The organism is Variovorax sp. PEI5, from assembly GCF_056679935.1.
In genome coordinates, this window is the sequence record NZ_CM155257.1 from 1588432 (window position 1) to 1645331 (window position 56900).

Here is a 56900-nt window from a genome sequence, read left to right on the forward strand (position 1 = left end):
GCGGCCGACACCAGCCGCCGCATCAGGGACGCCGCCAGTCCGACGCCGAACGCCACGCCGACGAACACCAGCACGAAGGCCAGCGGATAGCGCCAGGCGGCCTCGGCATCGCCGATCGGCAGCCAGGCCGCGACCCCGGTCGCGAACGCCTGGGCGCACCAGAACGCCGCTCCCCAGCCCAGCAGCGAGATCACCTCGAACACCAGCCCGCGCGTGACGCCATACAGCGCCGACAGCCCGATCAGCGCGATGGCCAGCCAGTCGAACGCGGTCACGGCACCCTGCGCCCGGCTACAGGCCGAGCACCGCGGCCGGCAGGGCCAGGCCCTTGACCTTGCCCGCGGCCTGATCGGCCTCCGTGCGCGAGGCGAAGGGACCGACGCGCACGCGCGTGCGTTCGCCATCGGCCGTCTTCGCGACATTGGTGTAGGTCTTCAGACCCGCGCGTTCGAGTTTCTGGCGCACCTCGCGCGCCTTGGCCGCATCGGCGAAGGCGCCGACCTGGATCACGAACCGGCCGTTGGCCTCGCTGGCGGCGGCCGGTGCCGGTGCCGGTGCCGGTGCCGGCGCGGCGGCCTGGCGCGCCGCGGCGGCACCCTGGCCGTCGAGCAGCGCGCGGGCGCGGGCACCATCGTCGGGCGTGGCCGGCTTGGGCGCCGGCGCGGGCTTGGCGACGGTCTCCGGACGCGTCTCGGTCTTCGGCTTGGGCTTGGATTCGGGCTTGACCTCGGGTTTCGCCTCGGCCTTGTGCGTGGTGTCGGGCCTGGCGGCCGGGGCCGGCGGCGGCACCGGCACGGAGGTCGCCGCCGGCGCCCGGGTCACGGGCCGGTCGGCCGGCAGCTCGGTGCCATCGGCGGACTCGGTGATCATGGCGCTGGACGACGGTGCCTGGGCGACGCGGCCCTCGCCATTCGCCGCCGGAGCCTGGGCCTTGGCGGTCGAAGGCGGCTGCGGCAGGGGCGCGACCTTGTTGCGGTCCGGGATCTCGATCGGGATGTCGACCGCGATCGGCCGTGGCTGGGTGTCGAACAGCAATGGGAAGCCGATCACGCCGACCAGCAGCAGGATGGCGGCACCGAGCAGCCGGTGACGCGCGCGGCGGCGCATGGATTCGACGCTCTCCGCCGGCGCGGCGGCAGCGCTTGTGTTGCGCCCCTCGTTGGCCTGCGGGCCACGGGAGCGAAACTTGAAAAACGCCATGAAATTCGATTCCTGATGAGCAGCGTGGGAAGAAACAGAGCGCCGTGCCATCAGGCCGATCAGGAGCCGGGCAGCAGGTGCTTGGCCTGCAGGCGGGGTGTGCCGTTCTCCAGCACGCCCCCTACCGTGAAGAACGATCCGAAGACCACGATTCTATCAGCCGGGCTCGACGCTTCCAGGGCCGCGGCGAGCGCCGGCAGGGGTGCGGCGTGCACGCTGGCGGTCGCGTCGGCGCGGGTGTTCTGGGCCTGCCACGTCGCCATGAGATCGGCCGCGCGGGCCGCGCGCGGCGTCGGCAGATCGGTGAAGTACCAGCGGTCGATCAGGGGACCGATGCGCGCCAGGATCGGCGCGAGGTCCTTGTCCGCCATCACGCCGAAGACGGCATGGGTGGTCGGATAGAAGCCCATGGCGTCGAGGTTCTCCGCCAGCGCCGCGACCGCGTGCGCGTTGTGCGCCACGTCCAGCACCAGCATCGGCTCGCCCGGCACGATCTGGAAGCGCCCGGGCAGCTCGACCAGCGCCAGCCCGGTACGCACGGCCTGGGCCGTGATCGGCAGGACCGGCCGCAGGGCCTCCAATGCCGCCAGCACGCCGGCCGCGTTGATCAGCTGGTTGGCGCCCCGCAGCGCCGGATAGGCCAGGCCGCTGTAGCGCCGGCCGCGGCCGCTCCAGCCCCATTGCTGCTTGTCGCCGGAGACGTTGAAGTCGTGGCCGAAGCGCCACAGGTCGGCGCCGATGGCCCGGGCGTGGTCGACCACGCTCTGCGGCGGCACCGGATCGCTCACGATGGCCGGGCGGCCGGCGCGCAGGATGCCGGCCTTCTCGAAGCCGATGCGCTCCCGGTCGGGACCCAGGAGCTCCATGTGGTCGAGGTCGATGCTGGTGATGATGGCGCAGTCGGCGTCGATGATGTTGACGGCATCGAGGCGACCGCCGAGACCGACCTCCAGGATCGCGACGTCGGGCCGGGCCTCGGCCATGGCGTGCAGGATGGCCAGCGTGGTGAATTCGAAGTAGGTCAGCGTGGTAGCGCCGCGCGCCCGCTCGACGGCCTCGAAGTGCGTCAGCAGGCGGTCGCCATCGATCGCCTCGCCCGCCAGTCGCAGCCGCTCCTCGAAGCGCACCAGATGCGGCGACGTGAAGACCGCCGTCCGGTAGCCCGCGTTGGAGAGGATGGATTCGAGCATGGCGCAGGTCGAGCCCTTGCCGTTGGTGCCGGCGACGGTGACCACCGGGCAGTCGAAGGCCAGGCCGAGGGTCTGCGCCACCGCGCGTACGCGCTCGAGGCCCATGTCGATCGGCTTGGCATGCAGTTGCTCGACATAAGCGAGCCAGTCGGCGAGGGTTTTCATGGAGCCGGGCATTGTCGCCCACCTGACACCCCGGCATGATGGCGCGATGACGACGACCCTCTACGGCCTGCCGAATTGCGACACCGTGCGCCGTGCCCGGGCCTGGCTCGACGAACGCGGCGTGGCCTACCGCTTCCACGATCTGGGCCGGCAAGGCGTGCCCGAAGCCGAACTCGACCGCTGGCTCCAGGCGCCGGGCTGGGAAGCGCTGGTCAACCGCCGCGGCACGACCTGGCGGCGCCTCGACGCGGCCGTGCGCGATGGCCTGATCGACGCGGACGCGGCGCGTCCGGTGCTGCTGGCCCATCCGAGCCTCGTCAGGCGGCCGGTGGTCGACTGGGGGACCGGCCGCACGACCACCACCGGCTTCGATGCCGCGCGCTGGGAGGCGATGCTCGCCTGACCGGATGCGCGCCGCATTGAACCCGGACGAGGCAATCCCCTCCAACCGATCCACGGGAGCCATCGCTCCGACATCCGTTTCCAAGGAGATCGACATGCAAGTGCGCAAGACGAAGACAACCCGGGCCGCCCTCGGCCTCCTGCTGGGCTCGACGCTGGCCGCCGGCATGGCGTCGGCCCAGACCCAGGTGCAGACCCAGCCGCCCTATCCCTCCTCCTATTCGTCGTCCTCGTCCGGCCCGTCGTCGCCCTCCTCCCGGCAGGTCCAGGCCCGGGTGACCTCGGTCAACCAGATCACCGGGTCCGACGGCCGCCCGGCCTACAACGTCACCTACGAATACGACGGGCGCTCCTATTCCATGCGCAGCGCCACCTATCCCGGTCCGACCGTGGCGGTGGAAGTCAATGCCTATGGCGTCGCCACGCTACCGGTGGGCGAATCGCCATCGACCACGGCCTCGACCGAGACCGTCGACAGCCGCTCGCCCTGGGACCGGGTGGTGCCGGAGCCGGGCATGGTGGTCTCGACCAGTCCCGCCCCCGCGCCGGCCGCCTACTACGCCCCGCCGGTGTATGCCGTCCCGCCGGTCTACGCCGCCCCGCCGGTCTACGTCCCGCGTCCGGTCTACGTGCAGCCGGGCTACGGCTATGGCGGTTATGGCGGCTACGGCTATGGCTACGGTTCGCCCTTCTACTCGCCGGTGGGCATCTCGCTGAACCTGGGCTACTCGCGCGGCTGGGGCGGCGGCCATCGCCACGGCGGCTGGCGGCGCTGAGCGCGCGGGCCGGTCGACGCGGCGCGGGCGGGACGCGCGCGCCGGCCTAGAATTCCGCTCCTTCCACATCCTCCCGCCATCGAACGGATGCGCTGGTGCGAAACATGCTTTCCTTCCGCCGGAAACGACTCCTCGCACCACGGCCGGGCACCCTGCTATGACGATCAACGAATCCCTGGCCTGCACGGCCGTCGCCACGAAGGCCAACGTGTATTTCGACGGCAAGTGCGTCAGCCACAGCCTGACGCTCGCCGACGGCAGCAAGAAATCGGTCGGCGTGATCCTGCCGTCCACCCTCACCTTCAACACCGGCGCGCCCGAGATCATGGAAGGCACGTCGGGCCGCTGCGAGTACCTGCTCGCGGGCAGCACCGAATGGATTGGCGCCGGCGCCGGCGACAAGTTCAGCGTGCCCGGTGATTCCTCGTTCCAGATCCGCGTCGCGGGCGAGCCCTACAGCTACATCTGCCATTTCGGCTGAATCCGGAGTTCCATTCGCATGTCGACGATCCTGCAAAACGTACCCGCCGGCCAGAAGGTCGGCATCGCCTTCTCCGGGGGCCTGGACACCAGCGCCGCGCTGCACTGGATGAAGCAGAAGGGCGCGATCCCCTATGCCTACACCGCCAACCTCGGCCAGCCCGACGAGCCCGACTACGAAGAGATCCCGCGCAAGGCCATGCAGTACGGCGCCGAGCGCGCCCGGCTGATCGACTGCCGCAGCCAGCTCGCCGCCGAAGGCCTCGCCGCGCTGCAGGCCGGCGCCTTCCACGTCACCACCGCGGGCGTGACCTACTTCAACACCACCCCGCTCGGCCGCGCCGTGACCGGCACCATGCTGGTCTCGGCCATGAAGGAGGACGACGTCCACATCTGGGGCGACGGCAGCACCTTCAAGGGCAACGACATCGAGCGCTTCTACCGCTATGGCCTGCTCACCAACCCGGCGCTGAAGATCTACAAGCCCTGGCTCGACCAGCTGTTCATCGACGAGCTGGGCGGTCGCGCCGAGATGTCGGCGTTCATGACGGCGGCCGGCTTCGGCTACAAGATGTCGGCCGAGAAGGCCTACTCGACCGACTCCAACATGCTGGGCGCCACGCACGAGGCCAAGGACCTGGAGGATCTCGCCACCGGCATGCAGATCGTCAATCCGATCATGGGCGTCGCCTTCTGGAAGGACGACGTGGCGATCCAGCGCGAGACCGTCACCGTGCGCTTCGAGGAAGGCCGTCCGGTCGCCCTGAACGGCACCGAATACCCCGACCTCGTCTCGCTGATCCTGGAGGCCAACCGCATCGGCGGGCGCCATGGCCTGGGCATGAGCGACCAGATCGAGAACCGCATCATCGAGGCCAAGAGCCGCGGCATCTACGAGGCTCCCGGCCTGGCGCTGCTGTTCATCGCCTACGAGCGCCTGGTCACCGGCATCCACAACGAGGACACGATCGAGCAGTACCGCGACAGCGGCCGCAAGCTCGGACGGCTGCTCTACCAGGGCCGCTGGTTCGACCCGCAGGCCATCATGCTGCGCGAGGCGGCCCAGCGCTGGGTGGCGCGCGCCGTGACGGGCGAGGTCACGGTCGAGCTGCGGCGCGGCAACGACTACTCGATCCTGAACACGGTGTCGTCCAACCTGACCTACAAGCCCGAGCGCCTGAGCATGGAGAAGGTCGAGGACGCGCCGTTCTCGCCGGCCGACCGCATCGGCCAGCTCACCATGCGCAACCTCGACATCGTCGACACCCGCGACAAGCTGGGCATCTACACCCGTACCGGTCTGCTCTCCCAGAGCGCCGGCGCCGCCCTGCCCCGCCTGTCCAACGACGACAAGGCCGAATAGGTCCGTTGCCGTCCCCGACGAAGAAGCCACCGCGTCGCGGTGGCTTCCTTATTTCCGGGACCACCATGGAGTCGGTTGCGCCGGGCCACCGGGGTCGCCCCCGACAGGAGTTGGCGAAGCGACGCGAAGTGCGCGAAGCCCGGGGGCGGGCCTAGACCACCACCGGCTCGGGCTCCAGCCGGATGCCGAAGCGCTCGTAGACGCTGGTCTGGATCGCCTTGGCCAACGTCATCACCTCGCCGCCCGTCACCGGGCTCTCCGGGCCGCCGCGGTTGACCAGCACCAGCGCCTGGCGCTCGTAGACGCCGGCATTGCCGACCGACTTGCCCTTCCAGCCGCAGGCATCGATCAGCCAGCCGGCGGCCAGCTTGACGCTGCCATCGGCCATCGGGTAGTGCACGATCTTCGGGTCGCGCGCGATGATGTCGGCGCACTGCTCGGAGGTCACGGTCGGATTCTTGAAGAAGCTGCCGGCGTTGCCCAGCACCCGCCAGTCGGGCAGCTTGGCGCGGCGGATCTGGCAGATCCATTCGAAGATCTCCAGGGCATCCGGCGTGAAATTGCCCGCTTCCTCCATCTTGCGTTCGAGATCGAAATAACCCACGACCGCCTTCCATGGCCGGGGCAGCCGGAAGCGCACCCGCGTGATCAGCGCCCGCCCGGCCAGGCCGAAGTCGTTGGGGCCGCCGGCCACGTGCTTGAAGACCGAATCGCGATAGCCGAAGGCGCACTGCGCCGCGTCGAGCGTGAAGACGCGACCGGTCTCGAGATCGATGGCATCGAGCGAGTCGAAGCGGTCCTGCAGTTCGACCCCGTAGGCGCCGATGTTCTGCACCGGCGAGCCGCCGACCGTGCCGGGGATCATCGCCAGGTTCTCCAGTCCGGGAAAGCCGTTCTCGATCGTCCAGCGCACCGTGTCGTGCCAGTTCTCGCCGGCGCCGGCCTCGACGATCCAGGCGCGCGGGCTCTCCGCCACCAGCCGCCGGCCCATGATCTCGACCTTCAGCACGAGCGGCTTGACATCGCCCGTCAACACGATGTTGCTGCCGCCGCCGAGCACGAATTTCGGCGTCTCGCGCCATTGCGCATCGGCCTGCAGCGCCAGCACGTCGGCCTCCGAGGCGATGCGCGCCAGGCGCTGGGCGCGCGCCACGATGCCGAAGCTGTTGTAGGGCTGCAGGGGGACGTTGGACTCCACGATCATGGGAGAATTGTCGCATTCACCCCGTGCTTCCCGAGGATCCGTCATGCCGTCTTTCGACACCGTCTGCGAACCCAATCTCCCCGAAGTCAAGAACGCCGTCGAGAACACGGCCAAGGAGATCGCCACCCGTTTCGACTTCAAGGGCACCTCCGCCTCCGTCGAACTCAAGGACAAGGAGATCACGATGATCGGCGACGCCGAATTCCAGCTCGTGCAGGTCGAGGACATCCTGCGCGCCAAGCTGACCAAGCGCAGCGTCGACGTGCGTTTCCTGGACAAGGGCGACGTCCAAAAGATCGGCGGCGACAAGGTCAAGCAGGTCATCAAGGTCAAGAGCGGCATCGAGACCGAGACCTCCAAGAAGATCCAGCGCCTCATCAAGGACAGCAAGCTCAAGGTCCAGGCCGCCATCCAGGGCGATGCCGTGCGCGTCACCGGCGCCAAGCGCGACGACCTGCAGGCCGCCATGGCGCTCATCAAGAAGGACGTGCCCGACATGCCGCTGAGCTTCGACAACTTCCGCGACTGAGCGGGCACCGTCACTCCTCGTCCGTCCCTCCGCCGTCCCGCGCGCCCGCTCTCGCTCTTCCACGCCCATCACCGATGCGCAGCGCGAAGAACGACAACGAGAAGAAGAAGAAGAAGAAGGTCGGCGCCCTCCTGGCCGCCGGTCTGCTGGCGACCGGCCTGCTGATGGCCGCTGGCGCCGCCGATGCCGCCTCGTCCGTCACCCTGACCGGCACCATCGGCCAGCGCGCCATCCTGATCGTCGACGGCGCTCCACCCAAGACCCTGACGGTCGGCGAGCGCCATCGCGACGTGCGGCTGGTGTCGCTGCAGGACGGCCAGGCGGTGGTCGAGACCGCCGACGGCCGCCGTGCCACCCTGCGCATGGACACCCCGGTCAGCATCGGCGGCACAGCGCGGGCCCCGGGTGGCGGCGGCACGCGCATCGTGCTGCCGGCGGGCAGCGGCGGGCATTTCATGGCCGATGGCAGCATCAACGGCCGCGCCGTGCGCTTCATGCTCGACACCGGCGCGACCACCATCGCCCTGTCGGCGGCCGATGCCGGGCGCATCGGGCTCGACTACCAGGCCGGCGCGCCGGTGCGCATCCACACGGCCAACGGCATCGTGCAGGGCTGGCGGGTGACGCTCGACGCGGTGCGCGTGGGCGACGTCGAGGTCGCCGGCGTCGAGGCCATCGTCGCGCCGCAGCCGATGCCCTACGTGCTGCTGGGCAACAGCTTCATCGGCCGCTTCTCGATGCGGCGCGACAGCGACCAGATGGTGCTGGAGAAGCGCTACTGAGCCGACCGGGGCGGCCCGCTGGCGCCCGCCTTCAGCGCTGCGCGGCGGTCACCACGATCTCGATGAGATAGGCCGGGTTGGCCAGTGCCGCCTGCACGGTGGCGCGCGGCGGCGTGTGGCCGGCTGGCACCCAGGCATCCCAGACCTCGTTCATGACGCCGATCTGGCCGATGTCGGTGAGGAAGATCTGCGTCGACAGGATGCAGGTCTTGTCGCTGCCCGCCTCGGCCAGCAGGCGGTCGACCATCGCCAGCACCTGGGCGGTCTGGCCGCGCAGGTCCTCGGTGGTGTCGTCGGCGACCTGGCCGGCGAGGTAGACGGTGCCGTTGTGCACGGCGGTCTCGCTGAGTCGTGCGCCGACGTGGAAGCGTTGGATGTCGCCCATGGTGTGAGGCTCCTCGATGTGTGGAAGGTGGAATGGAAAGGATGCGCACCGGGTCGGACCGATGCGGTCGCCGGCCCCGTCGCCGGGACCCGGGCGGAGGATGTTCAGGCGGAGGACGATTTCTTCTTGCTGCCGAGCTTCGACTCGCTACCCGCCGCCAGGCGCCGGATGTTCTCGCGATGGCGCCAGATCAGCAGCAGGCTCATGACGACCAGGCTGATCAGCACGGTGCGGTCCGGGACCCAGGCGATGGTGCCGCCGACGACCAGGTAGAAGGCCGGCGCGAAGAAGGCCGAGACGATCGACGCCAGCGACGAATAGCGGAAGAAGAACGCGACGATGGCCCAGGTGGTGCCGGTGGCGAGGCCCAGCAGCCAGTCGATGCCGAACAGCGCGCCGGCCGCCGTCGCCACGCCCTTGCCGCCCCGGAAGCCGAAGAACACCGGATAGAGATGGCCGAGGAATGCCGCCAGTCCGGCCAGCGCGGCGGTGCCCGGACCCATGCCCAGGTCGGGCCCGACCAGGCGGATGATGAACACCGGCACCCAGCCCTTGAGGGCGTCGAGCAGCAGGGTCGCCAATGCCGCGCCCTTGCGTCCCGAACGCAGGACGTTGGTGGCGCCGGGATTGCCGCTGCCATAGCTGCGCGGATCCTCCATGCCGAGCGAGCGGCTCACGATGACGGCGAAGGAGAGCGAGCCCAGCAGGTACGACAGGACGATGGCGATGAACGAGGGAAGGTGAAAGCTCAAGTGGATCTCCGGGGAGGGGCTGCGCCGCGCTCGCGGCGATGCGCCGTCGTCGTCGAGCGGGCTATTCTGCCAGCGCGCATTGCACGGGACGCGCGCCCAGCAGCGTCACGCACACCCGCGGATCGATACCGACCAGGTAGCCGCGCCGCCCGCCGTTGATGACGATCCGTGGCAATTCGAGGATGGTCGACTCGATGAACACCGGCATGTCGCGTCGGGTGCCGAAGGGCGAGGTGCCGCCCACCAGGTAGCCGCTGTGGCGGTTGGCGACCTCCGGCCGGCATGGCTCGATCGACTTGGCGCCGATCTGGCGCGCCAGGTTCCGGGTGGAGACCGTGCGGTCGCCATGCATCAGGACCAGCAGGGGCCGGGCATCCTGGTCCTGCATGACCAAGGTCTTGACGACCATGGAGGGATCGAGGCCGAGCACCGCGGCGCTGTGGCGGGCGCCGCCATGGTCGAGGTAGTCGTACGGGTGCTCGGTGAAGGCGATGCCGCTGGCGCGCAGCAGGCGGGTCGCCGGGGTTTCCGATACGTGGGTTCTGCGGGCCGCCATGGCTTCCTCCTCCTGTTTCTCCTGTCGTTGGGCGCATGCGTCGGATCGACGGGTCCGACCGGTCGGGCCTGATCGGCACCGTCGGGTAATCCCTGTTTCAGCGACGTCTCAATGAAGCGGGCCGCGCATGCCCGCGCGACGTGCATGCGACCCGGATCGAGACGCGTCGAGCGTAGCGGCAATGGCTTCCCCCTCGTGGAGCGGGCCGTCGCGACGCTTGCGGGAGTTGGCACAACTCATGCGTTCGCAGGCCATGAGACCGGCACCACACAGCTGGCGAGAGGAGACATCCATGACTGCAGAAGCCTCGCGGGCGACGGCCGCGGCAACGCGCGCGCCCTTCGTGCCGGCCCCTTCGCCGGCCTCCCGCCCGGATGCTCCGCTGCCTCCGGCGCGATCCGGCGCGATCCGCATCGCGAGCCTGGAACCGGTGCTGGACGTCGTCTGGATCGTGATCGGCGTGGCGCTGTGCGTCCAGGCCTGGCGACTGGGCGCCTGGAGCGCGAACGGCCCCGACTCGGGTTTCGTCCCGCTGGTGGCGGGCGCGCTCATCGCCGCCTGCGCGGGGCTGCTGGTCGTGCGGCACGCGATGGCGCCGGCACGTCGTGCCTCGAATGATCCGGACACCGCGGACGCCGCGGACGCGGAACCGTTCTGGGCCGAGCGCGGCGCGTGGGCGCGGGTCTGCGCGCTCGTCGCCGGGCTGGTCGCACTGGTGCTGCTGGTCCGCTTCGCCGGCTTCATCACGGCCTCGGCGCTGATGATGCCGGTGCTCACGCGGCTGATCGAGAAGCGCAGCTGGTGGTTCGCCATCGGCATCGGGCTCGCCGCCACGGCGGCCGTCCATGTCGTCTTCACGCGGCTGCTGGGCATGTCGATGCCGCGCGGCCCCTGGGGCTTCTGAGATGGAGGCGCTGCAGGGACTCCTGGGCGGCCTGAGCGTCATCATGACGCCGGCCAACCTCTACTACTGCTTCATCGGCAGCCTGGTGGGCACCCTCATCGGCGTGCTGCCCGGCATCGGCCCGCTGGCGGCGCTCTCGCTGCTGATGCCGGTGACCTTCACCCTCTCTCCCGTGGCGTCGATCGCCATGCTGGCGGCGATGTTCTATGGCGCCATGTACGGCGGCTCGACCACCTCGATCCTGGTCAACATCCCGGGCGAGGCGGCCTCGGTGGTCACCTGCCTCGACGGCCACCAGATGGCCAGGCGGGGCCGGGCCGGCGCCGCGCTGGGCATGGCCGCCATCGGCTCCTTCATCGCCGGCACGCTCAGCCTGGTCGCGCTGACCTTCTTCTCGCCCCTGCTGGCCGGCGTGGCGCTGCGCTTCGGGCCGCCGGAGTACTGCGCGCTCATGCTGCTGGGGCTGGTCTGCACCGTGCTGATGATCGAGGGCTCGGCCATCAAGGGCGTGATGATGATCGCGCTGGGCTTCGTCTTTGCCTCGATCGGCCTGGACAGCGTCAATGGCACCGAGCGCCTGACCTTCGGCTCGACCGACCTCGCCGGCGGCATCGAGCTGGTGGCGGTGGTGATCGGCCTGTTCGGCGTGTCGGAGGTGCTGATCAACATCGAGCAGCTCGCGCGCAACGAGATCGTCGCCACGCGCATCCGCAACATCCTGCCGACGGTCGAGGACTGGCGGATGTCCTGGAAGCCGATCCTGCGGGGCAGCGGCCTGGGCTTCCTGCTGGGCGTGGTGCCGGGCGGCGGACCGGTGACGGCGTCGTTCATGTCCTATGCGCTCGAGCGGCGCCTGGCCAGCGATCCGGGGCGCTTCGGCCACGGCGCCATCGAAGGCGTGGCCGGGCCCGAGTCGGCCAACAACTCCGCCGTGGCCAGCGGCATGATCCCGCTGCTCACGCTGGGCCTGCCGGGCAACGCGGTGACCGCCCTGCTGATGGGCGCGCTGGTGATCCAGGGCGTGCAGCCGGGGCCGTCCATGATGACCGAGCACGCCGATGTCTTCTGGGGCGTGATCGCCAGCATGTACGTCGGCAACGTGATGCTGCTGGTGCTGAACCTGCCGCTGGTGGGCCTGTGGGTGCAGCTGCTGCGCGTGCCCTACGCCATCCTGTTCCCGGTGATCCTGCTGCTGGCGGTGGTGGGCACCTACTCGACCAACAAGAACTTCTTCGACCTGTGGGTGATGCTGGCCTTCGGCGTGGTGGGCTATGTGCTGCGCAAGTTCCGCTACGAGATGTCGCCGCTGGTCCTGGCGCTGGTGCTGGCGCCCCTGCTGGAGCAGTCGCTGCGGCAGTCGCTGGTGATGTCGCCCGACGGCTTCGGCATCTTCGTCGACCGCCCGCTCACCGTCGGCCTGCTCGCCCTGTCGGCGCTGCTGGTGGGGGCCGTGGCGATCGGCAGGCTGACCCGGCGCCAGCGCCCCGCGCCCCTCGCGCATCCCCAACTCAAGGAGACCTGACCCATGAATTCATCCCTCCCCAGCCGCCGCACGGTGGTGGCCGCCGGCATGGCGGCCGTGCTGACGCTCGGTGGCTGGCCGTCCGCCGAGGCGCAGTCCCCGGATGCGAAGGCGCGCATCGCCCGGCTCAAGCCCAAGGACTATCCGAGCGAGCCGATCGAGGTGAACGTGGTCTACCCCGCGGGCGGTGGCATGGACATCAATGCCCGGCTGGCGGCCAGGTACTTCGAGAAATACACGGGCGCCCAGGCCATCGTCAACAACCGCACCGGCGGCGGCGGACTGGTGGGCCACACCTGGCTGGCCAACCAGGCCGCCGCCGATGGCTACACCGTCGCGGTCATCGCCAACCTGATCTTCGCCGACTCGATGCTGCGCGCCCAGGGCCGCTGGAGCCACGAGAAGCTCGAACCGATCGCCTTCCTCAACAGCGAGGGCATCAGCCTGGTGGTGTCGGCGGACGGCCCCCACAAGGATCGCTCGTTCAAGGACCTGGTCGAGCTGGCGAAGGCCAAGCCGGGCACGATCCGCGTCAGCATCCTGCCGGGCACCATCTTCGAGTACCTGGTCGAGCAGGTCGAGCAGGTCTCGGGAGCCAAGTTCCTGAAGGTGCCGTTCCAGGGCGGGGCGCCCTCCATGACGGCGCTGCTGGGCAACAACGTCGACATCGCGCTGGGCTTCTATGGCGAGATCCGCAGTTTCCTGGACAGCCGCAAGCTGGTGCCGGTGGCGGTCTCGAGCCAGGAGCGCTCGCCCTTCCTGGCCCAGGCGCCGACGCTCAACGAGAGCCTGGGTCGCAGCGACGTCGTCTGGATGGCAACGCGCTGGGTGGCGGTGCCCAGGGGCGTGCCCGCCGATCGCAAGGCCTACCTGACGGCCGGCTTCACCGCCGCCGCGCAGGACCCCGAGCTGCAGGAGGAATTCCGCAAGCTCGGCACCGTGGGCAACACGGCGCTCGACACGCCGGAGAAGCTCACCCGGCAGCTCGGCGAGCTGGTCCGGCTCGAACGCGATTTCTACACCCGGACCGGGCGCCTGAAGTAGGCCCCGCCCGCCTCCGCCCTTCCCTCCTGCCCTCCACTGCGGAACCCCATCCATGGAAGCGACCCCGACGTCGGCCCTGCTGGCGCCCCTCACCCTCTCGGGCCGGCGCCTGCGCAACCGCGTGGCCCACACCTCCATGAGCACCTACATGGCCAAGGACGGACGGACGACCGAGCGCCTCGTGCGCTACTACGCCAACCGGGCCGAGGGCGGCGCGGCGCTCATCGTCACCGAGCCGATCTCCATGGCCCGGCGGCAGACCGCGTGGAGCCGCCCCCGCATCTACGACGACACCCAGCTGGACGACTTCAAGCGCTGGGCCGATGCCGTCGAGAGCCACGACTGCCGCCTGCTGGGGCAGATCCAGGATGGCGGCCGGGCACGCCACGAGGTCGGCCGCACGTTCACGGCCATCGGTCCGTCGCGCCTGCCCGACGACCTCAGTTGGTCGATGCCGCATGCGCTCGAGCCGGGCGAGATCCGGGGCCTGATCGAGGAGTTCGCGCTGTCGTCGCAGCGGCTGCGGCACTGCGGCTTCAGCGGCGTCGAGCTGTCCTGCGCCCACGGGCACCTGTTCCACCAGTTCTTCTCGCCCTGGGCCAACATCCGGGAGGACGACTATGGCGGCAGCTGGGAGAACCGCGTGCGCTTCGTGGCGGAGCTGGTCGGCGCGATCCGCGCGCTCTGCGGAGCCGACTTCATCATCGGCCTGAAGCTGCCGGGCGACGATGGCGTGCCGGGCAGCATCGGCCCGGCGGAGGCGGCCATCGTCGCCGGACTGCTGACGCGATCGAAGGAGGCCAGCTATGTCTGCTTCGCCCAGGGCGCGCATGCGAAGTCGCTCGAGATGCACGTGCCCGACCGCTTCGGTCCGGCCGTCCCCTACCTTGACCTGCTGCGCGAACTCAAGTCGTCGGTCAACGGCGTGCCCTTGATGGCGCTCGGCCGCATCACCGATCCGGCCGAGGCCGAAGGCATCCTGCAGCGCGGCGAGGCCGAGCTCATCGGCCTGGGACGCACCCTGCTGGCCGATCCGGCCTGGCTGCCCAAGGCGGTCGCGGGGCGCACCAACGACATCCGCTACTGCGTCTCCTGCAACACGTGCTGGGACACCATCATCACGCACAACCTGCCCCTGGCCTGCATCAACAACCCGAGGGTGGCGATGGAGCACGAGGTCGATTTCCGGCCCCGGCGCACGGCCCATCCGCGGCGCGTGGTCGTGGTGGGCACCGGCGTCGCGGGGCTGGAGGCCGCCTGGGTGGCGGCGGGGCGCGGCCACGAGGTCATCGTGCTGGGTCGCGCGTCGGAGGTCGGCGGCAAGGCGCGCCTGCGCGCGCGGCTGCCCGGCGGGGAGACCATCACCAGCGTGTACGACTACCAGTTCGTGCAGGCCCAGAAGTGGGGCGTGCGCTTCGTGCTGGGCGCCGAGGCCGATGCCGACGCCGTCGCCGCCTGGGCCCCCGACATCGTGGTGCTGGCGACGGGCGCCGAGATGTACGTCCCGCAGTGGATCCCGCCCGACATCGCGCAGCTGCGGCTGGTGCCCGATTTCCAGGCCGCCCTGTGGGAGCTGGTACGCCATCGGGCCCGCCAGCCCGGCACCGCCGTGGTCTACGACATGGACCACACCGAGGGCACCTATGCCGGCATCGAGCTGCTGGGTCGCCTGTTCGAACGCACCGTGGTGCTGACGCCGCGCGAGGGCATCACGCGCGAGGTCTCGGTCGTGGCGCGCCAGGGCATCCTGCGCCGCTTCTCGCACCTGCCGATCGAGGTCGTCGCCTCGTCCGAGCCGGTGTGGAGCGAGAGCTTCGAGTCGGGAGCGCTCGAATACCGCGACATCCACAGCGATCGCCGCGCCACCATCGCCGACACGGCCTTCCTGTCGTTCTCCACGCCGCGCGTTCCCGATGTGTCGCTCGCCGCCCCGCTGCGTGCCCGCGGCTTCGACGTGCGCCTGGTGGGCGACGCGCGCACCGCCCGCAACGTGCTGGCCGCGACGGCCGACGGGCACGAGCTCGGCCACGCGATCTGAACGGCCGCCGCATCGCGCCCCGATCAACCCACCCACCCACCCACCCACCCACCCACCACCCATCCACGAGGTTCGACGACCGCCATGTCCAGCATCCAGATTTCGACCATCGACGCGCAGACCGCGCTCGCCGCCATCCAGGGCGCCACCGCCAAGGCGGCGGCGTTGAAGCTCGCCATGAGCATCGCCGTGACCGACGGGTCGGGCCAGCTCAAGGCCTTCCTGCGGATGGACGGCGCCTCGCTGATCTCGCTGCAGATCGCCCAGGACAAGGCCTACACCTCGTCGGCGACCGGCCTGCCGACCCACCTGTGGCACGACTACATCAAGGACGACGCCCCGCTGCTGCACGGCATCGTGCACACGCCGCGCTTCGTGATCTTCGGCGGCGGTTTCCCGATCAAGGAGAACGGCCAGGTCATCGGCGCCATCGGCCTGAGCGGCGGCCACTACTCGCAGGACATGCAGTGCGCGGAAGCGGCCCTGGCGGCCATCGGCGCCTCGACGACCTGACTTTCCACACCCCGTGAAAGGACCCACCGCATGACCACGTCCGCGCCCGCCCGCATCAAGGTCTTCTGGCAGCCCGGCTGCTCGTCGTGCCTGCGCACCAAGGAATTCCTGACCAAGCAGGGCATCGACTTCGAATCGATCGACGTCCACAACGACCCCGAGGGCATGGCGCAGCTGCGTGCCCTGGGCGCGCGCAGCGTGCCGGTGGTCGCCCTGGGCGACAGGTACACGCTCTGCCAGTCGTTCGGCGACGTGGTGAAGTTCCTCGACCTCAAGACCCGGCTGATGGATGCGCTGCCGCCCGAGGCCCTCGTCGGCAAGCTCGAACTGGTGCTGGACGCGGCGGCGCGCTACGTGCGGCAGTTCCCGCCCGGCGCCCTCCGGGAGGAGTTCCGCAACCGCAAGCGCACGCCGGCGAGCACCGCCTTCCACGTCTTCCGCGTCGCCGAGATGGGCCTGCAGGCGGCCCAGCAGATCGACCTGATGTTCGAGGGCTTCAACGACCTGCCGCCGCAGGACTGGGATGCCGCCGACATCGCCTCCTGGGGCCTGAAGGTGCGCGACCGCATCCTGGCCTGGTGGGCGCAGGAGAGCGACCGCACGCTGCGCTACACCGTTCCCACCTACTACGGGCGGCGGACCATGCACGACGTGCTGGAGCGCACGGCCTGGCACGCGGCGCAGCACACCCGGCAGCTGATCCTGATGCTGGAGAGCCATGGCGTCGTCGCCGACCGGCCGCTGACCGCCGAGGACCTGGCCGGACTGCCCGTCCCCGACGAGGTCTGGGACCGCTGAGCGCACGGGCCGCGCCCCACCTCCCCACCACCCAAACGGAGACATCCCCATGACCGACCGCAGAACCTTCGGCGCCGCGCTGGCCGCCTCGCTGCTCGGCGCGACGGCGCCCGCGTGGGCGCAGGGCGCCGCCTACCCCCACCGGCCGATCCGCATCGTGGTGCCGTTCGCGCCGGGCGGCGGCGGCGACGCGGTGGTCCGCTCCATCGTCGAGCGGCTGGGCGAGCGCCTGGGCACGCAGGTGATCATCGAGAACCGGCCCGGCGCCTCGGGCTACATCGGCGCCCAGGTCGTCACCAGCGCCGCGCCGGACGGCTACACGCTCCTGATGGGCTTCGACGGCTCGCTGGTGGTCGCGCCCCACCTGATCAAGGCGCCGTTCGACACCGCGGTCGATTTCGCGCCGGTCACCAAGCTCAACGACGCGGCCTTGGTGATCGCGGTGCATCCGTCGCTCAACGCGAAGACGGTCAAGGACCTGATCGAGATCTCGAAGCACCGGCCCGGCGGGCTGGAGTTCGGCTCGGCGGGCGCCGGCACCACGACCCACCTGGCCGGCGAACTGCTGGCCCTGCGCTCGGGCATGAAGGCCAAGCACATCCCGTACAAGGGCGGCGGCCAGGCCGTCGTCGACGTGGCGAGCGGGCAGCTGCCGATGATCATCACCGTGGTGCCGACGCTGGCGCCCTTCATCCGCGACGGCCGCCTGACCGCCATCGCCGTCACCGGCGCCCGGCGGGCGGCGATCCTGCCGGACGTCCCGACCCTGGCGGAAGCCGGCGTGCCCGATGTCGACGTCACCTCCTGGTACGGCATACTGGCCCCGGCCCGGACGCCCCAGCCCATCGTCGAGCGGCTGCAGAAGGACATCGCCGCCGTGCTTCAGCTGCCCGAGATCCGGGAGCGCTACCTCAAGGGCGGCTTCGAGCCGGTGGGCAACACCCCGGAGGAATTCGCGCGCCAGATCGCCGCCGACCACACCCGCTGGGGCCGGGTCGTGAGGGAAGCGGACATCCGGCTCGAATGACGCGGCACGGCGCGACCCGGCCCTGCGGGATGGGCCCGAGCCCCGGCGCGGACCATCGCTTCGATAATCCGGTCGCACGCGCCATCCACGAACCCGGCGATCGACCGTGCCCCCACCGTTCCCGATGACCATCCGCCCCCGCCTTCCGATCCTGCCGCGCCTGTGCTTCGTGAGCTACCGGCACATCCGGGAGCTGGCCGTGCCGGTGATGGCGGAGTACGCGCACCGCGCGCGGATCGAGGTCATCGACGCCACCTTCCACCACGCGGTGGCGGTGGCGCAGGACCGGTGGCGCCGGGGCCAGGTCGACGCCATCGTCAGCGCCGGCTCGAACGCCAGCATCCTGCGCGCCGGCGTCTCCATCCCGGTGGCGACGATCCAGCTGACCGGCTTCGACATCCTGCAGGCGCTGATCAAGGCGCGGCGGTCCTCCGACCGGGTGGGCCTGGTCATGTATGGCGAGACCATCCCGGAGCTGGAGTCGATCAAGGACCTGCTGAACATCGAGATCGCGCAGTACGCCTACCAGACGCCCGACGACGCGCGGCAGAAGTTCGAGCAGCTGCGCGAGGGCGGCTTCCGGGTCATCGTCGGTTCGAGCCTGGTGGTCGAGCTGGCCGAGGAAGCCGGGCTGCACGGCATCCTGGCCTATTCGCTGAGCAGCATCCGCCGGGGCTTCGAGGACGCCATCGAGCTCGCGCGCGTGACCCGGCTGGAGGCGGGCCGCTACGAGCAGCTCAACAGCGTGCTGGGCAACCTGCAGGAGGCCGTGCTGGCCGTCGACGGCGACCACCGGATCATCGCCGTCAACCCGCCGATGGAGCGGCTGCTCAAGCGCCGCCAGCCCGATCTGCTGGGCCAGTTCCTGGAGGAGATCGAGCCGCAGCTGTCGCTGCAGTCGACCTTGGAGACCGGGACCCAGGAGCGGGCGGCCGTGCGGCAGTTCGCCCAGAGCGACTGGATCATGCATCGCACGCCGATCCGCGAGCGCGGCGAGATCGTCGGCGCCGCGCTCACGCTGTACGACGCCCGCGTCATCCACGAGGCCGACACCAGCCTGCGCATCCAGCAGCGCCGCCGGCAGAGCACGGCGCGCCACAGCTTCACCAGCATGGTGGGCGAGAGCCCCTGCTTCCTGAAGGCCATCGCATCGGCGCGCCGGTTCGCGCGCACCGACCTCACCGTGCTGATCTCCGGCGAGAGCGGCGTCGGCAAGGAACTGTTCGCGCAGGCCATCCACAACGAGAGCGACCGCGCCGGCCAGCCCTTCGTGGCGGTGAACTGCGCGGCCTTCCCGGAGACCCTGCTGGAGAGCGAGCTGTTCGGCTACGAGGAAGGCGCGTTCACCGGCGCGCGCCGCGGCGGCAAGCGCGGTCTGTTCGAGACCGCGCACACCGGCACGCTGTTCCTCGACGAGATCGGCGACATGCCGTTGGCCCTGCAGTCGCGCCTGCTGCGCGTGCTGCAGGAGCGCGAGATCACCCGCCTGGGCGCCACCGCCTCGATCCCGGTCGACGTGCGCGTGATCGTCGCCACCCACCAGCCGCTGGACCGGATGATCCACGAGGGCCGCTTCCGGCGCGACCTCTACTACCGCATCAACATCCTGCGCCTGCCGGTGCCGCCGCTGCGCGAGCGCCACGAGGACATCGCATTGCTGGCGGGCGTGCTGCTGTCGCGCTGCCTCGCGCGCCATCGCTGCGGCGCGAGCGCGGCCCGCGCCCTGGCCCCGCTGCTGCCCGATCTCCAGCGCTACGCGTGGCCCGGCAACATCCGCGAGCTCGAGAACATCGTCGAGCGCATCGGCGTGACCCTGCTGCAGACCGACGCGGGCGACGCCGCCGATGCCGATGCCGACCTGCGGCACATCTGCCCGGAGATCTTCGACGCGCCGGCCGCCGACGGATCATCGCCGGCGACGTCCGGCCCCGCCGAGCCCAGCATGGCCGAGCAGGTCCAGGCCGCCATGGCGGCGGCGGGCGGCCGTCGCCACGAGGCCGCCCGCCGCCTGGGCGTCAGCCGCTCCACGCTCTGGCGCTGGCTCAAGAGCCTGGAGCCGGAGCGCTGAGGGCCGACCCGCGCACCGGCTTCGATGCCGGCGCCGGGCTCAGTTGGCCGGGTCGCGCAGCTCCCAGCGGATGCGGTCGATCTCCGCCAGCAGGTCCGCCGACAGCGAGGTGCCCCACGCGGCCACGTCCTCGTCGAGCTGCGCCACCGACGTCACCCCGATGATGGTGCTGGCCACCTGCCACTTGGTGTAGCAGAACGCCAGCGCCAGCTGCGTCGGCGTCAGGCCGTGCTCGCGCGCGAGCCGGTTGTAGCGCCGCGCCGCCGCCAGCGCGTCGGGCCGGCCCCAGCGCTGCTTGCGCACCGACTCGTAGCTGGCGATACGCGCACCCCTGGGCGCGTCGGGCCCGTCGATGCCGCTGGCGTCGTACTTGCCCGTCAGCAGGCCGAAGCCGAGCGGCGAATACGCCAGCAGCGAGACGCCCAGGCGGTGCATCGTCTCGTCCAGCCCGTTCTCCAGCGCACGGCTGATCAGGCAGTACACGTTCTGCACCGACGCCACGCGCGGCAGGCCGTGCTGCTCGGCCAGGCGGACGAACTCGTGCACGCCATAGGGCGTCTCGTTGGACAGGCCGATGTGGCGCACCTTGCCGGCCTTGACCAGGCCGCCGAGCGCCTCGAGCTGCTCGTGGATCGGCGTGGCGGAAGTCTCCTTGGCCGGGTCGTAGTAGAGCGCGCCGAAGGCCGGCACGTGGCGCTCGGGCCAGTGGATCTGGTAGAGGTCGATGACATCGGTCTGCAGGCGGCGCAGGCTGGCCTCGCACGAGGCGACGATGTCGGCGGCGGTCATGCCCGCGCCGGAGCGCACCCACGGCATGCCGCGCGACGGCCCGGCGACCTTGGTGGCCAGGGTGAGCCGGCGCCGCGCATCGGGACGGCTGGCGAACCAGCGGCCGATGATGGTTTCGGTGGCGCCGTAGGTGGCCTCGCGCGCGGGCACGGCATACATCTCGGCGGTGTCGATGAAGTCGATGCCGTGCTCGAGCGCGCGGTCGAGGATGGCGTGGGCGGTGGCCTCGTCGACCTGCTCGCCGAAGGTCATGGTGCCGAGGCAGATGGGACTGACGTGCAGATCGCTCTGCCCGAGTTGGATGCGTTGCATGGTGGTGGCGGCCGTGACCGGGCGCGGCCGCGATGGAAGAGGAACAGGAGAAACACTCTAACGCGCTCCACGCTCGACGCTCCACGCTCCGAACCCTCGCGCCCGCACGCGCAACGGCCCGCCTGCCATCTTCCTATCATCTGCGTCATGTACGAACCCCGCCATGCCTCCCGCAGCGAGACCGTGTCCGTGCGCGGCCTCCCCTATCACGTCCGGCTCTGGGGCGAGCCGTCGGCCGACCAGCCGCCGCTGGTGCTGCTGCATGGCTGGATGGATGTCTCGGCCTCGTGGCAGTTCGTGGTGGACCAGCTGGCGACGTCGCGTTTCGTCGTCGCGCCGGACTGGCGCGGCTTCGGCCGCACGCCCGGGAGCCCGGGCGGCCCGGTCGACGGCTACTGGATGCCCGACTACCTGGCCGATCTCGAATGGCTGCTCGACCACTACGCGGGCGCGACACCGGTCGACCTGGTGGGCCACAGCATGGGCGGCAATCTGGCGATGCAGTACGCCGGCGTGCGCCCGGCCCGCATCCGGCGGCTGGTGAACCTGGAGGGCTTCGGGATGCCGGCCCTGGCGCCGACCGAGGCGCCCGCGCGCTATGCCGACTGGATCGACCAGCAGAAGCGCCTGCATCGCGGCGAGATGGCGCTGCAGACCTACGACGGCCCCGAGGGCGTGGCGCGGCGCCTGATGAAGACCAATCCCCGGATCGCGCCGGACAAGGCGCGCTGGCTGGCGCGCCACTGGGCGGCACCGGTCGCCGACGGCGCCAGCGACGGGACGGGCGATGGCGCGCGCTGGGCCATCCTGGGCGATGCCGCCCACAAGGTGGTCAATGCCCACATCTATCGCGCCGACGAGGCCGTCGCGCTGTATGCGTGCATCGCCGCGCCGGTGCTGGCCGTGGAGGCGGCCGACGACAGCTTCGCGCGCTGGAAGGGCCGCTACACGCGCGCCGAATACCGCGCGCGCCTGGCCTCGGTCCCCGATGCGCGCATCGAGGTGGTGGCGGATGCCGGCCACATGCTGCACCACGACCAGCCCCTGCGGGTCGCCCGGCTGATCGAGGAGTTCCTGTCCCGGGCGCCGATCTGAGCGCCTCGGCCCCCTCCCCCCGCGTCCGGCGGCGCGGGGCCGGTGCCGCTCCGTGGCGCCGTGGCGCACCTCGCGTTCTCTTCCGACAGGCCCACGCGTTCGCTCCCTGGCAGACTCGGCAGTTTTTGCCGTCACGCGCCATGCATCCATGAACAAGACCGACCCCGTCATCGATCCGCGCGCCTTCGAACGTCTGCTGTCGCGCAATGTCAAGCTGCCGCTGTTGGGCGGCCTGTTCGGCGCGGTGCTGTTCGTCTCGCTGATCGTCTACCTGCTGTCGGTCATCGGCTGGGTCGAGCACACCGATCGCGTCACGCACAACGTGAGCGAGGCGCAGCGCCTGAGCGTGGACCTGGAGACCGGCATGCGCGGCTATGTCATCACCGGCGAGGAGAGCTTCCTGTCGCCCTACGACAGCGCCCAGCCGCAGATCGCCAAGAGCCTGGCCATGGTGCGCGAGCTGGTCAAGGACAACCCCGCGCAGGCCGAGCGCATCGACCGCATCGCGACGCTGCAGGCGGCCTGGAACCAGTACGCCAGCGAGGTCATCGCCCTGCGCCGCAGCGGCGGCGACTACCTCAGCGCCATGCGCCGCGGCCAGGGCAAGCGCCTGACCGACGCCATGCGCACCGACTATGCCGACGTCATGCGGGTCGAGCAGTCGCTGCGCTTCGAGCGCAACCAGCAGGCCAACAACACCAGCATCGCGGTCATCGGCCTGTTCCTGCTGTTCACGCTGACGGCCACCGGCCTGCTGGCGTATTTCGGCAGGCGCCAGCTGCTGCAGCTGTCGCAGGACTATGGCCGGACGCTGGCCCGCCAGGAGGCGGCGGCGAACCAGCTGGCCGAACAGGCCTGGGTGCGCAGCCGCCAGACCGAACTCGCCGGCCGCCTGGTGGGCGAGCTGGGGCTGCGCGACGTCGGCGCGCAGGTGCTCGACTTCTTCGCCCGGCACATCGACAGCACGGTCGGCGCGGTGTATGTGCGGGACCACACGGGCAACCTGGACCGCGTCGCGAGCTATGGCTTCTCGCGCGAGGCCGAAGCCGCGTCCCAGCGCCTCGGCGCCAACCAGGGCCTGGTCGGGCAGGCGGCCACGGGCGGGCGGCTGATGCGCGCCGAGCCGCTCTCGGCCGACTACCTCAAGGTCAATTCCGGCCTGGGCAGCATGACGCCGGCGGCGCTGGTGCTGCTGCCGGTGGCGGCCGACGGGCATGTCAACGGCGTCGTCGAGCTGGGTCTGCTGGCGACGCCCGACGAGCGCGCGACGCAATTGCTGGAACTGGTGGCCGACGACATCGCCAACGCCATCGCCGCCGCGCGCTACCGCGAGCAGCTCCAGGAAGTGCTGGCCGAGACCCAGCAGCTCAACGAGGAACTGCAGGTCCAGCAGGAGGAGCTGCGCACCTCCAACGAGGAACTGGAGGAGCAGTCGCGCGCCCTGCGCGAATCGCAGGCGACGCTGGAGAACCAGCAGGCCGAACTGGAGCAGACCAACGACCAGCTGGCCGAGCGCACCGAGGCACTCGACCTGCGCAACGCCGCCCTGCGCCGCGTGCAGGCCGACCTGGAGGACCGCGCGCGCGAACTGCAGCGCGCGAGCCGCTACAAGTCGGAGTTCCTGGCCAACATGTCGCACGAGTTGCGCACGCCGCTCAACAGCGCGCTCATCCTGTCGAAGCTGCTGGTCGACAACCCGCAGGGCAACCTGACGCCCGAGCAGGTGCGCTTCGCGCAGTCGATCCATTCGTCGGGCAACGACCTGCTGGAGCTCATCAACGACATCCTCGACATCGCCAAGGTCGAGTCCGGCAAGCTCGACATCGTCACCGAGACGATGCCGCTGGCGACGCTGGCGGACGGCCTGTCGATGACCTTCACGCCGCTGGCCAACCAGAAGCAGCTGGACTTCCGGGTCGAGATGGCGCCGGACGCGCCGGCCACGCTGCTGACCGACCGCCACCGGGTCGAGCAGATCTTGAAGAACCTGCTGGCCAACGCGATCAAGTTCACGGAGAGCGGATCGGTCACGCTGCAGGTCTCGGGCCTGCCCGGGGGTGGCGCGGCCTTCGCCATCACCGACTCGGGCATCGGCATCGCGCCCGACCAGCAGGAGATCATCTTCGAGGCCTTCCGCCAGGCCGATGGCACGACCAGCCGGCGCTATGGCGGCACCGGCCTGGGCCTGTCGATCTCGCGCGACCTCACGCGGCTGCTCGGCGGCACGCTCGGCGTGCGCAGCGCGCCCGGCGCGGGCAGCACCTTCACGCTGAGCCTGCCGGCCGCCGCGCCGCAGGCGGCGGCTGCGGCACCGGCGGCGGGCGGCGCCGCCCCGGTCGCGATGCCGGTGGCCTATGGCGTCGCGAACGCCGGCGCCCTGGCGCGCCCGGCGCCCTCGCTCCCGCCGCGCGCCGCCCCGGCGAGCGCGTCCGCGATGCCGCCGCCCGCGGATGCCGGCGACGCGGCCCCGGCGCGGGGGACGGCGGCCCCCGCCCTGCCCTTCGCCGACGACCGGCTGTCGACGCGCACCGACGGCCGGCGCGTGCTGGTGATCGAGGACGAGCCGCAGTTCGCCCACATCCTCTACGACCTCGCGCACGAGCTCGGCTACCGCTGCCTGGTGGCGCACGGCGCGCACGACGGCTTCGACCTGGCCGTGCAGTTCCTGCCCGATGCCGTCCTGCTCGACATGCGCCTGCCCGACGCGCCCGGCCTGAGCGTGCTGCAGCGCCTGAAGGACGAGCCGCGCACGCGCCACATCCCGGTCCACGTGATCTCCGGCACCGACCACGTCGAGACCGCGCTGCACATGGGCGCGATCGGCTACGCCATGAAGCCGGCCTCGCGCGAGCAGCTGCGCCAGGTGTTCGACAAGTTCGAGGAGAAGCTGACGCAGAAGCTCAAGTCGGTCCTGCTGGTCGAGGACGACGCCCTCCAGCGCGAGGCCGTGACGCGGCTGATCGGCGACGACGACGTCGCCATCACGGCCGTCGAATCGGGCGAGGAAGCCATGGCGCTGCTGCACGAGCGCGTCTTCGACGTCATGATCACCGACCTGCGCCTGCCCGACATGCAGGGCAGCGACCTGCTCAAGCGCATGTCGAGCGAGGACATCTGTTCCTTCCCGCCGGTGATCGTCTACACCGGGCGCAACCTCACGCGCGACGAGGAGGCCGAGCTGATGCGCTATTCGCGCTCCATCATCATCAAGGGCGCGCGCTCGCCGGAGCGCCTGCTCGACGAGGTGACGCTGTTCCTGCACAAGGTGGAAGCCGACATGACCAGCGAGCGGCGCACCATGCTGCGCACCGCGCGCGGGCGCGATCGCGTCTTCGAGGGCCGGCGCGTGCTGCTGGTGGACGACGACGTGCGCAACATCTTCGCGCTCACCAGCGCCCTGGAGCAGCGCGGCGCCATCGTGGAGATCGGCCGCAACGGCCGCGAGGCGCTGGAGAAACTCGACCGCGTGGCCGACATCGACCTGGTGCTGATGGACGTCATGATGCCGGAGATGGACGGCCTGGAGGCCACGCGCCGCCTGCGCCAGGACCCGCGCTTCGCCAAGCTGCCGGTGATCACGATCACCGCCAAGGCGATGAAGGACGACCAGGAGCAGTGCCTGGCCGCCGGCGCCAGCGACTACCTCGCCAAGCCGGTCGATCTCGACCGCCTGTTCTCGCTGATGCGCGTCTGGATGCCGCGCCTGGAGCGCCTGTGACGCGACCCGCGACCCCCCCGTCGGCCGGCGAGATCGAGCTGCGGCTGCTGATGGAGGCGATCTACCTGCGCTACAGCTACGACTTCCGCGACTACACCGGCGCCTCCCAGAAGCGGCGCGTGGCGCACGCGCTGACCCAGTTCGGCCTCGCCAGCATCTCCGAGCTGCAGGACCGCGTGCTGCGCGACCCGGCGGTGTTCGCGCAGCTGCTGCAGTTCCTGACCATCCCGGTCAGCGAGATGTTCCGCGATCCGGCCTACTTCCTGGCGCTGCGCCGGCAGGTGCTGCCGGTGCTGGAGACCTATCCGTCGATCAAGATCTGGATCGCCGGCTGCAGCACCGGCGAGGAGGCCTACTCCATGGCCATCATGCTGCGCGAGGAAGGCCTGCTGCAGCGCGCGCAGATCTACGCCACCGACATCAATCCGGTCTCGCTGGAGAAGGCGCGCCAGGGCATCTTCCCGCTGGAGGCGGTGCGCGGCTACACCACCAACTACCAGCAGTCGGGCGGACGGCGGGCGTTCTCCGACTACTACACCGCCGCCTACGACGCGGCCCGCTTCGACCCCTCGCTGTGCGCCGACGTGATCTTCGCCGACCACAGCCTGGCCACCGACAGCGTGTTCGCCGAGACGCAGCTGGTGTCGTGCCGCAACGTGCTGATCTATTTCAACCGCACGCTGCAGGACCGGGCGCTGGGGCTGTTCCACGAATCGCTGTGCCACCGCGGCTTCCTCGGCCTGGGTTCCAAGGAGAGCATCGACTTCTCCGGCTATGCCGCCCGCTTCGACCCGCTCGCGCGGGCCGAGCGCATCTACCGCAAGGCGTCATGACCGACGCGGTGGTCCCCAGGCTGCCGCCGCGCGCCGCACTGGCGCGCCGGCGCGTCGAAGCGGTGGTCATCGGCGCCTCGGCCGGCGGCGTCGAGGCCTTGCTGACGCTGCTGGGTGGCCTGCCGGCCTCGTGGCGGCTGCCGGTGGTGGTGGTGGTGCACCTGCCCGAGCATCGCGAGAGCCTGCTGGCGCGGGTGTTCGCCCAGCGCCTGGACGTGCGGGTGCTCGAGGCCGCCGACAAGGCGCCGGTCGAGCCCGCCACGGTGTATTTCGCGCCGTCGAGCTATCACCTGTCGATCGAGCGCGAACGTTTCTTCTCGCTGAGCTGCGAGCCGCCGGTGCTGTGGTCGCGCCCGTCGATCGACGTGCTGATGGAATCCGCCGCCGATGCCTATGGCGGCGCGCTCGCGGGCTTCCTGCTGACCGGCGCCAACCAGGATGGCGCCGAAGGCCTGCTGCGCATCCACCAGGCCGGCGGCTTCACCGCCGTGCAAGACCCCGCGGATGCCGAGGTCGATACCATGCCCCGTGCGGCCCTCGGCCGCCACGCGCCGGATGCCGTGCTGCCGCTTCGCGGCCTGCGCGATCTGCTCGTGCAACTGGACCCATTTCATGCCGATTGATGTCGAGAGCAAACTGCTGATCGTCGACGACCTGCCCGACAACCTGCTCGCGCTCGAAGCGCTCGTGCGCGGCCCGGAACGCCGCGTCTTCCAGGCCACCTCCGCCGACGACGCGCTGGCGCTGATGCTCGACCACGAGTTCGCGATCGCCATCCTCGACGTGCAGATGCCCGTCATGAACGGCTTCGAGCTGGCCGAGATGATGCGCAGCACCGAGCGCACGCGCCACATCCCGATCATCTTCGTCAGCGCCGCCGGGCGCGAGCTCAACTATGCGTTCCGCGGCTACGAGAGCGGCGCGGTGGACTTCCTGCAGAAGCCGCTCGATGCGCAGGTGGTGCGCAGCAAGGTCAGCGTCTTCGTCGACCTGCACCGCCACCGCAAGGCGCTGCGCCACGAGATGGAGGCGCTGGCCGCCTCCCACCGCGAGCAGGACGCGCTGGTGCAGCAGCTGCAGGCGACCCAGGCCGAACTCCAGCGCGCCGTGCGCATGCGCGACGACTTCATGTCGATGGTCTCGCACGAACTGCGCACCCCGCTCAACACGCTCTACCTGGAGACGCAGGTGCGCAAGATGCACCTCGCGCGCGGCAACCTCGCGCCCTTCGCGCCCGAGAACCTGCCGGCCATGATCGAGCGCGACCAGCGCCAGATCCAGAACATGGTGCGCCTGATCGACGACATGCTCGACGTCACGCGGCTGCGCCAGGGCGCGCTGTCGATCCGGCCCAAGCCCTTCGACCTGGCCGCGATGGCGCGCCGCGTGGTCGAGAGCCTGGCCAACCAGGGCGAGGCGGTCGGCTCGACGCTCGACCTGCACGCGCCCGCCGAGGTGCCCGGCGTCTGGGACGAGTTCCGCATCGAGCAGGTGCTCACCAATCTCCTGACCAACGCCCTGCGTTATGGGGGCGGCCGGCCCGTGGCGATCGAGGTGACGGGCCTGGGCGCGGATCGCGCCCGCATGACCGTGCGCGATCGCGGCATCGGCATCGCGCCGCAGGACCAGGCGCGCATCTTCGAGCAGTTCGAGCGCACCGACGACAGCCGCAAGCACGCCGCCGGCCTCGGCCTGGGGCTCTACATCACGCGCGAGATCGTGCGCGCCCACGGCGGCGACATCGGCGTGGAGAGCCAGCCGGGCCAGGGCTCGTGCTTCACCGTGGCGCTGCCGACGCGACCCCTGGCCGAGTCGCCGCCGGCGCCGATACCGCACCACGTCGCGCCGGATGCGCGGGCATGAGAAAATGTCGGGTTCACCCGCACACTTTCAGGACACTCCATGGACGCAGAACAAATCAACCAAATCGGCGCAACCCTCGCGGACCTGAGCGTCAGGACGGTCGATCTCCGGAGGTATCTTTGACTACGATGCCAAATCCGAACGCCTGAGGACGGTCAACGCCTCGCTCGAGGACCCCACCGTCTGGAACGACCCCAAGAAGGCCCAGGAACTCGGGCGCGAGAAGAAGTCCCTCGACGACGTCGTCGTCACGCTCGACCGACTCACCAGCGGCCTGTCGGACAACACGGAACTCTTCGAGATGTCCAAGGCCGATGGCGACATGGACGGCCTGCGCTCCATCGCCGATGACGCCGCCCTCCTCGAGGCCGACATCAAGCAGCTCGAATTCCGCCGAATGTTCAACAACCCGGCCGATCCGCTCAACGCCTTCGTCGACATCCAGGCCGGCGCCGGCGGCACCGAGGCCTGCGACTGGGCCAGCATGCTGCTGCGCCAGTATCTGAAATACGCCGAGCGCAAGGGCTTCAAGACGCAGATCGAGGACGAGACCCCCGGCGACACCGCCGGCATCAAGGGCGCCACCATCAAGGTCGAGGGCGACTATGCCTTCGGCCTGCTGCGCACCGAGACCGGCGTCCACCGCCTGGTGCGCAAGTCGCCGTTCGACTCCTCGGGCGGGCGCCACACCAGCTTCGCCAGCATCTTCGTCTACCCGGAGATCGACGACTCGATCGAGATCGAGATCAATCCCTCGGACGTGCGCACCGACACCTTCCGCGCCTCCGGCGCCGGCGGCCAGCACATCAACAAGACCGACTCGGCGGTGCGCCTGACGCACATCCCGACCGGCATCGTCGTGCAGTGCCAGGACGGCCGCAGCCAGCACAGCAATCGCGACGTCGCCTGGAAGCGCCTGCGCTCGCGGCTCTACGACCACGAGATGCGCAAGCGCCAGGAAGAGCAGCAGAAGCTCGAGGACAGCAAGACCGACGTCGGCTGGGGCCACCAGATCCGCAGCTACGTGCTGGACAACAGCCGCATCAAGGACCTGCGCACCAATGTCGAGATCTCGGCCACGCAGAAGGTGCTCGACGGCGATCTCGACGCCTTCATCGAGGCCTCGCTGAAGCAGGGCGTCTGATGGCCGGCCCCACCGTCTCCGCGCCCCGCGTCGAAGCCATCATCTTCGACATGGACGGCACCATGGTCGACTCCATGCCCTGGCATGCCAGGGCCTGGGGCGAGTTCGCGCGCCGGCGCGGCCTGGCGCTGGACGTGGACGACCTGATGCGCCGCACCACCGGGCGCAATGCCTACGAATGCGCCTGCGAACTGATGGAGCGCGTCGTGAGCGCCGAGGAGAGCGCGGCCATCACGCACGAGAAGGAATCGATCTATCGCGAACTCTTCGGCGCCGCCTTCGCCGAGGTCCCGGGCTTCCGGGCCTTCGCCGCCGGCGCGGCCGCGCGCGGCGTGCGGATCGCGATCGGCACGGCGGGCGACCGCCACAACATCGCCTTCGTGATGTCGCGGCTGGACATGGACCCGCCGCCGCTGGCCATCGTCGGCGGCGACGAAGGCCTGCCCGGCAAGCCGCGACCCGACATCTTCCTCGAGGCCGCCCGCCGCATCGGCGTCGCGCCCGCGCATTGCGTGGTGTTCGAGGACGCCCCCTTCGGCATCGAGGCGGCACGGCGCGCCGGCATGCGTGCCGTCGCCGTCTGCACCACCCACACCCCCGACGAGCTCGCGGGGCCGCACGTCGTCGCGGCCGTGCGCACCTACGACGAGCTCGTCCTTTCGGATTTTCTGGAGACATTCGATGCTGCAACTGCGTGATGGACAGGCCCCCGTCGATCCGATGGCGATCCTGCGCGAGGACTACGTCGCGCCCGCATGGTGGATCGACACCGTCGAGCTCACCTTCGACCTCGACCCCGCCAAGACGCGCGTGCTCAACCGCATGCGTCTGCGCCGCAATCCCGATGCGCCCGTGTGCGCGCTGCGCCTGGATGGCGACGAGCTGAACCTGGCGCGCGTCCTCGTCGACGGCCAGGGCGCCTCGTTCCGCATCGAGGCCGACCAGCTGGTGATCGACAACCTGCCCGAGAGCTTCGAGCTGGAGATCTTCACCACCTGCTGCCCGGCCAAGAACACCAAGCTCATGGGCCTGTTCGTGAGCGAGGACACCTTCTTCACGCAATGCGAGGCGGAAGGCTTCCGGCGCATCACCTATTTCCTCGACCGCCCGGACGTGATGGCGAACTACACCGTCACGCTGCGCGCCGACCGCCACGCCTACCCGGTGCTGCTGTCCAACGGCAACCTGGTCGACAGCGGCGAACTGCCCGATGGTCGCCATTTCGCGCGCTGGGTCGATCCGTTCCGCAAGCCCAGCTACCTGTTCGCGCTGGTCGCGGGCAAGCTGGTGGCGCGCGAGCAGCGCATCACCACGCGCGCCGGCCGTGACCACCTGCTGCAGATCTACGTGCGCGCCGGCGACCTGGACAAGACCGAGCACGCGATGAATTCGCTCATCCACTCGATCCTCTGGGACGAGGCGCGCTTCGGACTCCCGCTTGACCTCGACCGCTTCATGATCGTCGCCACCAGCGACTTCAACATGGGCGCGATGGAGAACAAGGGCCTGAACATCTTCAACACGAAGTACGTCCTGGCGAGCCAGACCACGGCGACCGATGCCGACTTCGCGAACATCGAGAGCGTGGTCGGCCACGAGTACTTCCACAACTGGTCGGGCGACCGCGTGACCTGCCGCGACTGGTTCCAGCTCTCGCTCAAGGAAGGCCTCACCGTCTTCCGCGACCAGGAGTTCAGCATGGACCTGTGCGCCGACGCCTCGGCCCGCGCGGTCAAGCGCATCGAGGACGTGCGGGTGCTGCGCACCGCGCAGTTCCCGGAGGACGCCGGTCCGATGGCGCATCCGGTGCGGCCCGACAGCTACATCGAGATCAGCAACTTCTACACCGTCACGATCTACGAGAAGGGTGCCGAGGTCGTGCGCATGATGCAGACGCTGGTCGGCCGCGCCGGCTTCGAGCGCGGCATCACGCTGTACTTCGAGCGCCACGACGGCCAGGCCGTGACCTGCGACGACTTCGCCCAGGCCATCGCCGATGCCAATCCCGACTCCGAACTGGCCCGGCTGCTGCCCCAGTTCAAGCGCTGGTACGCCCAGGCCGGCACGCCGCGCCTGACCGCCAGCGCCACGCACGATGCCGCGGCCGGCACCTACACGCTGCACTTCGAGCAGCGCTGCCCGCCCACCCCGGGCCAGCCGACCAAGCTGCCGGTCGTCGTTCCGGTCAGCCTCGGCCTGCTCGACGCCGACGGCCGGGAGATCGCGCTGCGCCTGCAGGGCGAGGCCGACGACGGCGGGCATCGGCCCGGCAGCCGCACGCTGGTGCTGACGCAGCAGGCGGAGTCCTTCACCTTCGTGGGCGTCGGGACCGAGCCGGTGCCGTCGATCCTGCGCGGCTTCAGCGCGCCGGTGATCCTCGACTTCCCCTACACCGACGCCCAGCTGCTGGCCCTGCTGGCCCACGACACCGATCCCTTCAACCGCTGGGAAGCCGGCCAGCGCCTGGCCTTGCGCAGCGCCATCCACGCCATCGCCGGCGCCGGCCCCGACGAGGCGGTGCTCGACGCCAGCTATGTCGACGCCATGCGCGGCGTGCTGCGCGACGACCGGCTCGACGCGGCATTCAAGGAACTGGTGCTGACGCTGCCTTCGGAGACCTATCTGTCCGAGCAGCTCGACGTCGTCGACCCGCAGCGCGTGCATGCGGTGCGGGAGGCCATGCGGGCGCAACTCGCCACCGCCCTGCACGCCGAGTGGGAGCTGGTGTACGAGCAGAACCACGACACCGGCGCCTACACGCCCGATCCGCTCTCGGCCGGCCGGCGCGCGCTCGTCGGCATGGCGCTCGTCAACCTGTGCCTGGCGGCGCGCCGCTCCGGCGACACCGTCTGGCCCGGCCGCACGCTGCAGCGTTTCAAGGACGCGGCCAACATGACCGACCGGTTCAACGCCCTCGCGGCCCTGGTCTCGGCGGGACATCCGCTGGCCGGACAGGCACTGGCGCGCTTCCACGCCCTGTTCAAGGACGAGGCGCTGGTGATCGACAAGTGGTTCTCGCTGCAGGCCGGCGCGCCCGACCGCGGTGGCGACGTGCTGCCGCACGTGCGGCAGCTCATGAAGCATTCGGACTTCTCGCTCAAGAACCCGAATCGCGCGCGCAGCGTGATCTTCAGCTACTGCAGCGCGAACCCGGGCGCGTTCCACCGCGCCGACGCATCGGGCTACGTGTTCTGGAGCGACCGCGTGATCGAACTCGACGCCCTCAATCCCCAGGTGGCCGCCCGCCTCGCCCGCGCGCTCGACCGCTGGAACAAGCTCGCCGAGCCCTATCGCAGCGCCGCGCGCGAAGCGATCGTGCGCGTGGCGAACCGTCCCGGCCTGAGCAAGGACACGCAGGAAGTCGTCAACCGTGCACTGGCCGACCCGGCCGAAGCGCCCTGAACCTTTTCCACAGAACGCAAAGGACCCGAAGAACATCATGGCCCCTACACAGAAGATTTCACTCACGCGCTATCTCGTCGAGAAGCAGCGCGCCGACGGGCTGATCCCCGGCCAGCTGCGACTGCTCCTCGAAGTCGTCGCGCGCGCCTGCAAGGGCATCAGCCAGGCCGTCACCAAGGGCGCGCTCGGCAGCGCGCTCGGCACGGCCGAGAGCGAGAACGTGCAAGGCGAGATCCAGAAGAAGCTGGACATCATCGCCAACGAGGTGCTGATCGAAGCCAACGAATGGGGTGGTCATCTCGCCGCCATGGCGAGCGAGGAGATGGACAGCATCTACGTCGTGCCCAACCGCTATCCGCAGGGCGAATACCTGCTGCTGTTCGATCCCCTCGACGGCTCCAGCAACATCGACGTCAACGTCAGCATCGGCACCATCTTCAGCGTGCTGAAGAAGCCCGAGGGGCATCCCGGCGTCCAGGAAGCCGATTTCCTGCAGGCCGGCGCCAAGCAGGTCGCGGCGGGCTACTGCATCTACGGACCGCAGACCACGCTGGTCCTGACGGTGGGCAACGGCGTCGTGATGTTCACGCTCGACCATGAGCAGGGATCGTTCATCCTGACCCAGGAGGACATCCAGATCCCGGCCGACACCAAGGAATTCGCGATCAACATGAGCAACCAGCGGCACTGGGACGAGCCGGTGAAGCGTTACATCGACGAGTGCCTGGCCGGCAAGGAAGGTCCGCGCGGCAAGGACTTCAACATGCGCTGGATCGCCAGCATGGTCGCCGACGTGCATCGCATCATGATGCGCGGCGGCGTGTTCCTGTATCCCTGGGACAAGCGCGAGCCCGACAAGCCGGGTAAGCTGCGCCTGATGTACGAGGCCAACCCGATGGGCTGGCTGGTTGAGCAGGCCGGCGGCGCCGCGACCAACGGGCGTGAACGCATCCTGGACATCCAGCCGACCAAGCTGCATCAGCGCGTGAGCGTGATCCTGGGATCGAAAAACGAGGTCGAGCGCGCGACACGCTTCCACGATCCGCTATAATCGAAGGCTTAGCCGGTGTAGCTCAGTCGGTAGAGCAGCTCATTCGTAATGAGAAGGTCGGGTGTTCGATTCATCTCTCCGGCACCATTTTTGGTAGTAAAAACAACGCACTAACCCTTGCGGGTCAGTGCGTTGTTTTGCTTTTGTAGGCACGTTTTTGCATACTGCGTGTGCCAGATTTGTGCCAAGTGCAGTGCCCCCGCCGCTGCATCCGAGCGCACCCCATTGCCGCGTTTTGCAGCTATGATCTTCTTACCTCGCGCTGAGGGCGTTGAAAACGGCTTCGAGAAAAAAGCAACTGGTATGGATAGCTTGCAAGCGATCCATACCTCACAAGCGAAAGCCACGCACCGTTCAGCAGCACTCCCCCATAAGCGGATTGGGGGAAGGTAGGAAAAGATGCTTTGAGCAATCGCCAGTACGCGCTGCCGCCGGTCAGGATGAGGCTGGAAGCAAGGTGCGGTGCGCCACTGGAGAGCGAGTTACCCATGGGGGATGACCCCACCGCATGTTGTTCATCGCAAATTTGATTGAGTTGCCCTGGGCATAAATCTCTAATCATCTGAACAGCGTGCGGGGCCGCGGACTCATTCGAACTCGACTAGTCGTCATTGATTGGTCGGGAATGAAATGGTCTCGCCCATGAATAATCTACTCAGCGTAGAACAGCTTTCCGCTTGCCTGCATAAGTCCGTCGCCAGCATTCGCAGCGATGCGACGCGCAACCCAAAATCTCTTCCTCCGATGTGTCGACTGCCTGGCACAAAACGCCTGCTCTGGCGTGCGGAGGACGTTGAGCAATGGCTTGCTACGTTTGTAGCAAAGTCCAGCAGCGGCCAGGCACCTGCACAGCAGGACGCCCATACAAGTCCTCGGCGAGGCCGCCCAACAAAAGCGATGCAAGTCGCAAGCGCGCGCCGGAAGACTGATCTAGACACCCATACGTCAGTCATTGCGAAAGTTGATCAATGAGCGCCGTACCGACATCAAAGGCGCGGCCTGCGGTACCTTCCGCGAAAAACCCATGCCCGTCTGTTCAAGGCGATATCGACACCACGTATCACACGCAACAGCGCGATATGTTCACCTCAGGTTTGGCGGCAGAAATCGGCGTGAACGCATTTGCCGTGTGGCACGCAATCAAGAGTCACGCCGATTTTCAGACTGGCATAGCATGGCCAGGCATTCGACGGCTGATGTTGCTCACAGGACTTTCCACTAATCCTGTTCAAGCCGCGATCAAAAAGCTGGAAGTCAATCATCTCCTTCGGATATCAAAGCGAGGACCGAAGCACATCTATGTGGCACGTGAGCGCTTGGACGTGCGGCTCGGCAACGTCGTGATTTGCACGGTCGTAGTAGATTTTGTGCCGGCCACTATGCGCGATCGCTTGGCTAAGCTCAAGAGATCGGCTGCGGGTAAGACCGGCGACGATGATGCAGACGTGTGGGCGGAGGTTGAGCTGATTCCCGGCCCTAGCCTCCGACAAGAGGCCCATGGTGGCAGATTAAAGACCACCATGCGTGCTGATCAGATTCCTATGCAAGTGCCGTGCGTCGAGTCTTCACTACCCCACTCCACACCGGCTGAGGCCCGGCTCCGCTTGGCAGAGATTGCAAACCAGATGCGAAGAAGCGGGCGCCCTGAGATGCTCAAAAATTAAGCAGCTGTATCACCTAACGATACAGCTCTAGTTCTGTACCGGATTCTGATACGGCGCTAGTTCTGTATCAGAATCTGATACAGAACGAAGTTGAATTATTAAAAACAATATAAATCTGCACATGGACAACCTTTTGATAACTCGATCACCAGATTTATCCAAACACACCACTGCACATTATTTCCTGCGCACGAACTACGTCATAAGTTTAGGTTTAACTCCAAGTAGAGGCTTCCACTTCCGCAATCGACTTACGTACGGACAAGCCCGTACCAGTCCACAGCAATATAAATAATCTTTCTACAGCCGCAAGCTCAATCCACCTCCAGATGTTGATCGCGTTGAGTCATTGACATCAAAGCCGCCCCTCAAGTGTCAACATCGCTAGAAATTTTTAGCCGCTAAAATAGGGTGATGGTTCTCCGACGCATATCCGCACTTGAGCAATATGAACGCAGTGTCACGATTTGAAGCTGTCTGGCAAGCCAGCGCATAGAAGGACTCGAACCAGATACCGAAGCCGTAAAAGACTGCGAAAAATGGGTATCTGGTGAAAAACGATTGATGCGATCGTAGAAATTTTCGAGGCTCAACTTCGAACTGTGCAGGCTATAACTAAGCGTTCTGGTGGCAACGCTTGTGAACCTTGGCACAGTATCGATTAGGACCGCAGTTTCATCGAGACTTGGGAGGCGGTAGGGTTTCAGAACCGGTGCTTTATTGACACTTGAGGGGCGGTCGAGGATCAGAACTGCTGCTTCATTGACACTTGAGGGGCGGTTAAGGATCAGAACTGCTGCTTCATTGACACTTGAGGGGCGGTTGAGGATCAGAACTGCTGCTTTATAGACACTTGAGGGGCGGTTGAAGATCAGAACTGCTGCTTCATTGACACTTGAGGGGCGGTTGAGGATAAGAACCGCTGCTTATTAACACTTGAGGGGCGGCTGAGGATCAGAACCGCTGCTTATTGACACTTGAGGGGCGGCTGAGGATCAGAACCGCTGCTTATTGACACTTGAGGGGCGGCTGAGGATCAGAACCGCTGCTTATTGACACTTGAGGGGCGGCTGAGGATCAGAACCGCTGCTTATTGACACTTGAGGGGCGGCTGAGGATCAGAACCGCTGCTTATTGACACTTGAGGGGCGGTTGAGAATCAGAACCTCTGCTTATTGACACTTGAGGGCGGTAGAGGATCGGAACTGCTGCTCCATTGACACCTGAGGGGCGGTCGAGGATCAGAAACGCTACTTTTTTGACATCTGAGGGGCAATCTAACTTTAGCCGCTAAAATTTTTGATGGTGGGTGCGCGTGCCCTGTCCTCTTAGCGCTCAACTGACCTAATCTAGCCATGCTGTAATCGCGTCTCATCGAGCAGCAATTGATGACGACGACAATTCTTAATTGTCTTTGGTTGAAAAGAACTCCACTAGTTCTTCGTTGATTGCTGGTCTCACCCCTAGACATTCCATATCTCCTTGTAAGACCTCATTGCACAAACACTGTGCAACACCATAGCTTAAGCTGGCATCACCTAAACCAAGAATTTCATTCTGCAATCGGTAAAATGCAATTGCCTTCGCAAGATGCAAAAGGGCCAACGGCGCATGATATTTTTGAGCAAGAAGTAATTCTCTTTCGAACTCAGCAACGGCTTGATCGAAATTTCGCCATTCGGTCAACTCGTCAGCAATGACAAGGCGTAGTTGCTCGGACGGCCCCCACATCGCTTTCCAGAGGTTTGCGGGACCGTTCTCGAATAGGTCGATTGCGTCTGACCAAGCATGCACCGTGGAGAGGGCACGCAGCCTCGTCGCGGACACCGGCCGCGTACCGTTAAAAAGCGCTTGCCACCCGTTTTTCCCCTGACCTTGAGTTAAGTGAATTGGGGATACCAGGGCATCGTATTTCTCCGCAAAGCCGTAAACCGACGTAATGCCTTCACGTTTGCTGAGCGTGTGGAGTAGAGCCACGCTGCGTATGACTTGTCGGCGTCTTTCTTTAGTTGATTTCATGATGATTAGGACAATTTGCCCGGGTAATAAATTTGTCTTGCACTTACCTGTAAATATAACGCCAAGCAGCACAAAATTCATCGAAACTAACTTTGATTAACGCTCACAGGTGAGAATTTGGCAAGCACGACTCTTGATTTTCTTCTTCAAAAGTACGGACCAACAATGACCTTAGAAGAACTTGCGGTTGTACTCAAACGCAAGCCTGGAGGAGTCCGAGTAGTCCTTGCCATGCGGACCGAAGAATGGGCTATCAACTTAAATAATCGGAAGATTCGCATTGGAAGGAGAGTTCATTTTCCAACAGATTCGGTTGCTGAATTGCTCACCGGCGGTCTAGCCGAAAGGAATTGAGTGATGGGAAATTATCCAAACGATCTAGCCGAATGGCTAAGTCAACGCAAAGGCAATAAATCAAAACGTGCTGCTACCTTAGCATCTTTTCTCGCCGTTTCTGAGAATGTTAGCGATGCGATAGATGCAGGCTTCGAGCTAAAAACCATTTGGGAACATTTACGAGAAGAGAAAAGAATATCATTTCGCTACGAAACGTTTCTCAAATATATTAATCGTCATATCAAGAAAAGCAAAAGCACAAAAACGATGAAAGATCAATCCCAGAAAAAGACGGCAAGTTCATCTAATTCCTTTTCATTTAGTCCAAATCCAAAGAAAGACGAGCTACTATGATCAAACTCTGTTTCTGTTCATTAAATGCGCTCTGGATGCGCTGCGTAAACGCTGCTAGTGCGTCGCTTTCAATCAATCAGCGCTATTCTCGCGCTGCTGGCCTCCTACACTCGATAAGCAGCGTAATCGAAGCGGTAAAGTTGACGCGACAACAGCGAACTTCATGCAGTGAAAGTGCGGGCAGGATGGGCGAAGTACATGTACCGGCAAGCCGGTTCATGTACTTCGCCCTCCTCTCATTCGCACTTTGTGCTCAACGAGGATTCCTGCTCTGCGAGGCAGTCGGCTGCCGCCGCAATGCAACCTGCTATGCCTAAATGCGAATCCGTTGCCACCAGAAAAGGGCACACACCCATTAATGTTTGGGTGACGCCAGACGAGAAATCCGAAATCATCTCACTGGCAAAATCAACTGGACTTAGCACTTCCACATTTCTACGTAATTTGGGAATGGGATATCAGGTTAAATCCATCGTCGACAACAAACGCGTTGAAGAACTAGCTCGCATCAATGGCGACTTGGGACGGCTTGGCGGGTTACTAAAGCTTTGGCTTACAGACGACCTGAGAACTCGTCAGTTTGGCGAATCAACTATTCGAGCTTTGCTTTCAAAAATTGATCAGAACCAGAATCAAATGCATGAAGCCATGCGCGAAATCGTCACGCCTCGCTCCAAACGGTGACCTATTCATTATTAGAAAATGGAGTTCAATACGAACATGAAAAATTTAGCGGTCGAAGTTTCTATTGTGGTTACCCTCGCCGCTACTGGCGCGATGATTCCAGCGCAGGCCGGCATACCGGTGATCGACAGCGCGAACCTAACGCAAACTGTCATGTCGGCAGTGGAGAACGTGGCCCAGACGCTCAAGCAGATTGAGCAGTACCGCACCCAGCTCCAACAGTACGAAAACATGATCCAGAACACTGTCGCGCCAGCCGCGTACATCTGGGATCAAGCGCAGTCCACGATCAACGGATTGATGAACGCCGTCAACACGCTTGACTACTACAAGAACCAGCTCGGCAGCTTGGATAGCTACATCGGCAAGTTCCAAGACGTGAGCTACTACAGATCGTCGCCCTGTTTTTCTGCCAGCGGATGCAGCGATGCTGAGCGCGCAGTGCTGGAACAGAATCGACGTCTGGCGAGTGGGAGCCAGAAGAAGGCCAATGACGCAATGTTCAAAGGCTTGGAGCAACAACAGAAAAACCTCACTTCGGACGCTCGCACGCTGGAACGGCTGCAGTCGGCGGCGCAAGGCGCAAGCGGCCAGATGCAGGCCATCGGGTTCGCAAACCAGCTCGCCAGCAACCAAGCCAACCAACTCCTGCAGATTCGCGGCCTGTTGATCGCGCAGCACAACGCTGTCACGACCAGGATGCAAGCCGAGGCCGATCTTGAAGCCCGACAGCAGGCGACGCACGCCACTTCGACGGAGTCTCGCATTGGCAAGACGAGCAGTCCCAGAAACTGGCTTGACCTAACCCGCTGACCAGAGAAACTCACCATGAGAAAAACGATTCTGCTCGTCGGCTTCATAGCGACGCTACTGGCCGGCTGCGACAACAAGCTGGCGACCATGCCCATGCCGGAGGTCAACGACACCAATTGTCAGATCGAGACGATCAAAAAGATCAAGGACAAGGCAGCACGCGAAACCTTCGCCGGGTTGTGCTCACGCCGATCGCCAACTGGCGGCGGCATTGCGCCGACCAAGAAGCCCATGAATTGGCTTGAGATGGCCGACCCCAAAGACTAGAAGAGAGCGAAGCCATGAAAACACTGTACAAGCCAACGCTGCTGATCGGTACCTTCCTCGCGCTCTGCTGCACAGCCGCATCTGCCCAACTCACCAACCAAGGGATGCTTGATCAGGTGGTGACCGAGTTCGCCACGCGTGCCGTGGCTTGGCAAGCCGTGGTGATGAACGCCGCCATGTTCCTCTTCTGGACGCTGGGCACGATCTCGATGGTTGTCACGTTCGGCTTCATGGCGCTGCGCCAGGCCGACATCGGCGAGTTCTTTGCCGAGTTCATTAGATTTATTTTGTTCTTCGGCTTTTTCCTCTGGCTCCTGCGTAACGGCCCGAACTTCGCAAGCTCGATCATTCAGTCACTGGCGCGGGTCGGCGAACAAGCTTCCGGCTTCTCTTCAATCACACCATCCAGCATCGTCGATGTGGGCTTCATGATCTGGAAGCAGGCGATCCGTAACCTATCGGCCTGGTCGCCCATCGACAGCTTCATTGGCGCAGTCCTGAGCGCTGGCATCCTGCTGCTGTTGGCCGTTATCGCCGTGAACATGCTGCTGCTCCTGGTATCGGGTTGGCTGCTCTCGTACGCTGGGATCTTCTTCTTGGGGTTTGGTGGATCGCGGTGGACCTCGGACATGGCGATCAACTACTACAAGACGGTGCTGGGCATAGCCGTGCAAATCATGACGATGGTGCTGCTGGTTGGGATCGGAAACGACCTGCTTTCCAGCTTCTACGCCAGGATGAACACCGGCATCCTGAACTTTGAAGAGCTGGGCGTGATGCTGGTTTTCTGCCTAGCTTTGCTGATACTGGTCAATCGCGTGCCTCCCCTCATCGCCGGCGTTATCACCGGTTCAAGTGTTAGTGGTGCGGGTGGTATTGGTAACTTCGGGGCAGGAGCGGCCATGGGTGCCGCGATGGGAGCAGCCACCATGACCGCAGGTGCAGTAAGCGTCGCTGGTACAGCCATGATGGCCAGCGCAGCCAACGCGGCGGGCGGTGCACAGGCCATCATGGCGGCATATAGAAAGGCCTCCGCCGCATCCAGCGAAGGGAGTAGTAACGGTGGTATGGGCAGTGTTGCATCTGCCGCCGCAAGCTCTGGTGGCAGCGGTTCAAGCAGCGGGGGCGTCTTTGCAAGCATGGACAGCGTTAAGAGCTCAGCCAGCCGTTCGGCCGGCAACTCGCGCAGTAGTTCAGGCGGAGGCTTTAGTGGTGGGATTTCCGAAAGCAACAGCTCGACCAGTGGCAGTGATGTACCGTCAGAAAGTACGAATGCAGGTGCGCCCGATGTGGCAGATAGTGCTGAAGAAAAGAGCAAAGCTGCAAGCTCTGACACAAAGGGAGAGGGGCAAGTCACCCACTTAGCACCCGGCGAACAACTCCCTACCGGCAGCATGTTGGGCTGTGCAGCGGCCATTGCTGTGGGCACTGTGAACAACGTGGCACAAGGCTCCTGGGATATAGCCAAAACCAAGGCAGCAAGCATGCGCCATTTGGCCTTTGATCGCATCAGCGAAACCACGGGCGGAAAGATTGCTTCCGCAATCCGGGCAAGCCAAGATCAAGAAAGCGCGCTACACAACGCCACCGCATTTGACAGCAATAGTCTTGGCAAGGCTGCTGGCACTCACGATGAGGTTGAAGCGTTTGTTAATAGACGACCTCAATAAGAGCAAATCGCACCGGCCGGCTGAAATCGGGCGGCATTTCCACATAACACCTGATGGAGAGGTGATCATGGCAACTCAAAATAGTACAGTAGCAACAAAGTCAGTTCAGCGAGCAGCAGCGCAGCTCGCAGCAATCGATTTCGAATTCGACTTATTGAATCAAGACATGGCAATGCATGTGTCGCCGCTGCTTGAAGCAGTGATTAACATGCTAATGATCGTTTACTACCAGATCGAAACCGGGCATGCAAAAAAATATGATTTTCTTACAGCTAAAGCTGACTTACGGCAGTCATTAAAATATTATCAAGACTCAACCGAACTGCCGCTTCAACCGTATTTTCGCGCAGTATAAGCCCAAGTTGTCGTCTGAACCGATCTACCAAGCACCCTCGTCATCGACAATCGATTCGACACCTAAAGGCCAATACATGAATAAGCGTTTTGAAAGTAAACCCTTTTAATCACGGAGGAGGACGAGGCTAACGTGAGCACTGCTAGATATTTTTTCGAGCCGCCAAAGCATGTATTGAAAATTCAGCTGAGCGAAGTCTTGGCTAGCCTCTTCGAGACCGATATGATCACATGGCCAGCGTGTACCGCGCAACACGTGAGAAAGGCGGCGAGCAAATCGAATGTGATTTTTAGCATCAAATAATTCGTAGAAGGTCAGCGGCCCGCCTTTACGGGTCACTATACGAGCATGGCATGAATTCTCGTGAGCCAACCCGTGATCTCGCCGAGAGCATCACTTTGCGCAAGCCTAGCGGTTGTCATTTTCGCCGCCGCATCTCTGTTAAGGCGCTTCTTGGCTCGATTGATTTTGTCCCCTAGATCCTTGGCGTCGGCCAAAACATCAGCCCACGGTTTCGCGCCGCCCGACAATTCATGAACTGATTTCGCAATGATCAGCGGCACGTCGCAAGTATCCGTGAACGTGACCGTTATGCCGGGCATGCCTTCCGCAATTGCATCGGCGTGCAAGTAGTTTTCCAACTCACGCTTCACCGTTATGACAGCCCACGATCTTCCTCCACGGGCATTAACAGCATCGCATTCCCGCTGGTACTTCGGCGGCGTAGCGTCGTCACGGTCGTATATATGGACTTCTGGAAGATTCAGATTTCGTAAATAGTGTTTGGCAACCCATTGCTTTAAAGACCCGCCACCAAGGGGTACCAGTGCCACGCGGTTGTCGTTAGTGAAGTCCACGATATTAGCCAAGCCGGGCTTGAGCATGGCGCTGACCCGCTCAAGGAATTCGATATCGTTTGTTCCCTCGACGAAAACCAGTGCTTGAACTCGCCTGTCAGGCAACACGCCGAGTTCATTCGCGATAATGGCTAAGTCGTCGTCGTTGCAATGGGAAACTGCCGCAGTTCCATCGGCCTGCTTGCGCACACATCGCAGGCTATCGCTTGGAAGAAGACCTGCTAAGCCTGGCGTATGAGAAGTGACCAACACCTGCGTGTTCTCGTCTACGGCTAGTTCTTTGAGCGCCTGAACCAGCAATCGTTGGTTGTCAGGGTGCTGCGAGGTTTCAGGTTCCTCTATAGCGTAGATCACGCTCAATGCCCCCTTCTCTATTTGCCGCCGTTCAGCTTCGGCCCTGAAGAAGTTCAGCAGGATAAGGCGGCGAACACCGCTCCCTCGCTTATTGATGGGAATACCGTTGTCTCCCATCAGTCCAAATTTGAAAACATCCCATTTTGGGTCAGTTTTGAAAAAAGGCTTTAACTCTTTTGCTAATCGGCTGTCCATTTCATTTAATTTTGCCAGTGTCCGATTTGCAACGTCTTCCGCGCGCAGTCTAATTGCGTCTTCGATCTTTTTTAGATCATCCGCCATTTCCTTAAGCGCTTGCACGATCGCGAATTTCAGTGGGCTTTGAACTTCTTCGTCGCCATCCTGACTTGGTCGATCTGAACGAAAGAGTGCGTACATCGGAAGCTTTAGCTTGAGCTGATCCCAAACTTTTTTAGCGTCTTCCTTGTCGAGCGGTAGCTGTTTGCGCTCAAGTTTCAGCGGCTGGCAAGCATCGCGAATGGCTTGTCGCATTTTTCCATTGATTGTCAGATTCACAGTAGCTTCATCGATGCCAAGTTTTTTGACCCTGGCCTTTAACTCGGCATTTTTGAGCGTGAGTAGGTCGGTGGCGTCGACATTGGTCGGGTGCAGCGCTACGGCAAAAACTGACTCCTTTGGCGTTTTAGCCACAGAATCCCATTCTTTGATGATTTCGAGTTCGCCTTTTTCGTTCAACAAATGCTCGGCAGCGAGATTGGTGCGAGCAGTCGCATCGAGGACTATCTCGGCAGGCAGACCTTTAAAGGCGCAACCGATACGGATCGTCGTACCTGCCCCATGTACGCATGCATCACCACGTTCCAACTTGCCGTCATTAAAAAATATTTCAAGTGCTTCAAGAATCGTGGACTTTCCCGCGTCGTTTTTGCCAATAAGCGCGGTCAGATTGTCAATTTCGATTCGAGTGCATTGAGAGTAGCCCCGAAAGTTTTCTAAGATCACTGCGACAAGTTTCACGATATTTCTCCTGTTGATTTATTTCATAACCTTTACCGACCTCGAACCCATCCGAAAACCATTAAGACCATTTTTGCAAAAGACAGATTGCTTCTTCCTCGCAAGCTCCGTCATGAGAAGGATTTAACCAATCAATTTCCATATAGCATTTATGCCCCAAATATCTCAAATTAGCCTCTATCGAATAAATCATCAATTTCATCAACTACCAATACTGCCGGCCCATCTACACGCCGATCATCTCCATCGTAGGAATTCTCATAATAACTATGCAAACCATTCACAACATCATACGCCGACAATACATCCGAAATCTCGGTCGCATTAAAATCGATACCTATCGAAGAGAGCTCTTTTTCAATAACTTTTTCCAACTCTCTGCTGGCTGATGCATGATCACCGTATTCAATGCTTGAAAATGTGTAATCCACATCAATAAAATCATTAAACGATTCCGATACTACATCAACAATGTGCGCTTTAAATACAGACAATACATTTGCATAACCTTCCACTTTTTTAGATATATCCGAAAGCAAGGCACCCGCAGCTTTCATTTCCGCCAAAGACTCAATTGCATCGACGTTCTCACTCAAAAAACTTAATCCTTGAGAATCCGAAAATTCACCTTTTTCAATGCCCCACTGGATGGCTCGAAAAGAATCATCCGTGGCCTGACCAGCGCCTTCAACAAGAATATATCTTAAAGCATGCTCAAGCGCCGGATATTCAGCATCTTTGGCAACATTAAGCCGCCTGCAAATATCACATAGCAACGAGACGTACCCAACATCCACCCCCTTAAAATCGGTCTTTTTTATGTGTTCAATCAAATTTCCAGCTATTGATTGCGCATCTTCACTCGAAAGATGTTTGTCAACCCAAAGACTTAGCAAAGTTATTAACGATCGAGTGGTTTTAAGCGACTGGAGACCCAGCTTAAGCGAAGTAAGGTCTCCAGCATATCGCCTAATTACATAATCAGCGATGGATGGATTAAATAAGTCAACAGCAGCCAAACCATTTGAAGCAACGTTACGATTGAAAAATGATCCAGTTAACAATCTAATATTGGATTGAAACTCATGCCTTCCTTGAAAATGCTTGTTATCTTCTAAAGCAATATACCGGCGATATGCCTCCCCTAATTCGGCCTCCCCCAACAAGGAGCCATGCAGTACCAATAAAAATATTAGAGCACGACCAAAATCGTCTTGCTGCGCAACAAATGGGTTTTCCCAAATCTGAGAAGGATTTGCTAAAGACTTAACAATATAATTCCAATAATCCGCAGGAAGGCAATTATCAAGCCTCGTGGAATCAAGAATATAACTGATCAATCGTGGATTGAAGTTTCTATGCTCAATTATTTTACGGTAACGCTTCTCAACATAAAGCTGCTCGACATATTGCACGTCTAGGCCAGAGTGCCAAATGTGATTGTAGAGAATTTGTGCTTTATCGAACGAAGTAAGAGATTTAATCCTCAGTTCAATCTCATTTTTTTTCACATTTTGCTGCTCAAAAATATCAATGAGCAACTTTCCTTGGTTCAATATCGTGCTTCTCGATGTGAGAACAAATCTTTTATTCTTATTAGCAGAAACTCTGCGTATAAATTGGGTAATCTGACTTCCTTCATGTCCTTTCAAGGCCTCCAGATAATTTCGGCCGAGAAAATCATCAAAATATATTATTTGTTTACTATCTGGATCGAAGGCTGCCTCAGCCTCTCGGATATCTTCAGATATCTTCAGATAATTAAAATCTTGAGATATGTAATGCAAACACAAGTGGTCTGCCAACGTTGTTTTTCCAACTCCCGGCTCGCCAGTAACAATAACAACGCCAAACTTTTCTAACCTTTGTAGTGCAATCTCATGGTTTGCCGTCACTACATACTTAGAAGATGCAAGAACAATTTCTTCCAAAGAAAAAGCACTTCTTCCAAAAATCGCATTATTGAATAAATGACCAAGAATACTCGAACTATGAAGCCACAACTTATAGTGCCGTCGCTCGATGGAGGCGTCTTTTCCGATGAAGTCGTTAAGATCTTCTTTTCCAAAAATATCACTCTCAGCTACAACATGTGGCCCTAAAGCACCTGATATCGCTTTTTTATCCGCTCGCGAAAGTGGATTTGATACCGCAAGGATATAGCGATGCGGCTTTAACTTATCAAGCTTCTTTTTTTCTGTTTTTTTAAGGTAACTTATCAATTGATTTAAAGGAGTGTTTGCCCAATGTTTACATTGAAGGATCACTTCATGTTTTTCATTGGTAAAGAATCGCCCATCCACCCCAGAATCTTTTCCAGGTTTGAATCGCTCAAATCGCATCCCCTCGCTTTGCCCTATCAAATCAGCACAAAGCGCCTCAAACTCTTTATCATTCAAAGACTTAAAATCATAGTCTGTCATATTTTTTATTTAAATTTCAGCGCGTTTGCGAATATTTTTTAGATTACTAGCCCGCATTTCAATTTGTGCAACTTGAGTGTGCACCTCAAAGCAAGCGTTTAGCTAAATCTTCTGCCCTAGGATGGTAATACCGCATCAACATTCTGGGATCCTTGTGGCCTGTGATCTTGGTGAGCTCATGCAGCGGGAAAATCTCAGCCAGACGCGAAGTCGCCTCATGTCGAAGGTCATGGAAGCGCAGATCGGTGAGATACCGCATGTCGGGCTTTTGGCGCTTTTCCTTGCACTCATGCAGGTAGCCCTTGCGGGCACGCATCACAGCGCGTTCGAAGGCCCTTGTAACGGCATCGCTGCGGATGCCGAACACTGCCCCGTCGTCGGAGCCTGATTCGCCCAGCTCTTCCTCGTCCTCCTTTGCGTCGATCTGGTCGTCTTTTAAACCGACGAGAACTTGGATAGCACGGGAAGACAACGGCACATCGCGCGAGCTGCCGTTTTTGGTTGCGGGCAGATGCGCTACCCGACGATCCAGGTCGATGTGCTCCCATCGCAATCCCACGATCTCACCGCGTCGCATCGCCGTTTCGACAGCCAGCGTGATAACCGCAGGCAACAACACCGAGCCGCTTGCCGCAACGACTCGCTCCAACTCCCCATCGCTGGCGTTGCGCAGAGCCGGGTCATCAGCTGGTTGCAGAGGATCAGCCTTTAGCACTTCAACTGCGATGCGGCGGGTGCGGGCGTTATTCGGCTGCGGCTTTCGCACCAACTCGACCGGATTGGACAAGCTCTCCATGCCCCATTCCTTGCGCGCGATGGTGAAGACGTGGGACAACACAGCGAGGCGGCGGAGCACCGTGGCCGGCTGGTACTCCTTGAGCCACACATCGCGCAGCTTGGCCACGTCCGCACTGCGGATCGACGCCAGCGGCCGCTTGGCCATTGTGGTGGCCCGCCAGATGCGCAAGAACGACTTCTCGCCGGCTGCGCTCTTCTTTCCTGGCGTCACCTCTTCCTCGTAGCGCTCCAGCGCTTCGTGAAGGGTCGTGGCCTCGGCCTCGCCCCTGCTGACCCAGACGCCACGCGCCATTTCCGACTCGTTCATCTTCGCCCAGGCCTCGGCTTCGGCCTTGGTGGTGAAGGTCTTGCTCAGAGGGGGAAAGCCATGCCTACGGATCTGCACCCGCCACTGGTACGGGCCACGCTTGTTGATTGCTGCCATTGAAAACGCTACTCGCTGCTGACTGTGCCAAAAATGTGCCAATAAAGGCATCATACCCATACACCACCAGCAAAATAAGGCTACGCCTTTCCATTCGTAATGAGAAGGTCGGGTGTTCGATTCATCTCTCCGGCACCAAAAAAGAAAAGGCCCCGCTACTGTTTTCGGACAGTGGCGGGGCCTTTGTCTTGGGCCTGCGCATCTCGCACGACCGGACTCGGTATTCGGCATCTCCTTCCAGTGGCCAGGACCCGAAAGAGCGCTCCGTTCCCCCACGGCCGGGCCATGGAGGATTCAGGCTTTCAACAGATCGAGCGGAATCCGTCGAAAGGGCCGCGCATGACTTCGGACCGTCTTGTCGTCCGTATGGTGCTGCACATTGCTGAGGTCATCGACGCATGCTTTATCGGCTCCCTGTTGGGTACTGCTCCAATACCATTCACCTTCTAAAAGCATCTCCGGCACGTTCGCCGCGGCAGTTGCGAGTTCGCACCGACTGGGCAGGTACCAGTCCTGGTGGTATGGACGACGAGCAGTGATTTCGCGCGCGACCGCTCGACGCCATGCGGGCGTTCGCGCGTCATGGTTCAGATCCGACCTGTCGGTTCACTTCGTTCCCAACGGCGCCGGAAGGGCTTCAGGCATGCAGGAGTCCGAGCGGAATCCGCCGGAACGGCCGGACGCGCCGGATACTGGATACATCGGCCGACGTGTTGGCGGTCTCGAGCGCGAATCGGTAATTGCACGCAGTGTTATATCCCTGGTAGGTGCTGCTCCAGTAGCAGTTCGCCTTCGTCAATGACTCCGGAACATTCACCGCAGTGGCCGAGATCTCGCAGATGCTGGGGAGATACCAGTCGGCATGTCCATCGATCGGTTTCTCGCGCACGCACAACGCCGCCGGGCAGGCACCCGTCAACATGGCTTCGGTGTTGGCCAAGCCATCGGTGAAACTGTTGGCATTGCCTTTGATGTTGGCCGGCGACCCCCAGCTACGGTCGGATTCGTTGCCATCGCCGTCCGAGATCAGGAGCGCATGAGGGGGTTGTTCGACACCATTGACCACCGGTCCACGCAGGATCGCGACGAGCTTTCCACCCTGACCGGGAATGGCGGTTCCGAACGGAGGGAGGACGAAGGCGACGGGCTTGACGTTCGATCCCGGGTCGGTGGCTGCGGGTGCTCCGGCCTTCGGCGTCAGCAGCGTCAATGGCACGCGGCGGACAGGCCGGACAAAGTTTCGGCAGATCTGATCGAACGGCGCGACGCGGTCGGAATCGACCATGTAGGAGACTGGTTGGCTGCCCTTGACGGTACTGGTCCAGTAGGAGCTTGTGGGCGTGCCGAGCAAGTCCATGACGTTCGCCCTGAGGACGCGCATTTCACCGATGCTGGGCAGGTACCAGTCGCCGTGTCCGTCGAGCGCGTTGTTCCGGATGTGCCCGGCGGCGTCGCATCGGCCCTTCAGCATTTCCTCCGTGTTGGCGAGGCCGTCGGTCAGGCTCGTGGCGCCAGGGGCACTGACCGAGTAGTTGTAGGCCCAGGGGATCTGTGCTTCGTTGGATGCATGGGCCGAGATCAGCAGCGCATAGGGCGGCTGTTCGACGCCATCGACCACGGCCCCCCGCATGATTGCGGCCAGCCGCCCGCCTTGGCCGGGAATGAGCGAGCCGAAGGCGGGAAGGGTGAATGAGACGGTTTGCACCATGGAAGTCCTTCAAAGGATGGAACGGGACAGACAACGAGCAGTGGTTTCGTGCTCGACCGATCGACGTCGTGCGGGTGCACGCGCGTCCTGGTTCAGACCTGCCAGGCGGCTCCGCTCCAGCGGATGAGCTTGGACAGGGTGGTGTCGTAGAAGAGCACGCCGCCGTCGTTGGATGTCAACTTCGGACGGGCCTGGGTGTTGCCACTCAAGGTATCGAACTCGACAGCGAAGAACAGGCCATCACCGGTGCCAGAGCTCTTGCAGCGCCAGCGGCGCACCGGCGTGCTCGAACCTCGCAGACGATGCACCTCCTCGCCTTCCATGTGGGTGCCGGTGGTCGGCGCGACGGCCAGGTAGCGGCGGTCGTGGGGCGATGCGAGGTGCGAGGTGCGGATGACGATCTCGAGAGCGTCGGTCTTGTCGGGATTCTGGTTGTCGCCCAGGTGGTTCCTGATCGCCAGCACGTCGTCGTCCTGGTAGGCGATGCCTCCGCCAGGAGAATCCACGCTCACCACGGTGATCCAGCCGCGCTGGAATTCCTGCACCGGCGTGCAGGCGCGTTTGCGATGGACGACGCTGCCGGCGGCCAGTGGCGCGGGCAGGCCCGAGACCCTGTTGAGGACCCGGATCCTGTTGTCGCCCAGGTAGAGATCGGTGGTGAAACCCTTGCCGCAGCCATCGGCCCTGGGCGACCACAGCGCGTAGCGCATGGTGCGCCCTTCGTCCTCGGGCGGGTTCGTGAACTGCACGACGGTGTCCCCGTTCCTCACCGTCGCAGCGAGGGTGAGCTGTTCGCTGGCGCCCGTGGTCACCTGGTAGCGGGCGCAGTCGGTCTCGCCGGTGGTGCAGTTGCGCACCATGATCTCCAGGAAACCCGAGAAAGGCTCGTGCGTCCGCAGCAGCGACATGACCCGGGTCTTGCCATCGGTCGACACCTGGGGCAGGTACAGCGTGACCGGCAGGCTCTCGACGAGCGTCGAGACCTCGAAATTGCTGAAGGTCGTGCCGTCGACGCGGTAATAGGCATCGAGTGGCGCGCGGGCATCGGTCCGGCTCTGTTCGCGATAGACGTTGAGCACCGTGGGCAGGACCTTCTCGCCCTCGTAGCTGCGGCCCTGCCGATAGCCCCGGATGCCGACACGGTCCTTGACGAGGTTGGGCTGGGCGCCCAGGTTGAACAGGCCGCGATCGTCGGCGAAGCCCTCGTTGCGACCGCGTCCGGTGTAGGCCACGAACGGATGCATCAGATCGATGTAGGAGAGTTGGGCCTGCTCGGCGATCGACCCCGAGGTGATGGAGCCGACCGTCATCAGCGCCGCACTGGTGTCGTCGGGCGCCAGGCTTTCGAAGAGCTGCTCGTACTGATTGCCCTCCAGCGTCAGCGACTTGACCTCCGTACCCACGTACGCATAGCCGCGCGTCATGCCGGGCCCGCGCGAGTCCTGCCCCTTGATGATGAGCGAGAAGCAGATGCGCAGATTGCGATACGGCATGTAGATCAGCCGACCGGTCGGGAGGCAACACGGCGAATCGATCGGGTAGGCCCTGCCCTCGGCATCGTTGTAGGTCGAGGCACTGCCCTGCACCCTGGAGACCACGGTCGGACGGAAGATCGAGTCTCGGAACCAGCGGTCGAACGCCGCGTGCACTTCGATGCCGAACGAATTGAAGCCCCATTCGTTCGTGAAGGTGCAGTTGTCGCTGTAGTAGTTGTCGTTGTCGATGTTGGGATGGCCGCTCGGAAAGGCCGTCGCCGAACTGATGTGCAGCACGCCCAGCGGGGCGCCGCCGCAGTTGTAGTAGCGCGCGTTCTGGCAACCCAGGTAGTAGAAGACGCCCGCGTTCATGTGGTTGAACCGCAGGTTGCGATGGACCGGGCTGTTCGGGTCGTTCAGGTAGCAGATGCCGAAGCGGCCGTCGTAGAAGTCGATGTTCGCCACCACCATGTAATAGGCCGGCTCGGCGACGAAGATCGCGCAACCGTCGAGCGGGCCGATCCTGCTGTTCGTGGGGTACGACAGGTCCGGCGCCGGCGCGCTGCCGTCGTCGATCCGCTTCTTCGCCATCAGGCGCATGCCGATGGTGGCGTTGCCGCCGTCCACGTTCATGTAGCCACGACTGACGACCGCACGATTGATGTTGAGCTGCGCGCCTTCCAGGCTGATCGGCAATCGGTGCTTGTTCATCCAGTGCCACGCCGCCTGCGTGCCCGCCCAGTCGATCTGGTCGTCCAGCGTCAGGTCGGTCACGGTCGGATACGCCGCCTTCGCCTGCGCCAGCGTGCCGTAGATCGACGACAGCCTGTTGTCCGCGTTGCGATTGGTGCCGACGATGCCGAAATCCCAGATGCTCTTGCGCTCCCGCGTCACGAACTCCCGTGGACGTCTCCTGCCGGGCAAGACCGGCGCGGGATGAGTCGAGGCGGGTGGGGTCGCGTCCGGGTCGCCGTCAGCGGGAACGGAAGGGACGTTCATGATCCAAGGCCTTTCATTCAGATGAAGAAGATGACGGTGTGCAGCGGATTGCCGGGACCGGGATGCGTGCCGTCCACTGCGCGCGCGACGGTGCGCGGCGGCGGTTCGTCCACCGCCCCGGCCCGATCCGCGACATCGCGCGAGACCGCTCGCGGGGCGGGTGCCGCGGCCGGGACGATGCCGACTCCCGGTACGGTGGGCGTGCAGGCCCGGCGCAATGGGCGTGGGAAATGCATCACTCGACTTCTCCCGGTTGGAGATGGCTCAGGCCGTATCGCGGCGCATCACCCCCAGCGATCTCGGCGGCGGTGCTGCCACGGCGCTCGGCATACTGGAGGAGAGACACCAGCCCCGGTCCGGGCTCGTCGCCGGCAATGTCGGAATCCGCCGGAGTCGAGGACGCCTCGTCGACCTCCAGGTCACCGAACATCGGCACGACATAGCTGCGGCCATGCTCGAAGCCTTCCATGACACCGGCGATGACATCGCGCATCACGGCGCCATGCGCCGTCCCCAGCGCGATCAGCATCTCGATGTCTTCCGGCTGCCAGCGCGCCTCACGCGCCTCCTCCCATTGCGCCATCCGCTTCGGCCGCTCGATCCGCAGCACCTGCGCCGCCACCGCCGCCGCATAGGCCTCGATGGCCTGCTGATCCCGCGCATCGAAATGGGTCGTGTCGGCGTGGGACGCGCTCAGGGCCGATCCCACGTCGAGCAGGCCGCCGAGCCACATCCAGCTGGTGGCCTGGCGCGCGGCCTGCTCCGGGTCGGAGTACGTGAGATGCATCCATCCGAGCAGTCCCAGGCAGGCCAGCGATGAACTGCCGTCGGGCGGCCACAGGCGCCGGCGCTCGGCCAGCGTACGCACCAGCCGGTCCATCAGCCGTCGGTCAGCCATGCGCATTCCTCATGGGGTCCTGGATGCCAACGCCGACTCGTCGATGCATTGCATCAATAAGTTCATCGAAAATTGCATGAATGATCCTTTTGATAATAAAGGCCCGATCCACTCGATGATCATCGCCAACGAGCCGATGATTCCTCTCCATTTTTTTGGATCATTGCATGCGGATACCCGATCAATTCATGTGAATGAACAATAGGATTTATCCCACCGATGTGACTGCCGATGTGAAGAATCGGATGCCTTTCACCGCACGATCTTCCACTGGAGTGGAGGGACGTGGAAGCCCGCTTCCGTAGAGGAATGGCCCTGTGCGCGGCCATGCTGGAAGACCAGCACTCGGACGATGCCTCGATGCCGCGAATTGAATTAATTCATCCAGTATTCGACGCTCGAAATCCTTGGTTCAAGGTATTCCATGGCATGTGCAATTACCCGTAATGCGACTTTCTTCTTAAGATCCAAATTCATTCTAGAGACAATTCGATTTCCATCCGATCCGACCAATGATCGGGTCGTGTTTGCTGACGGGACGCTTTCGAATAGCTCCGCAAGAAACGGAGCGTGCCCGGCGCACTCCCCGCCTAACCTTGCCGCCGGAGACGGACGCGCCGCGTTCGTCGTCCGCTTCAACGAATCGATCCATGGATCGCAAGGGAAATCACATGTCCGTACAAGACGACAACAAGGCCATCGTCGGTCGCTGGTTCACGCATTTCTGGGGCGCGAATTTCGACCCTTCCATCGTCGACGAGCTCGCCGCTCCCGACATGCTCCTGCACTACTCGCTGCATGCGCCGCGCCGCGGCCGGGCCGACATCAAGGCCTTCATGGCCGCGTTCCGCGCCTCGTTTCCCGACCTGTCGTTCGGCGGCACGGCCGAGCTGATCGCCGAAGGCGACTCGGTGGTCGGTCGGTGGATCGGCGGCGGCACCCACACGGGAGCGGCCTTCGGCGACATGCTCGCGGGTCCGCTCCCCGCCGCCACCGGCCGCAAGATGCGCTTCTCCGGCACCACCGTGCTCAAGGTGATCGACGGCCGGATCGTCGAGGAGGTCGGCCTGGACGATGGCGTGACGGCCCTGCTCCAGCTCGGCCTGCTGCGCATCACGGTTGCCGCGTGAGACCAGTCCCATGACCGCACAAGACATGCAACGCCGCAACCTCCTGCGCTGGGCCGGCACGGGCGCCGTGGCGACCGCGGCAGGCGTGGTGGGCCTGACCGGTCAGGCCCAGGCAGCCCCTCGCGCCTCCACGGACCCGCGCCAGACGGCGCGCGAGCAAGCCAACAAGGCCATCGTCGGTCGCTGGTTCGACGGCTTCTGGGGTCCGACATACGATCCCGCGATCGTCGAGGCGTTGGCCGCCCCGGACATGCTGCTGCAGTACTCGCTGCACGTGCCGCGCCGGGGCCGGACCGACATCCGTGCCTTCATGAAGGATTTCCGTGCATCGTTCCCCGATCTGGCCTTCGCCGGCACCGCGCCGCTGATCGCCCAGGGCGACCTGGTGGTCGGCCGGTGGCTGGGCGGCGGCACGCACACCGGCGCGGCGTTCAGCGACTTCCTGCTGGGTTCGCTGCCGGCCGCCACGGGTCGGAAGATGCATTTCTCCGGCACCACCGTCCTGCGTCTGGCCGGCGGCCGGATCGTCGAGGAGATCGGCCTGGACGATGGCGTCACCGCGCTGACGCAGCTCGGCCTGGTCGCGCCGATCCGCGCCTGACGGCTCGCGCCCGCCCGCTCCCGGTCTTCCCGCCGGAGCGGGCGCGGCGTGTTTGGGCACAACACGCATCGCCGATTCAGCACGCTCCTGGTACAACCTACGTACTCAAACAATATTCACGCTTAGAAACCTTTTAGCTACACTTCCTTCGGCTCGCGGATGGCGAATCGTTCATATCGAGAAAGACGGTCGTGAAAAAGCTTCCAGCAGGTTTCATCGACGGACGCACGGTGGCCGACGATGCGCGGTTCCAGGCCGATGTCTGCATCGTGGGCGCCGGACCGGGCGGCCTGGCGATGGCCGAGGCGCTGGTGGCGCGCGGTCTCGCGGTCTGTCTGGTCGAGAGTGGCGGTTTCGAGTACGACCCGGCGGAGCACGAACTCTGCCGTGGCGAGAAGGCCGGCGATGGCATCGTCGATCCCCACGCCATCCGCACACGGCAGTTCGGTGGCCTGTCCAATGTCTGGTCGATCATCTTCGACCGCCCCCGCATCGGCGTGCGCTATGTGCCGTTCGACCCGATCGACCTGGAAGCGCGCCCCGAGGTCCCGCACAGCGGCTGGCCATTCGACTTCTCCGAGCTCGAGCCCTACTACCAGCAGGCTCACGAGGTGTGCGAACTGGGCGAGTTCGCCTACGACGGCGCGTCGAGGGCGACACCCGCGGCGGGCTGCGTCGCCTCGCCCGACGGCGAACTCAAGACCAGCCTGTTCCAGTTCGGTCCGGCCGACCGGTTCTTCAGGCGCTCGCCGGAGATCCTGGCGCGCTCGGGCCGTGCCCGGGTGCTGCTGCACACCAGCGTCCTGGAGATCGACGTCGGCGACGACGAAGGTCACGTGACTGGCCTGCGCGCCGGTTGCCTGAACGGCAAGCGGCTGTCGATCGTGGCGCGCAGTTACGTGCTCGCGGCCGGCGCGCTGGAGAACGCCCGGCTGATGCTGCTTTCGAATCGCCGCAATCCGGCTGGCGTGGGCAACCGCAACGGCCTGGTCGGACGCTACCTGATGGATCATCCGCAGGACTATTCGAGCTACATCGTGCCCCGCAGCCGAGCGCTCTTCGACCGGCTCGCGCTGTACGACCTGCAGGCCGACAAGGGCGTCGGATACATGGCCAAGCTCGGCTTCACCGAAGAGGCGATCAGGAAGCACGGCCTGCTCAACATGACCTTCCTGATGATCCCGCTCGAAGCCACGACCATGACCCCGGCGGTCAACAGCTTCCGATCGCTGATCACCGGCCATTCGCGCTTCAAGGCGCCCGACGGCTGGTTCGCCAAGGTGCGGGCGATGGCACAGGACCCGTTCTCGATCGCGCAGCATCTCTATCGCTTCTATGCCACGCCGGGGATGATCTCCTCGATCGGCTATGGCGGCTGGTCACGCGTGGCCGACAAGGCCCATACCTTCGTCGATCACATCGAAGTGGTGAACCAGCTCGAGCAGTATCCGCACATCGACAACCGCGTCACCTTGGGCGAGAGCATCGATGCCTTCGGCCAGCGACGCCTGCGCTACGACTTCAGCTGGCGCGACGAGGACCAGGCCCGTTTCGTCCACAGCCGCCGCCATTTCGCGCGGCTGGTCCAGGAATCGGGACTGGGCACCTATCACTTCGATCCGCAGGCGCGCCCCAGCGAGCCGACGTCGCATCACCCGATGGGTACCACCCGCATGCATGTCGATCCGGCGCAAGGCGTGGTCGACGGGAACTGCCGCGTCCACGGCATGGACAACCTGTTCGTGAGCGGCTCGTCGGTCTTTCCCACCGGCGGCTATGCCAACCCCACGCTCAGCGCGATCGCGCTGGGCCTGCGCCTGGCGGCCTTCCTGGCCATCGTGGCGCCGCTGCTGGACCTGGGCGCCTGAGTCGCGGACGCGGGTGCTGGCGGATCACCTCATCCGTGGCGCTGGCGCTCCTGGTCCGGGCGCGGCCAGAACACCGGAATGTCCTCGCGCGCGCACAGGGCCCGGGCCTCCAGCTCGCTCAGTTCGGTCACGCTCAGATGCTCGGCCGCATCGGTGAAGAGCTCGTCGTCGTTGTCCAGCGGCATGGGCTGGCTCACTTCGGGAAGATCGGTCGCAGGCTGGTCGACCCGAGCGGCGCTTCTGCGTCTCAGGAATGCAATCATGGGGACATTGTGAGCGGTTGCTTCCAATGCGCATCCCCACGTTTCATGAGGTTACCT

General features: G+C 64.4%; 51 protein-coding genes and 1 tRNA gene (1 of these 52 running past the window's edge). 35 read left to right on the forward strand and 17 right to left on the reverse strand.

What is annotated here, in order from left to right:
- The 3 genes in view from AC1MLT_RS07270 to folC are tightly spaced (at most 59 nt apart) and all read right to left on the reverse strand, a layout consistent with a single transcriptional unit that may run on beyond the window.
- On the reverse strand, window positions 1-275 hold the 5' portion of the coding sequence (locus AC1MLT_RS07270; protein ID WP_481034702.1) for a CvpA family protein. 211 nt of this gene lie to the left of the window's left edge; the window shows 275 of its 486 coding nt (coding positions 1-275); the start codon lies at window positions 273-275; the stop codon falls past the left edge of the window.
- A 16-nt stretch (window positions 276-291) separates the two neighbouring features.
- Complete coding sequence (locus tag AC1MLT_RS07275) at window positions 292-1200, reverse strand: SPOR domain-containing protein (protein WP_481034703.1); 909 nt, start codon at window positions 1198-1200, stop codon at window positions 292-294.
- 59 nt (window positions 1201-1259) lie between these two features.
- Window positions 1260-2567: a bifunctional tetrahydrofolate synthase/dihydrofolate synthase gene (gene folC / locus AC1MLT_RS07280; protein ID WP_481034704.1), complete on the reverse strand. Its 1308-nt coding sequence runs from the start codon at window positions 2565-2567 to the stop codon at window positions 1260-1262.
- 34 nt (window positions 2568-2601) lie between these two features.
- On the opposite strand from folC, the gene AC1MLT_RS07285 reads away from it, so the two are divergent.
- The 4 genes from AC1MLT_RS07285 to argG all read left to right on the forward strand — a co-directional run bounded on the left by AC1MLT_RS07285 (window position 2602) and on the right by argG (window position 5576).
- Window positions 2602-2958 (forward strand): Spx/MgsR family RNA polymerase-binding regulatory protein, encoded by a 357-nt coding sequence (locus tag AC1MLT_RS07285; protein ID WP_481034705.1) that lies wholly within the window; start codon window positions 2602-2604, stop codon window positions 2956-2958.
- Between the two features lie 94 nt (window positions 2959-3052).
- Window positions 3053-3733: a hypothetical protein gene (locus tag AC1MLT_RS07290; protein ID WP_481034707.1), complete on the forward strand. Its 681-nt coding sequence runs from the start codon at window positions 3053-3055 to the stop codon at window positions 3731-3733.
- A gap of 157 nt (window positions 3734-3890) precedes the next feature.
- Complete coding sequence (ppnP, locus tag AC1MLT_RS07295) at window positions 3891-4214, forward strand: pyrimidine/purine nucleoside phosphorylase (protein WP_481034708.1); 324 nt, start codon at window positions 3891-3893, stop codon at window positions 4212-4214.
- An 18-nt stretch (window positions 4215-4232) separates the two neighbouring features.
- Window positions 4233-5576 carry an argininosuccinate synthase gene (gene argG, locus AC1MLT_RS07300; RefSeq protein WP_481034709.1) on the forward strand — a complete coding sequence of 448 codons (1344 nt, stop codon included), beginning with the start codon at window positions 4233-4235 and terminating at the stop codon, window positions 5574-5576.
- Window positions 5577-5727: 151 nt separating this feature from the next.
- On the opposite strand, the gene murB is transcribed toward argG, so the two are convergent.
- On the reverse strand, window positions 5728-6780 hold the full coding sequence (gene murB / locus AC1MLT_RS07305; protein WP_481034710.1) for a UDP-N-acetylmuramate dehydrogenase: 1053 nt from the start codon (window positions 6778-6780) through the stop codon (window positions 5728-5730).
- Between the two features lie 43 nt (window positions 6781-6823).
- On the opposite strand from murB, the gene AC1MLT_RS07310 reads away from it, so the two are divergent.
- On the forward strand, window positions 6824-7309 hold the full coding sequence (locus AC1MLT_RS07310) for a YajQ family cyclic di-GMP-binding protein (RefSeq protein WP_429589158.1): 486 nt from the start codon (window positions 6824-6826) through the stop codon (window positions 7307-7309).
- A 74-nt stretch (window positions 7310-7383) separates the two neighbouring features.
- A complete protein-coding gene (locus AC1MLT_RS07315) occupies window positions 7384-8091 on the forward strand; it encodes a retropepsin-like aspartic protease family protein (protein WP_481034711.1) in 708 nt (235 codons plus the stop codon).
- 31 nt (window positions 8092-8122) lie between these two features.
- On the opposite strand, the gene AC1MLT_RS07320 is transcribed toward AC1MLT_RS07315, so the two are convergent.
- The 3 genes from AC1MLT_RS07320 to AC1MLT_RS07330 all read right to left on the reverse strand — a co-directional run bounded on the left by AC1MLT_RS07320 (window position 8123) and on the right by AC1MLT_RS07330 (window position 9784).
- Window positions 8123-8476: a RidA family protein gene (locus AC1MLT_RS07320; protein WP_481034713.1), complete on the reverse strand. Its 354-nt coding sequence runs from the start codon at window positions 8474-8476 to the stop codon at window positions 8123-8125.
- Between the two features lie 104 nt (window positions 8477-8580).
- On the reverse strand, window positions 8581-9228 hold the full coding sequence (gene plsY / locus AC1MLT_RS07325) for a glycerol-3-phosphate 1-O-acyltransferase PlsY (RefSeq protein ID WP_481034714.1): 648 nt from the start codon (window positions 9226-9228) through the stop codon (window positions 8581-8583).
- Between the two features lie 61 nt (window positions 9229-9289).
- A complete protein-coding gene (locus tag AC1MLT_RS07330) occupies window positions 9290-9784 on the reverse strand; it encodes an aminoacyl-tRNA deacylase (protein WP_481034715.1) in 495 nt (164 codons plus the stop codon).
- Between the two features lie 292 nt (window positions 9785-10076).
- Here AC1MLT_RS07330 and AC1MLT_RS07335 point away from each other — a divergent pair, with 292 nt between their 5' ends.
- The 8 genes from AC1MLT_RS07335 (at window position 10077) to prpR (ending at window position 19698) form a co-directional block, all read left to right on the forward strand.
- The gene (locus AC1MLT_RS07335; RefSeq protein ID WP_481034717.1) at window positions 10077-10688 is read left to right on the forward strand and encodes a tripartite tricarboxylate transporter TctB family protein; all 612 of its coding nucleotides are present in this window, start codon (window positions 10077-10079) and stop codon (window positions 10686-10688) included.
- Window position 10689: 1 nt separating this feature from the next.
- Window positions 10690-12210 (forward strand): tripartite tricarboxylate transporter permease, encoded by a 1521-nt coding sequence (locus AC1MLT_RS07340; protein WP_481034718.1) that lies wholly within the window; start codon window positions 10690-10692, stop codon window positions 12208-12210.
- A 3-nt stretch (window positions 12211-12213) separates the two neighbouring features.
- A complete protein-coding gene (locus AC1MLT_RS07345) occupies window positions 12214-13254 on the forward strand; it encodes a tripartite tricarboxylate transporter substrate binding protein (protein ID WP_481034720.1) in 1041 nt (346 codons plus the stop codon).
- A gap of 52 nt (window positions 13255-13306) precedes the next feature.
- A complete protein-coding gene (locus tag AC1MLT_RS07350; RefSeq protein WP_481034721.1) occupies window positions 13307-15292 on the forward strand; it encodes an oxidoreductase in 1986 nt (661 codons plus the stop codon).
- Window positions 15293-15376: 84 nt separating this feature from the next.
- Entirely contained in the window at window positions 15377-15805 is a 429-nt protein-coding gene (locus AC1MLT_RS07355) for a GlcG/HbpS family heme-binding protein (RefSeq protein ID WP_481034723.1), read from the forward strand.
- Between the two features lie 30 nt (window positions 15806-15835).
- Window positions 15836-16603: a glutaredoxin domain-containing protein gene (locus tag AC1MLT_RS07360; RefSeq protein ID WP_481034724.1), complete on the forward strand. Its 768-nt coding sequence runs from the start codon at window positions 15836-15838 to the stop codon at window positions 16601-16603.
- Window positions 16604-16652: 49 nt separating this feature from the next.
- On the forward strand, window positions 16653-17630 hold the full coding sequence (locus AC1MLT_RS07365) for a Bug family tripartite tricarboxylate transporter substrate binding protein (RefSeq protein WP_481034725.1): 978 nt from the start codon (window positions 16653-16655) through the stop codon (window positions 17628-17630).
- Between the two features lie 124 nt (window positions 17631-17754).
- Entirely contained in the window at window positions 17755-19698 is a 1944-nt protein-coding gene (gene prpR, locus AC1MLT_RS07370; protein ID WP_481034726.1) for a propionate catabolism operon regulatory protein PrpR, read from the forward strand.
- Window positions 19699-19737: 39 nt separating this feature from the next.
- Here the strand turns inward: prpR and AC1MLT_RS07375 are convergent, their stop codons facing one another.
- Complete coding sequence (locus AC1MLT_RS07375; RefSeq protein WP_481034727.1) at window positions 19738-20799, reverse strand: aldo/keto reductase; 1062 nt, start codon at window positions 20797-20799, stop codon at window positions 19738-19740.
- A gap of 147 nt (window positions 20800-20946) precedes the next feature.
- On the opposite strand from AC1MLT_RS07375, the gene AC1MLT_RS07380 reads away from it, so the two are divergent.
- From AC1MLT_RS07380 to AC1MLT_RS07435, 12 genes are all read left to right on the forward strand, one after another.
- Window positions 20947-21894, forward strand: a complete 948-nt coding sequence (locus AC1MLT_RS07380; RefSeq protein WP_481034729.1) for an alpha/beta fold hydrolase — start codon at window positions 20947-20949, stop codon at window positions 21892-21894.
- A gap of 148 nt (window positions 21895-22042) precedes the next feature.
- A complete protein-coding gene (locus AC1MLT_RS07385; RefSeq protein ID WP_481034730.1) occupies window positions 22043-25612 on the forward strand; it encodes a response regulator in 3570 nt (1189 codons plus the stop codon).
- Window positions 25609-26445, forward strand: a complete 837-nt coding sequence (locus AC1MLT_RS07390) for a CheR family methyltransferase (RefSeq protein WP_481034732.1) — start codon at window positions 25609-25611, stop codon at window positions 26443-26445. The genes AC1MLT_RS07385 and AC1MLT_RS07390 overlap by 4 nt, the downstream gene beginning before the upstream one ends.
- The gene (locus tag AC1MLT_RS07395; RefSeq protein WP_481034733.1) at window positions 26442-27068 is read left to right on the forward strand and encodes a chemotaxis protein CheB; all 627 of its coding nucleotides are present in this window, start codon (window positions 26442-26444) and stop codon (window positions 27066-27068) included. Before AC1MLT_RS07390 ends, AC1MLT_RS07395 begins: the two co-directional genes overlap by 4 nt.
- A complete protein-coding gene (locus tag AC1MLT_RS07400) occupies window positions 27058-28308 on the forward strand; it encodes a hybrid sensor histidine kinase/response regulator (RefSeq protein ID WP_481034735.1) in 1251 nt (416 codons plus the stop codon). Before AC1MLT_RS07395 ends, AC1MLT_RS07400 begins: the two co-directional genes overlap by 11 nt.
- A 39-nt stretch (window positions 28309-28347) precedes the next feature.
- Window positions 28348-29452, forward strand: a protein-coding gene (gene prfB / locus AC1MLT_RS07405) for a peptide chain release factor 2 (protein WP_481034737.1) whose coding sequence is annotated in 2 segments (ribosomal slippage) — window positions 28348-28428 and window positions 28430-29452 — 1104 coding nt in all. Because the reading frame shifts where the segments join, the coding sequence is not laid out codon by codon here.
- Window positions 29452-30150, forward strand: a complete 699-nt coding sequence (locus AC1MLT_RS07410) for an HAD family hydrolase (RefSeq protein ID WP_481034738.1) — start codon at window positions 29452-29454, stop codon at window positions 30148-30150. Before prfB ends, AC1MLT_RS07410 begins: the two co-directional genes overlap by 1 nt.
- A complete protein-coding gene (pepN, locus tag AC1MLT_RS07415) occupies window positions 30134-32854 on the forward strand; it encodes an aminopeptidase N (RefSeq protein ID WP_481034739.1) in 2721 nt (906 codons plus the stop codon). Before AC1MLT_RS07410 ends, pepN begins: the two co-directional genes overlap by 17 nt.
- 37 nt (window positions 32855-32891) lie before the next feature.
- The gene (locus AC1MLT_RS07420; protein WP_481034741.1) at window positions 32892-33905 is read left to right on the forward strand and encodes a class 1 fructose-bisphosphatase; all 1014 of its coding nucleotides are present in this window, start codon (window positions 32892-32894) and stop codon (window positions 33903-33905) included.
- A gap of 11 nt (window positions 33906-33916) precedes the next feature.
- Window positions 33917-33992, forward strand: a tRNA-Thr gene (locus AC1MLT_RS07425).
- 881 nt (window positions 33993-34873) lie between these two features.
- Window positions 34874-35569, forward strand: a complete 696-nt coding sequence (locus AC1MLT_RS07430; RefSeq protein ID WP_481034742.1) for a helix-turn-helix domain-containing protein — start codon at window positions 34874-34876, stop codon at window positions 35567-35569.
- A 492-nt stretch (window positions 35570-36061) separates the two neighbouring features.
- Entirely contained in the window at window positions 36062-36145 is an 84-nt protein-coding gene (locus AC1MLT_RS07435; RefSeq protein ID WP_481034936.1) for a hypothetical protein, read from the forward strand.
- Between the two features lie 828 nt (window positions 36146-36973).
- On the opposite strand, the gene AC1MLT_RS07440 is transcribed toward AC1MLT_RS07435, so the two are convergent.
- Window positions 36974-37669: a hypothetical protein gene (locus AC1MLT_RS07440; RefSeq protein ID WP_481034743.1), complete on the reverse strand. Its 696-nt coding sequence runs from the start codon at window positions 37667-37669 to the stop codon at window positions 36974-36976.
- Window positions 37670-37945: 276 nt separating this feature from the next.
- Here AC1MLT_RS07440 and AC1MLT_RS07445 point away from each other — a divergent pair, with 276 nt between their 5' ends.
- The 6 genes from AC1MLT_RS07445 to AC1MLT_RS07470 all read left to right on the forward strand — a co-directional run bounded on the left by AC1MLT_RS07445 (window position 37946) and on the right by AC1MLT_RS07470 (window position 42067).
- Complete coding sequence (locus AC1MLT_RS07445; RefSeq protein WP_481034744.1) at window positions 37946-38278, forward strand: TraK family protein; 333 nt, start codon at window positions 37946-37948, stop codon at window positions 38276-38278.
- 198 nt (window positions 38279-38476) lie between these two features.
- Complete coding sequence (gene traJ, locus AC1MLT_RS07450) at window positions 38477-38962, forward strand: conjugal transfer transcriptional regulator TraJ (RefSeq protein WP_481034745.1); 486 nt, start codon at window positions 38477-38479, stop codon at window positions 38960-38962.
- Window positions 38963-38998: 36 nt separating this feature from the next.
- Entirely contained in the window at window positions 38999-39775 is a 777-nt protein-coding gene (gene trbJ, locus AC1MLT_RS07455; protein ID WP_481034747.1) for a P-type conjugative transfer protein TrbJ, read from the forward strand.
- A 15-nt stretch (window positions 39776-39790) separates the two neighbouring features.
- Window positions 39791-40042, forward strand: coding sequence for an entry exclusion lipoprotein TrbK (gene trbK, locus AC1MLT_RS07460; RefSeq protein ID WP_481034748.1), 252 nt, complete (start codon window positions 39791-39793; stop codon window positions 40040-40042).
- Between the two features lie 14 nt (window positions 40043-40056).
- The gene (gene trbL / locus AC1MLT_RS07465; protein WP_481034749.1) at window positions 40057-41712 is read left to right on the forward strand and encodes a P-type conjugative transfer protein TrbL; all 1656 of its coding nucleotides are present in this window, start codon (window positions 40057-40059) and stop codon (window positions 41710-41712) included.
- Window positions 41713-41779: 67 nt separating this feature from the next.
- On the forward strand, window positions 41780-42067 hold the full coding sequence (locus AC1MLT_RS07470; protein ID WP_481034751.1) for a type I toxin-antitoxin system ptaRNA1 family toxin: 288 nt from the start codon (window positions 41780-41782) through the stop codon (window positions 42065-42067).
- Window positions 42068-42405: 338 nt separating this feature from the next.
- Here the strand turns inward: AC1MLT_RS07470 and AC1MLT_RS07475 are convergent, their stop codons facing one another.
- The 7 genes from AC1MLT_RS07475 to AC1MLT_RS07505 all read right to left on the reverse strand — a co-directional run bounded on the left by AC1MLT_RS07475 (window position 42406) and on the right by AC1MLT_RS07505 (window position 52981).
- Window positions 42406-44256, reverse strand: a complete 1851-nt coding sequence (locus tag AC1MLT_RS07475) for an ATP-binding protein (RefSeq protein ID WP_481034752.1) — start codon at window positions 44254-44256, stop codon at window positions 42406-42408.
- 170 nt (window positions 44257-44426) lie between these two features.
- Entirely contained in the window at window positions 44427-46679 is a 2253-nt protein-coding gene (locus tag AC1MLT_RS07480) for an nSTAND3 domain-containing NTPase (RefSeq protein ID WP_481034754.1), read from the reverse strand.
- Window positions 46680-46764: 85 nt separating this feature from the next.
- Window positions 46765-47901 carry a site-specific integrase gene (locus AC1MLT_RS07485; protein WP_481034756.1) on the reverse strand — a complete coding sequence of 379 codons (1137 nt, stop codon included), beginning with the start codon at window positions 47899-47901 and terminating at the stop codon, window positions 46765-46767.
- A gap of 637 nt (window positions 47902-48538) precedes the next feature.
- Window positions 48539-49609: an Lcl C-terminal domain-containing protein gene (locus AC1MLT_RS07490; RefSeq protein ID WP_481034758.1), complete on the reverse strand. Its 1071-nt coding sequence runs from the start codon at window positions 49607-49609 to the stop codon at window positions 48539-48541.
- A 92-nt stretch (window positions 49610-49701) separates the two neighbouring features.
- Window positions 49702-52083, reverse strand: coding sequence for a hypothetical protein (locus tag AC1MLT_RS07495; protein WP_481034759.1), 2382 nt, complete (start codon window positions 52081-52083; stop codon window positions 49702-49704).
- Between the two features lie 17 nt (window positions 52084-52100).
- Entirely contained in the window at window positions 52101-52319 is a 219-nt protein-coding gene (locus AC1MLT_RS07500) for a hypothetical protein (RefSeq protein WP_481034760.1), read from the reverse strand.
- Complete coding sequence (locus AC1MLT_RS07505) at window positions 52319-52981, reverse strand: hypothetical protein (RefSeq protein ID WP_481034761.1); 663 nt, start codon at window positions 52979-52981, stop codon at window positions 52319-52321. Before AC1MLT_RS07505 ends, AC1MLT_RS07500 begins: the two co-directional genes overlap by 1 nt.
- Before the next feature lie 671 nt (window positions 52982-53652).
- On the opposite strand from AC1MLT_RS07505, the gene AC1MLT_RS07510 reads away from it, so the two are divergent.
- The 3 genes from AC1MLT_RS07510 to AC1MLT_RS07520 all read left to right on the forward strand — a co-directional run bounded on the left by AC1MLT_RS07510 (window position 53653) and on the right by AC1MLT_RS07520 (window position 56580).
- Complete coding sequence (locus AC1MLT_RS07510) at window positions 53653-54111, forward strand: ester cyclase (protein ID WP_481034763.1); 459 nt, start codon at window positions 53653-53655, stop codon at window positions 54109-54111.
- A 10-nt stretch (window positions 54112-54121) separates the two neighbouring features.
- Entirely contained in the window at window positions 54122-54712 is a 591-nt protein-coding gene (locus AC1MLT_RS07515; protein ID WP_481034765.1) for an ester cyclase, read from the forward strand.
- 191 nt (window positions 54713-54903) lie between these two features.
- The gene (locus AC1MLT_RS07520) at window positions 54904-56580 is read left to right on the forward strand and encodes a GMC oxidoreductase (protein WP_481034766.1); all 1677 of its coding nucleotides are present in this window, start codon (window positions 54904-54906) and stop codon (window positions 56578-56580) included.
- Between the two features lie 29 nt (window positions 56581-56609).
- Here AC1MLT_RS07520 and AC1MLT_RS07525 read toward each other — a convergent pair whose 3' ends face one another.
- On the reverse strand, window positions 56610-56765 hold the full coding sequence (locus tag AC1MLT_RS07525) for a hypothetical protein (protein ID WP_481034768.1): 156 nt from the start codon (window positions 56763-56765) through the stop codon (window positions 56610-56612).
- Window positions 56766-56900: the final 135 nt, after the last annotated feature.

Excerpts from the sequence above, each read along its gene's own strand:
- AC1MLT_RS07275 (WP_481034703.1), bottom strand. The coding sequence starts at position 1,200 with ATGGCGTTTTTCAAGTTTCGCTCCCGTGGCCCGCAGGCCAACGAGGGG.
- folC (WP_481034704.1), bottom strand. The coding sequence starts at position 2,567 with ATGCCCGGCTCCATGAAAACCCTCGCCGACTGGCTCGCTTATGTCGAG.
- AC1MLT_RS07285 (WP_481034705.1), top strand. The coding sequence starts at position 2,602 with ATGACGACGACCCTCTACGGCCTGCCGAATTGCGACACCGTGCGCCGT.
- AC1MLT_RS07290 (WP_481034707.1), top strand. The coding sequence starts at position 3,053 with ATGCAAGTGCGCAAGACGAAGACAACCCGGGCCGCCCTCGGCCTCCTG.
- ppnP (WP_481034708.1), top strand. The coding sequence starts at position 3,891 with ATGACGATCAACGAATCCCTGGCCTGCACGGCCGTCGCCACGAAGGCC.
- argG (WP_481034709.1), top strand. The coding sequence starts at position 4,233 with ATGTCGACGATCCTGCAAAACGTACCCGCCGGCCAGAAGGTCGGCATC.
- murB (WP_481034710.1), bottom strand. The coding sequence starts at position 6,780 with ATGATCGTGGAGTCCAACGTCCCCCTGCAGCCCTACAACAGCTTCGGC.
- AC1MLT_RS07310 (WP_429589158.1), top strand. The coding sequence starts at position 6,824 with ATGCCGTCTTTCGACACCGTCTGCGAACCCAATCTCCCCGAAGTCAAG.
- AC1MLT_RS07315 (WP_481034711.1), top strand. The coding sequence starts at position 7,384 with ATGCGCAGCGCGAAGAACGACAACGAGAAGAAGAAGAAGAAGAAGGTC.
- AC1MLT_RS07320 (WP_481034713.1), bottom strand. The coding sequence starts at position 8,476 with ATGGGCGACATCCAACGCTTCCACGTCGGCGCACGACTCAGCGAGACC.
- AC1MLT_RS07330 (WP_481034715.1), bottom strand. The coding sequence starts at position 9,784 with ATGGCGGCCCGCAGAACCCACGTATCGGAAACCCCGGCGACCCGCCTG.
- AC1MLT_RS07335 (WP_481034717.1), top strand. The coding sequence starts at position 10,077 with ATGACTGCAGAAGCCTCGCGGGCGACGGCCGCGGCAACGCGCGCGCCC.
- AC1MLT_RS07340 (WP_481034718.1), top strand. The coding sequence starts at position 10,690 with ATGGAGGCGCTGCAGGGACTCCTGGGCGGCCTGAGCGTCATCATGACG.
- AC1MLT_RS07345 (WP_481034720.1), top strand. The coding sequence starts at position 12,214 with ATGAATTCATCCCTCCCCAGCCGCCGCACGGTGGTGGCCGCCGGCATG.
- AC1MLT_RS07350 (WP_481034721.1), top strand. The coding sequence starts at position 13,307 with ATGGAAGCGACCCCGACGTCGGCCCTGCTGGCGCCCCTCACCCTCTCG.
- AC1MLT_RS07355 (WP_481034723.1), top strand. The coding sequence starts at position 15,377 with ATGTCCAGCATCCAGATTTCGACCATCGACGCGCAGACCGCGCTCGCC.
- AC1MLT_RS07360 (WP_481034724.1), top strand. The coding sequence starts at position 15,836 with ATGACCACGTCCGCGCCCGCCCGCATCAAGGTCTTCTGGCAGCCCGGC.
- AC1MLT_RS07365 (WP_481034725.1), top strand. The coding sequence starts at position 16,653 with ATGACCGACCGCAGAACCTTCGGCGCCGCGCTGGCCGCCTCGCTGCTC.
- prpR (WP_481034726.1), top strand. The coding sequence starts at position 17,755 with ATGACCATCCGCCCCCGCCTTCCGATCCTGCCGCGCCTGTGCTTCGTG.
- AC1MLT_RS07375 (WP_481034727.1), bottom strand. The coding sequence starts at position 20,799 with ATGCAACGCATCCAACTCGGGCAGAGCGATCTGCACGTCAGTCCCATC.
- AC1MLT_RS07380 (WP_481034729.1), top strand. The coding sequence starts at position 20,947 with ATGTACGAACCCCGCCATGCCTCCCGCAGCGAGACCGTGTCCGTGCGC.
- AC1MLT_RS07385 (WP_481034730.1), top strand. The coding sequence starts at position 22,043 with ATGAACAAGACCGACCCCGTCATCGATCCGCGCGCCTTCGAACGTCTG.
- AC1MLT_RS07395 (WP_481034733.1), top strand. The coding sequence starts at position 26,442 with ATGACCGACGCGGTGGTCCCCAGGCTGCCGCCGCGCGCCGCACTGGCG.
- AC1MLT_RS07400 (WP_481034735.1), top strand. The coding sequence starts at position 27,058 with ATGCCGATTGATGTCGAGAGCAAACTGCTGATCGTCGACGACCTGCCC.
- AC1MLT_RS07410 (WP_481034738.1), top strand. The coding sequence starts at position 29,452 with ATGGCCGGCCCCACCGTCTCCGCGCCCCGCGTCGAAGCCATCATCTTC.
- pepN (WP_481034739.1), top strand. The coding sequence starts at position 30,134 with ATGCTGCAACTGCGTGATGGACAGGCCCCCGTCGATCCGATGGCGATC.
- AC1MLT_RS07420 (WP_481034741.1), top strand. The coding sequence starts at position 32,892 with ATGGCCCCTACACAGAAGATTTCACTCACGCGCTATCTCGTCGAGAAG.
- AC1MLT_RS07430 (WP_481034742.1), top strand. The coding sequence starts at position 34,874 with ATGAGCGCCGTACCGACATCAAAGGCGCGGCCTGCGGTACCTTCCGCG.
- AC1MLT_RS07440 (WP_481034743.1), bottom strand. The coding sequence starts at position 37,669 with ATGAATTTTGTGCTGCTTGGCGTTATATTTACAGGTAAGTGCAAGACA.
- AC1MLT_RS07445 (WP_481034744.1), top strand. The coding sequence starts at position 37,946 with ATGGGAAATTATCCAAACGATCTAGCCGAATGGCTAAGTCAACGCAAA.
- traJ (WP_481034745.1), top strand. The coding sequence starts at position 38,477 with ATGTACCGGCAAGCCGGTTCATGTACTTCGCCCTCCTCTCATTCGCAC.
- trbJ (WP_481034747.1), top strand. The coding sequence starts at position 38,999 with ATGAAAAATTTAGCGGTCGAAGTTTCTATTGTGGTTACCCTCGCCGCT.
- trbK (WP_481034748.1), top strand. The coding sequence starts at position 39,791 with ATGAGAAAAACGATTCTGCTCGTCGGCTTCATAGCGACGCTACTGGCC.
- trbL (WP_481034749.1), top strand. The coding sequence starts at position 40,057 with ATGAAAACACTGTACAAGCCAACGCTGCTGATCGGTACCTTCCTCGCG.
- AC1MLT_RS07470 (WP_481034751.1), top strand. The coding sequence starts at position 41,780 with ATGGCAACTCAAAATAGTACAGTAGCAACAAAGTCAGTTCAGCGAGCA.
- AC1MLT_RS07480 (WP_481034754.1), bottom strand. The coding sequence starts at position 46,679 with ATGACAGACTATGATTTTAAGTCTTTGAATGATAAAGAGTTTGAGGCG.
- AC1MLT_RS07485 (WP_481034756.1), bottom strand. The coding sequence starts at position 47,901 with ATGGCAGCAATCAACAAGCGTGGCCCGTACCAGTGGCGGGTGCAGATC.
- AC1MLT_RS07490 (WP_481034758.1), bottom strand. The coding sequence starts at position 49,609 with ATGGTGCAAACCGTCTCATTCACCCTTCCCGCCTTCGGCTCGCTCATT.
- AC1MLT_RS07495 (WP_481034759.1), bottom strand. The coding sequence starts at position 52,083 with ATGAACGTCCCTTCCGTTCCCGCTGACGGCGACCCGGACGCGACCCCA.
- AC1MLT_RS07500 (WP_481034760.1), bottom strand. The coding sequence starts at position 52,319 with ATGCATTTCCCACGCCCATTGCGCCGGGCCTGCACGCCCACCGTACCG.
- AC1MLT_RS07505 (WP_481034761.1), bottom strand. The coding sequence starts at position 52,981 with ATGGCTGACCGACGGCTGATGGACCGGCTGGTGCGTACGCTGGCCGAG.
- AC1MLT_RS07510 (WP_481034763.1), top strand. The coding sequence starts at position 53,653 with ATGTCCGTACAAGACGACAACAAGGCCATCGTCGGTCGCTGGTTCACG.
- AC1MLT_RS07515 (WP_481034765.1), top strand. The coding sequence starts at position 54,122 with ATGACCGCACAAGACATGCAACGCCGCAACCTCCTGCGCTGGGCCGGC.
- AC1MLT_RS07525 (WP_481034768.1), bottom strand. The coding sequence starts at position 56,765 with ATGCCGCTGGACAACGACGACGAGCTCTTCACCGATGCGGCCGAGCAT.